This is a genomic window from Dickeya sp. NCPPB 3274 (assembly GCF_000406205.1).
Classification (GTDB): Bacteria; Pseudomonadota; Gammaproteobacteria; order Enterobacterales; family Enterobacteriaceae; genus Dickeya; species Dickeya fangzhongdai.
Map to the genome: position 1 here is coordinate 332553 of NZ_CM001979.1, position 57043 is coordinate 389595.

The 57043-nt window shown below is 57.5% G+C and carries 52 protein-coding genes and 1 other RNA gene (2 of these 53 only partly in view); 33 read left to right on the forward strand and 20 right to left on the reverse strand.

The window, feature by feature from the left end; genetic code table 11:
• From mlaC to murA, 4 genes are all read left to right on the forward strand, one after another.
• Positions 1–11 carry the 3' end of a phospholipid-binding protein MlaC gene (gene mlaC, locus DXX3274_RS02190; protein WP_042858337.1) on the forward strand. 622 nt of this gene lie to the left of the window's left edge, so only the last 11 of its 633 coding nucleotides appear in the window; its start codon lies off the left edge, out of view; it ends in the stop codon at positions 9–11.
• Positions 4–306, forward strand: a complete 303-nt coding sequence (gene mlaB, locus DXX3274_RS02195) for a lipid asymmetry maintenance protein MlaB (protein ID WP_042858338.1) — start codon at positions 4–6, stop codon at positions 304–306. Before mlaC ends, mlaB begins: the two co-directional genes overlap by 8 nt.
• A 132-nt stretch (positions 307–438) precedes the next feature.
• Positions 439–693: a BolA family iron metabolism protein IbaG gene (ibaG, locus tag DXX3274_RS02200; protein WP_038663133.1), complete on the forward strand. Its 255-nt coding sequence runs from the start codon at positions 439–441 to the stop codon at positions 691–693.
• Positions 694–746: 53 nt separating this feature from the next.
• Positions 747–2009 (forward strand): UDP-N-acetylglucosamine 1-carboxyvinyltransferase, encoded by a 1263-nt coding sequence (murA, locus tag DXX3274_RS02205; protein WP_042858341.1) that lies wholly within the window; start codon positions 747–749, stop codon positions 2007–2009.
• A 54-nt stretch (positions 2010–2063) separates the two neighbouring features.
• Here the strand turns inward: murA and degS are convergent, their stop codons facing one another.
• The 3 genes from degS to zapG form a co-directional block, all read right to left on the reverse strand.
• Entirely contained in the window at positions 2064–3125 is a 1062-nt protein-coding gene (gene degS, locus DXX3274_RS02210) for an outer membrane-stress sensor serine endopeptidase DegS (protein ID WP_038917565.1), read from the reverse strand.
• 88 nt (positions 3126–3213) lie between these two features.
• Positions 3214–4584, reverse strand: coding sequence for a serine endoprotease DegQ (gene degQ / locus DXX3274_RS02215; protein ID WP_038663127.1), 1371 nt, complete (start codon positions 4582–4584; stop codon positions 3214–3216).
• A gap of 237 nt (positions 4585–4821) precedes the next feature.
• Positions 4822–5226, reverse strand: coding sequence for a Z-ring associated protein ZapG (gene zapG / locus DXX3274_RS02220; protein ID WP_042858342.1), 405 nt, complete (start codon positions 5224–5226; stop codon positions 4822–4824).
• 210 nt (positions 5227–5436) lie between these two features.
• On the opposite strand from zapG, the gene zapE reads away from it, so the two are divergent.
• The gene (gene zapE / locus DXX3274_RS02225; protein WP_042858343.1) at positions 5437–6567 is read left to right on the forward strand and encodes a cell division protein ZapE; all 1131 of its coding nucleotides are present in this window, start codon (positions 5437–5439) and stop codon (positions 6565–6567) included.
• A gap of 55 nt (positions 6568–6622) precedes the next feature.
• Here zapE and yghX read toward each other — a convergent pair whose 3' ends face one another.
• The gene (gene yghX, locus DXX3274_RS02230; RefSeq protein ID WP_042858344.1) at positions 6623–7510 is read right to left on the reverse strand and encodes a YghX family hydrolase; all 888 of its coding nucleotides are present in this window, start codon (positions 7508–7510) and stop codon (positions 6623–6625) included.
• A 474-nt stretch (positions 7511–7984) separates the two neighbouring features.
• Between yghX and rplM the strand changes: the two genes are divergently transcribed.
• The 7 genes from rplM (at position 7985) to DXX3274_RS02270 (ending at position 12879) form a co-directional block, all read left to right on the forward strand.
• The gene (rplM, locus tag DXX3274_RS02240) at positions 7985–8413 is read left to right on the forward strand and encodes a 50S ribosomal protein L13 (protein ID WP_012883052.1); all 429 of its coding nucleotides are present in this window, start codon (positions 7985–7987) and stop codon (positions 8411–8413) included.
• A gap of 15 nt (positions 8414–8428) precedes the next feature.
• Positions 8429–8821, forward strand: coding sequence for a 30S ribosomal protein S9 (gene rpsI / locus DXX3274_RS02245; RefSeq protein WP_013316025.1), 393 nt, complete (start codon positions 8429–8431; stop codon positions 8819–8821).
• Positions 8822–9076: 255 nt separating this feature from the next.
• Positions 9077–9703 (forward strand): TetR/AcrR family transcriptional regulator, encoded by a 627-nt coding sequence (locus DXX3274_RS24370; RefSeq protein ID WP_042858346.1) that lies wholly within the window; start codon positions 9077–9079, stop codon positions 9701–9703.
• Positions 9696–10949 carry a multidrug effflux MFS transporter gene (locus tag DXX3274_RS02255; protein ID WP_042858347.1) on the forward strand — a complete coding sequence of 418 codons (1254 nt, stop codon included), beginning with the start codon at positions 9696–9698 and terminating at the stop codon, positions 10947–10949. The genes DXX3274_RS24370 and DXX3274_RS02255 overlap by 8 nt, the downstream gene beginning before the upstream one ends.
• A gap of 241 nt (positions 10950–11190) precedes the next feature.
• A complete protein-coding gene (gene sspA / locus DXX3274_RS02260; RefSeq protein WP_024104257.1) occupies positions 11191–11832 on the forward strand; it encodes a stringent starvation protein SspA in 642 nt (213 codons plus the stop codon).
• Positions 11833–11836: 4 nt separating this feature from the next.
• Entirely contained in the window at positions 11837–12334 is a 498-nt protein-coding gene (sspB, locus tag DXX3274_RS02265; protein WP_042858348.1) for a ClpXP protease specificity-enhancing factor, read from the forward strand.
• 134 nt (positions 12335–12468) lie between these two features.
• A complete protein-coding gene (locus DXX3274_RS02270) occupies positions 12469–12879 on the forward strand; it encodes a GFA family protein (RefSeq protein WP_042858349.1) in 411 nt (136 codons plus the stop codon).
• Between the two features lie 69 nt (positions 12880–12948).
• On the opposite strand, the gene DXX3274_RS02275 is transcribed toward DXX3274_RS02270, so the two are convergent.
• Positions 12949–14367, reverse strand: a complete 1419-nt coding sequence (locus DXX3274_RS02275; RefSeq protein WP_042858350.1) for a glutamate synthase small subunit — start codon at positions 14365–14367, stop codon at positions 12949–12951.
• Positions 14368–14376: 9 nt separating this feature from the next.
• Positions 14377–18837, reverse strand: a complete 4461-nt coding sequence (gene gltB / locus DXX3274_RS02280; RefSeq protein ID WP_042858351.1) for a glutamate synthase large subunit — start codon at positions 18835–18837, stop codon at positions 14377–14379.
• Between the two features lie 718 nt (positions 18838–19555).
• Between gltB and DXX3274_RS02285 the strand changes: the two genes are divergently transcribed.
• The 5 genes from DXX3274_RS02285 to DXX3274_RS02305 all read left to right on the forward strand — a co-directional run bounded on the left by DXX3274_RS02285 (position 19556) and on the right by DXX3274_RS02305 (position 25949).
• Positions 19556–20485 carry a TIGR01212 family radical SAM protein gene (locus DXX3274_RS02285; RefSeq protein WP_042861806.1) on the forward strand — a complete coding sequence of 310 codons (930 nt, stop codon included), beginning with the start codon at positions 19556–19558 and terminating at the stop codon, positions 20483–20485.
• A gap of 93 nt (positions 20486–20578) precedes the next feature.
• On the forward strand, positions 20579–22918 hold the full coding sequence (arcB, locus tag DXX3274_RS02290; RefSeq protein ID WP_042858352.1) for an aerobic respiration two-component sensor histidine kinase ArcB: 2340 nt from the start codon (positions 20579–20581) through the stop codon (positions 22916–22918).
• A gap of 236 nt (positions 22919–23154) precedes the next feature.
• Complete coding sequence (gene elbB / locus DXX3274_RS02295) at positions 23155–23808, forward strand: isoprenoid biosynthesis glyoxalase ElbB (RefSeq protein ID WP_042858353.1); 654 nt, start codon at positions 23155–23157, stop codon at positions 23806–23808.
• Positions 23805–24554 carry a monofunctional biosynthetic peptidoglycan transglycosylase gene (gene mtgA / locus DXX3274_RS02300; RefSeq protein ID WP_050569787.1) on the forward strand — a complete coding sequence of 250 codons (750 nt, stop codon included), beginning with the start codon at positions 23805–23807 and terminating at the stop codon, positions 24552–24554. The genes elbB and mtgA overlap by 4 nt, the downstream gene beginning before the upstream one ends.
• Positions 24555–24647: 93 nt before the next feature.
• Positions 24648–25949 (forward strand): alginate lyase family protein, encoded by a 1302-nt coding sequence (locus tag DXX3274_RS02305; protein WP_042858354.1) that lies wholly within the window; start codon positions 24648–24650, stop codon positions 25947–25949.
• Between the two features lie 112 nt (positions 25950–26061).
• Here DXX3274_RS02305 and dolP read toward each other — a convergent pair whose 3' ends face one another.
• Genes dolP through DXX3274_RS02325 form a run of 4 tightly spaced genes read right to left on the reverse strand, consistent with a single transcriptional unit; the run spans position 26062 to position 29677 of the window.
• On the reverse strand, positions 26062–26637 hold the full coding sequence (gene dolP / locus DXX3274_RS02310; RefSeq protein WP_042858355.1) for a division/outer membrane stress-associated lipid-binding lipoprotein: 576 nt from the start codon (positions 26635–26637) through the stop codon (positions 26062–26064).
• 10 nt (positions 26638–26647) lie between these two features.
• Positions 26648–27238, reverse strand: coding sequence for a DnaA initiator-associating protein DiaA (gene diaA / locus DXX3274_RS02315; protein WP_013316039.1), 591 nt, complete (start codon positions 27236–27238; stop codon positions 26648–26650).
• Between the two features lie 37 nt (positions 27239–27275).
• On the reverse strand, positions 27276–27632 hold the full coding sequence (locus DXX3274_RS02320; RefSeq protein WP_193747072.1) for a YraN family protein: 357 nt from the start codon (positions 27630–27632) through the stop codon (positions 27276–27278).
• Complete coding sequence (locus DXX3274_RS02325) at positions 27629–29677, reverse strand: penicillin-binding protein activator (protein ID WP_042858357.1); 2049 nt, start codon at positions 29675–29677, stop codon at positions 27629–27631. Before DXX3274_RS02325 ends, DXX3274_RS02320 begins: the two co-directional genes overlap by 4 nt.
• 59 nt (positions 29678–29736) lie before the next feature.
• Between DXX3274_RS02325 and rsmI the strand changes: the two genes are divergently transcribed.
• The 4 genes from rsmI to ygiD all read left to right on the forward strand — a co-directional run bounded on the left by rsmI (position 29737) and on the right by ygiD (position 33050).
• Positions 29737–30606 (forward strand): 16S rRNA (cytidine(1402)-2'-O)-methyltransferase, encoded by an 870-nt coding sequence (rsmI, locus tag DXX3274_RS02330; RefSeq protein ID WP_038917580.1) that lies wholly within the window; start codon positions 29737–29739, stop codon positions 30604–30606.
• A 42-nt stretch (positions 30607–30648) separates the two neighbouring features.
• An RNA gene (gene rnpB / locus DXX3274_RS22445) (RNase P RNA component class A) lies at positions 30649–31027 on the forward strand.
• 266 nt (positions 31028–31293) lie between these two features.
• On the forward strand, positions 31294–32103 hold the full coding sequence (locus DXX3274_RS02335) for a shikimate 5-dehydrogenase (protein ID WP_042858358.1): 810 nt from the start codon (positions 31294–31296) through the stop codon (positions 32101–32103).
• A gap of 158 nt (positions 32104–32261) precedes the next feature.
• Positions 32262–33050, forward strand: a complete 789-nt coding sequence (gene ygiD, locus DXX3274_RS02340) for a 4,5-DOPA dioxygenase extradiol (protein WP_042858360.1) — start codon at positions 32262–32264, stop codon at positions 33048–33050.
• 74 nt (positions 33051–33124) lie between these two features.
• Here ygiD and DXX3274_RS02345 read toward each other — a convergent pair whose 3' ends face one another.
• The 3 genes from DXX3274_RS02345 to tolC all read right to left on the reverse strand — a co-directional run bounded on the left by DXX3274_RS02345 (position 33125) and on the right by tolC (position 36672).
• The gene (locus DXX3274_RS02345) at positions 33125–34285 is read right to left on the reverse strand and encodes a glutathionylspermidine synthase family protein (protein WP_042858361.1); all 1161 of its coding nucleotides are present in this window, start codon (positions 34283–34285) and stop codon (positions 33125–33127) included.
• An 11-nt stretch (positions 34286–34296) separates the two neighbouring features.
• Complete coding sequence (locus tag DXX3274_RS02350) at positions 34297–35070, reverse strand: DUF1190 family protein (RefSeq protein WP_042858362.1); 774 nt, start codon at positions 35068–35070, stop codon at positions 34297–34299.
• A gap of 189 nt (positions 35071–35259) precedes the next feature.
• The gene (tolC, locus tag DXX3274_RS02355) at positions 35260–36672 is read right to left on the reverse strand and encodes an outer membrane channel protein TolC (protein ID WP_042858363.1); all 1413 of its coding nucleotides are present in this window, start codon (positions 36670–36672) and stop codon (positions 35260–35262) included.
• 403 nt (positions 36673–37075) lie between these two features.
• Here tolC and nudF point away from each other — a divergent pair, with 403 nt between their 5' ends.
• From nudF to DXX3274_RS02385, 6 genes are all read left to right on the forward strand, one after another.
• Positions 37076–37729: an ADP-ribose diphosphatase gene (gene nudF / locus DXX3274_RS02360; RefSeq protein ID WP_042858366.1), complete on the forward strand. Its 654-nt coding sequence runs from the start codon at positions 37076–37078 to the stop codon at positions 37727–37729.
• On the forward strand, positions 37726–38151 hold the full coding sequence (locus DXX3274_RS02365; protein WP_042858367.1) for a DUF1249 family protein: 426 nt from the start codon (positions 37726–37728) through the stop codon (positions 38149–38151). Before nudF ends, DXX3274_RS02365 begins: the two co-directional genes overlap by 4 nt.
• A 207-nt stretch (positions 38152–38358) precedes the next feature.
• Entirely contained in the window at positions 38359–39186 is an 828-nt protein-coding gene (gene cpdA / locus DXX3274_RS02370; RefSeq protein ID WP_042858368.1) for a 3',5'-cyclic-AMP phosphodiesterase, read from the forward strand.
• Entirely contained in the window at positions 39186–39767 is a 582-nt protein-coding gene (gene yqiA, locus DXX3274_RS02375; RefSeq protein WP_042858369.1) for an esterase YqiA, read from the forward strand. Before cpdA ends, yqiA begins: the two co-directional genes overlap by 1 nt.
• A 186-nt stretch (positions 39768–39953) precedes the next feature.
• Positions 39954–41849, forward strand: coding sequence for a DNA topoisomerase IV subunit B (gene parE / locus DXX3274_RS02380; protein ID WP_042858370.1), 1896 nt, complete (start codon positions 39954–39956; stop codon positions 41847–41849).
• A 12-nt stretch (positions 41850–41861) separates the two neighbouring features.
• Positions 41862–42758: a LysR substrate-binding domain-containing protein gene (locus tag DXX3274_RS02385; protein WP_042858371.1), complete on the forward strand. Its 897-nt coding sequence runs from the start codon at positions 41862–41864 to the stop codon at positions 42756–42758.
• A gap of 64 nt (positions 42759–42822) precedes the next feature.
• On the opposite strand, the gene DXX3274_RS02390 is transcribed toward DXX3274_RS02385, so the two are convergent.
• Positions 42823–43404 carry an NAD(P)H-dependent oxidoreductase gene (locus DXX3274_RS02390; RefSeq protein ID WP_042858372.1) on the reverse strand — a complete coding sequence of 194 codons (582 nt, stop codon included), beginning with the start codon at positions 43402–43404 and terminating at the stop codon, positions 42823–42825.
• Between the two features lie 276 nt (positions 43405–43680).
• On the opposite strand from DXX3274_RS02390, the gene parC reads away from it, so the two are divergent.
• The 3 genes from parC (at position 43681) to ftsP (ending at position 48463) form a co-directional block, all read left to right on the forward strand.
• On the forward strand, positions 43681–45987 hold the full coding sequence (gene parC / locus DXX3274_RS02395) for a DNA topoisomerase IV subunit A (protein WP_042858374.1): 2307 nt from the start codon (positions 43681–43683) through the stop codon (positions 45985–45987).
• A 241-nt stretch (positions 45988–46228) separates the two neighbouring features.
• Positions 46229–46966 carry a 1-acylglycerol-3-phosphate O-acyltransferase gene (locus tag DXX3274_RS02400; protein WP_038663058.1) on the forward strand — a complete coding sequence of 246 codons (738 nt, stop codon included), beginning with the start codon at positions 46229–46231 and terminating at the stop codon, positions 46964–46966.
• 87 nt (positions 46967–47053) lie between these two features.
• Positions 47054–48463, forward strand: a complete 1410-nt coding sequence (ftsP, locus tag DXX3274_RS02405) for a cell division protein FtsP (protein ID WP_042858375.1) — start codon at positions 47054–47056, stop codon at positions 48461–48463.
• Between the two features lie 56 nt (positions 48464–48519).
• Here ftsP and dkgA read toward each other — a convergent pair whose 3' ends face one another.
• The 3 genes from dkgA to DXX3274_RS02420 form a co-directional block, all read right to left on the reverse strand.
• A complete protein-coding gene (gene dkgA / locus DXX3274_RS02410; protein ID WP_042858376.1) occupies positions 48520–49365 on the reverse strand; it encodes a 2,5-didehydrogluconate reductase DkgA in 846 nt (281 codons plus the stop codon).
• 189 nt (positions 49366–49554) lie between these two features.
• Entirely contained in the window at positions 49555–50718 is a 1164-nt protein-coding gene (yqhD, locus tag DXX3274_RS02415) for an alcohol dehydrogenase (RefSeq protein WP_042858378.1), read from the reverse strand.
• Between the two features lie 21 nt (positions 50719–50739).
• The gene (locus tag DXX3274_RS02420) at positions 50740–51480 is read right to left on the reverse strand and encodes an NADPH-dependent oxidoreductase (RefSeq protein WP_042858379.1); all 741 of its coding nucleotides are present in this window, start codon (positions 51478–51480) and stop codon (positions 50740–50742) included.
• Positions 51481–51691: 211 nt separating this feature from the next.
• Between DXX3274_RS02420 and DXX3274_RS02425 the strand changes: the two genes are divergently transcribed.
• Positions 51692–52606, forward strand: a complete 915-nt coding sequence (locus DXX3274_RS02425; protein ID WP_042858380.1) for an AraC family transcriptional regulator — start codon at positions 51692–51694, stop codon at positions 52604–52606.
• Between the two features lie 60 nt (positions 52607–52666).
• Here DXX3274_RS02425 and DXX3274_RS02430 read toward each other — a convergent pair whose 3' ends face one another.
• On the reverse strand, positions 52667–53326 hold the full coding sequence (locus DXX3274_RS02430) for a DedA family protein (RefSeq protein WP_042858381.1): 660 nt from the start codon (positions 53324–53326) through the stop codon (positions 52667–52669).
• A 331-nt stretch (positions 53327–53657) separates the two neighbouring features.
• Positions 53658–54851 carry a cystathionine beta-lyase gene (gene metC, locus DXX3274_RS02435; RefSeq protein WP_042858382.1) on the reverse strand — a complete coding sequence of 398 codons (1194 nt, stop codon included), beginning with the start codon at positions 54849–54851 and terminating at the stop codon, positions 53658–53660.
• 261 nt (positions 54852–55112) lie between these two features.
• On the opposite strand from metC, the gene exbB reads away from it, so the two are divergent.
• Together exbB and exbD are read left to right on the forward strand one after the other, a co-directional pair.
• Positions 55113–56051, forward strand: coding sequence for a tol-pal system-associated acyl-CoA thioesterase (exbB, locus tag DXX3274_RS02440; protein WP_084478666.1), 939 nt, complete (start codon positions 55113–55115; stop codon positions 56049–56051).
• A gap of 4 nt (positions 56052–56055) precedes the next feature.
• Positions 56056–56475, forward strand: coding sequence for a TonB system transport protein ExbD (gene exbD, locus DXX3274_RS02445; protein ID WP_038663030.1), 420 nt, complete (start codon positions 56056–56058; stop codon positions 56473–56475).
• 130 nt (positions 56476–56605) lie between these two features.
• Here the strand turns inward: exbD and DXX3274_RS02450 are convergent, their stop codons facing one another.
• Positions 56606–57043: the 3' portion of a Qnr family pentapeptide repeat protein gene (locus DXX3274_RS02450; RefSeq protein WP_042858383.1), read on the reverse strand. It continues 213 nt past the right edge of the window; 438 of the gene's 651 nt are visible here — the last part of the coding sequence; its start codon lies off the right edge, out of view; its stop codon occupies positions 56606–56608.

Sequence of the window (57043 nt, forward strand, 5' to 3'; positions counted from 1 at the left end):
AAAATGGCTGACGCGCTGCGCTGGCGACAGGAAGACGGCGCCCTGCGTCTGGAGGGCGATCTGGACCGGAATACGCTGTTGCCGCTGTGGCGGCAGCGCGACGCACTGCTGAACGACAGCAGCGTGCTGGATGTCGGTCAGGTGGCGCGGGTGGATTCTTCCGGGCTTGCCCTGCTGGTGCATTTCTATCATCAGCAGGAACAGCGGGGGAAACCGCTGGCGATTATCGGCGCCAGCGACCGGCTTCGCACCCTGATTCAGCTATATAACCTGAGTGAAATCATTCCCGTTCGGCCAGCCGACTGAACCTTGCATTCCGGTTAGCATCGATCCCCCTTGTCGCGTGTGCGCAAGGGGGATTTCTTTTGTTTAAGATAACGACAGATTCATCTAAGATACCACCCTGTTTATCATCCCCCTGACGTAGAATCGAGAGCAATGGAAAACAACGAAATTAAAGACGTGCTGATGAGCGCGCTGGCGCTGCAGGAAGTGCATGTTTCCGGTGACGGCAGCCACTTCCAGGTCATTGTGATAGGTGAGTTGTTCAAGGGTATGAGCCGCGTAAAACAGCAGCAGGCGGTCTACGCGCCGCTGATGGAATACATCGCGGATAATCGCATTCATGCGTTGTCGATCAAGGCTTACACCCCTGAAGAATGGCAGCGCGACCGCAAACTGAGCGGTCTGTAATTCAGCGGCCGCCCGGCCGTGCTATTGAGTCTGAACATTGAGAAATCGTCACTATGGATAAATTTCGTGTGCAGGGTCCAACCCGGCTCGCTGGTGAAGTCACCATTTCCGGCGCTAAAAACGCAGCTCTGCCCATTCTGTTTGCCGCATTGCTGGCTGAAGAGCCGGTAGAAATCCAGAACGTTCCCAAGCTGCGTGATATCGACACCACCATGAAGCTGCTGAGCCAACTGGGCGCGCATGTCGAGCGCAACGGTTCCGTACATGTGGATGCCAGCGCGGTTAACGTGTTCTGCGCACCCTATGACCTGGTGAAAACCATGCGCGCGTCAATTTGGGCGCTGGGTCCGCTGGTGGCGCGCTTTGGTCAGGGGCAGGTGTCGTTGCCGGGAGGCTGCGCCATCGGCGCCCGTCCGGTTGATTTGCACATCAATGGCCTGGAACAGATGGGCGCGCACATCACGCTGGAAGAAGGATATGTGAAGGCCACGGTCGACGGTCGGCTGAAAGGCGCGCACATCGTGATGGACAAGGTCAGCGTCGGCGCGACCGTCACCATCATGAGCGCCGCCACGCTGGCGGTGGGCAAAACCATCATTGAAAACGCCGCGCGTGAGCCGGAAATCGTCGATACCGCGAATTTCCTCAATACGCTGGGCGCCAAAATCAGCGGCGCAGGCAGCGACAAAATCGTCATTGAAGGCGTGGAACGTTTGGGCGGCGGGGTCTATCGCGTGCTGCCGGACCGCATTGAGACCGGTACTTTCCTGGTGGCGGCCGCGGTGTCCGGCGGTAAGGTCATGTGCCGCCACACCCGTCCGGATACGCTGGATGCGGTGTTGTCCAAACTGCGCGAAGCGGGTGCTGATATCGAAATCGGCGAAGACTGGATCAGCCTGGACATGCATGGTCGCCGGCCGAAAGCGGTCAACGTGCGTACCGCTCCGCATCCGGGATTTCCGACCGATATGCAGGCGCAGTTCAGCCTGCTGAATCTGGTGGCGGAAGGCACCGGCGTCATCACTGAAACCATTTTCGAAAATCGCTTCATGCATATCCCTGAACTGATTCGTATGGGAGCGCAGGCGGAAATCGAGAGCAACACGGTGATTTGTCATGGCGTTGAGCACCTGTCTGGTGCGCAGGTAATGGCGACCGACCTGCGTGCGTCGGCCAGTCTGGTACTGGCGGGATGTATCGCGGAAGGCACCACGCTGGTAGATCGTATTTATCATATCGATCGCGGCTACGAACGCATTGAAGACAAATTACGCGCCTTGGGCGCCAACATTGAACGTGTGAGCGCTAACGACTAATCGTTCCTGCCGGGCGGCCTGTTCGTCGCCCGGCGTTTTCCCACGAGGTTTGGCTTAGTCGCTGGGATATTCCTGGATAGTCATATCGAGCTTTATTTCCTGATTATCACGTAAAATGACCACCGGAATGACCGAACCGGGGCGAATTTCCGCCACCTGATCCATCGTTTCTATCACCGAACGCGCCGGTTTGCTGTTGACCTCCAGCAGCAGGTCGCCCTCTTTGATGCCAGCCTTATCCGCCGGGCCGCCGGAATCGACCTTATTGACGATGATACCCTGTAGCCGCTCCAGACCGGTTACCTGGTTGCCCAGTCGCTCTCGCTGCGCGCCACTGATACCGATATAACCACGAATCACCCGTCCATCGCGGATCAGCTTGTTCATGATCTTGGTCGCGAGTGCGGTAGGTATGGCAAAACCGATACCTTCCGGCGTACCGCCATCGTTGCTTTTATCAAATGATAGCGTGTTGATGCCGACCAGCTCGCCAAGCGTGTTAACCAGCGCGCCGCCGGAATTGCCGCGGTTGATGGAGGCGTCGGTTTGCAGAAAATTCTGCCGGCCGGAGGAGCTAAGTCCCACCCGACCGGTCGCGCTGACAATCCCTTGTGTCACCGTCTGGCCGAGGTTGTAGGGATTGCCGATGGCCATCACCACATCGCCGACGTGGAACACCCGCTTCGGATTGATGGGGATTTCCGGCAGATTTGCGCCTTCGATTTTCAGTACCGCCAGGTCAGTCAGGCTGTCTGAGCCTACCAACAGTGCTTCAAAGATGCGGCCATCCTGCAGCGTGACCACAATTTGTTCGGCATTGCTGATCACATGCTTGTTGGTCAGGATGTACCCTTTGTTGTTCATGATCACGCCGGAGCCCAGCGTACGGATATTCAGCTCGTTTTGGGCGCTCGGGTCGTTGGCCTGATTGTATACGTTCACCACGGCTGGCGCGGCGCGGCGCACTCCCTGATAATAGCTGACCGGGGTTTCCTGGCTGTCGCCGCCGCCGGATTTGAGCAATCCCTGATTGGAACGCAATGCCGGGATTGCCAGCAGCAGGATGCCGGCCACGATGACACCGAACAGCGCCGAACGTAACAGTTTGGTTAGCATGAGCGTTTGGGGTGCATAAAGAAGGTTGAATCGCAGAATATCAGAGAAGAATGGACACCGCATCGCGCGGCGTCCATTTTTTCATGGCTTAACGCAGTAACAGATAGATACTCTCGTCGCCGCGGACAATATTCAGGGCCAGCACCGAAGGTTTGGCTTCCAGAATTTTGCGCAATTGGGTGATGTTTTCCACGCGCTCGCGGTTCACGCCGACAATAATGTCGCCTTTTTGCAGGCCGACCTTGGCGGCGGCGCTGTCTTTAGCCACATTATCGATCGCCACGCCTTTGTTGCCGTCCTTCAACTGCCCGTTGTTGAGGGTCGCACCTTGCAGGGCTGGAGACAGTGTATCGGCATTGGTGGTGACGTTGGCGCTGTTGTCCAGCACGACCGCGACTTCCTGCTGCTTACCGTCGCGCAGCAGGCCGATACGTACTGTTTTGCCCGGCGCGGTGGTGCCGATCTTGGCGCGCAGTTCGGCAAAGCTGCTGATGGGTTTGCCATCCAGCGATACCAGCACGTCGCCCGCTTTAATGCCGGCTTTGGCGGCGGCGGACTTAGGAATGACCTCGCTGACGAAGGCACCGCGCTGTGCGTCCACCTTGAACGCTTTGGCGATTTCAGAGGTCATCTCGCTGCCCTTGATACCCAGCAGGCCGCGTTTCACTTCGCCGAATTCCACCAACTGCTGCGTCAGATTCTGCGCCATGTTGCTCGGAATAGCGAAACCGATGCCGACGTTACCGCCGCTCGGCGCCAGAATCGCAGTGTTGATGCCGATCAGTTCGCCCCGCAGGTTAACCAGCGCGCCGCCGGAGTTACCGCGGTTGATGGAGGCATCGGTCTGGATAAAGTTTTCCAGCCCTTCCAGGTTCAGGCCGCTGCGACCCAGCGCGGAAATGATGCCGGACGTCGCGGTCTGTCCGAGCCCGAACGGGTTGCCGACGGCAACGGCGAAGTCACCGACGCGCAGCTGATCGGAATCGGCCATTTTGACCTCGGTGAGATTCTTGGCGTCATTCAACTGCAACAGGGCGATATCGGTCTGCTCGTCGCGGCCGATCAGTTTGGCGTCGTATTCCCGACCGTCATTCAGCTGCACCTGAATTTTATCGGCGTTGTTGACGACGTGGTTATTGGTCAGCACGTAGCCTTTTTCGGCATTGATGATGACGCCGGAACCCAGCCCTTCAAACGGGCGAGAGTTCTGTTTTTCAGAAGGCGTGTTGGGACCGAAGAAGAATTTAAACTCTTCCGGGATACGCTGGCGCTGTACCTGCGTGCCTTCCACATGGACGCTCACTACGGCGGGCAGCACCTTTTCCAGCATCGGCGCCAGGCTGGGCAGAGCCTGACCTTCTACAACCGCAGGCAACGCGGCATTGGCCGGGGGCAGCGAAGACAACGACAGTCCAATACCGAGTGCCAGTGCGCTATATAACAACGATGTTTTTTTCATTGATTGTTAACTCTCTCACGACCTGCCTATGAATAAAACAATGATATATAAACTCAAACTTGCGGTGAAGACTCAGACCCAGGGCAGTGTGTAAAGTTCACTGATATTTCGTCAGCAGAATGTAACGACCGTCGTTGCGGGGGAAGATGATAGCGGCCGACGATAGGGTCATACCCTGACGACAAACCTCGTGCCGCCAGGGTGAATAAAATCGGAAAGATCGGTAAAAATAACCGGTCACTTGCCGATCGGGCGTGTACCGCGCAGCAGGCCGGAAGCGCTGTCCGAATAGTCGCGGGGCGGCATGTCCACCGGCGCCTGATCGTTGTCCGACTCTGCTTCGGTCAGACGATAGCGGAACGGGTTATCCTGCATCGGGACATCCGGCAGCAGGCTGTTGGAGCTTTTCGCCATGTGCTGATAGAGCTGGCGGTAATCGCGCGCCATGTTGTCGAGCAGTTCCGCGCTGCGGGCAAAGTGATTGACCAGTTCCTGACGATATTCTTCCAGCTCGGTTTTGTTTTTCTCCAGTTCGTTTTGCAGTACCTGCTGCTGGCGCAGTTTACGGTTGCCGAACCGCATCGCGACAGCGCCAATGATGACACCGATAACAAATCCAATCAGCGCAGACTCCCAGGTCATAAAACGACTCCTATTTTGACTTCGTTGTCCCGTAGGGTTTTTTCACTTAATAATAGTCACTATAACCGCTAACCTCGCCGGAGTGGAGCCCCTGTGTCTGGTCTGACCGGGAACACAGGCGCCGCGAAGCGGTAACGCCCACGATCGCGGGCTGAACCGGCGTCAACGCACGATAAAATACAACGAAATTTTTCTCAGGGATTTTGCGCTATGCAGAGAACAACCCCTTTGGCACTTTACCAGCAGGCTTTGGCGGCACAGACCTACCAGCCGGACGAAGTGCAGTATCAGACGGTCATCCGCCTGAACGCCATTCATCAGACGCTGACGGAACAGGTGTGGGCGCCCGCGGAAAGCAGCGCGCCGGGACTGATGGCAAAATGGCGAGCCTGGATCGGGCAGAAGGAAAAATCGCCGTCGCCGGTACAAGGGCTGTATATGTGGGGCGGCGTGGGGCGGGGTAAGACCTGGCTGATGGACCTGTTTTTTCACAGTCTGCCTTCGGAACGCAAGCTGCGTCTGCACTTTCATCGTTTCATGCTGCGCGTGCATGAAGAATTGAATCAGTTGCAGGGACAGGAAAATCCGCTGGAAAAGGTGGCCGACGGGTTTAAGGCGCAAACCGACATTCTGTGCTTCGACGAGTTCTTCGTCTCCGATATTACCGACGCCATGCTGCTGGCGGAACTGCTGCGGGCGCTGTTCTCCCGAGGCATTGCGCTGGTGGCGACCTCCAATATTCCGCCGGATGAACTGTACCGCAACGGGTTGCAGCGCGCGCGTTTCCTGCCGGCTATCGAGTTGATCAAGCAGCATTGCGCTGTATTGAATGTGGACGCCGGCATCGATTACCGGTTGCGTACCCTGACTCAGGCGCATCTGTATCTGACCCCGAATAATGCGGATACCGACGCCGAAATGCAGGCGATGTTCCGCCGCCTGTCCGGGCGTGATTTCAGTCAGCCCGGTCCGGTGCTGGAGATTAATCATCGACCGCTGGCGACGCTGAGCGCCGGCGACGGGGTGCTGGCGGTGGATTTCGCCACCCTGTGCCTTGAGGCGCGCAGCCAGAATGACTACATCGCGCTATCGCGGCTGTACCACACCGTGCTGTTGCATCATGTTCCGGTGATGGAAGTTAAAGACGAGAACGCCGCTCGCCGCTTTCTGGCGCTGGTGGACGAGTTTTACGAACGCCGGGTGAAGCTGATTATGTCTGCGCAGGCGACGATGTTCGAGATTTATCAGGGCGAACATCTGAAGTTTGAATACCAGCGCTGCCTGTCGCGTTTGCAGGAAATGCAGAGCGAAGAGTACCTGCGTCAGCCCCACCTGCCGTGATTGTCGCTTGCCGCCGGGAAATGACGGCGGCAAGGCGCTTTTAGTGAATGGCGGCTTATACCAGATAGCGCCGGAACCAGGCGATGGTCCTGTTCCATGCCAGGTCGGCGGCGGCTTTGTCGTACCGCGGCGTGGAATCGTTATGGAAGCCGTGATTGGTGCCGGGGTAGACGTAGGCTTCGTAGGTTTTATTGGCGGCTTTTAACGCGGATTCATACGCCGGCCAGCCGGCATTGATGTTGTCGTCGCGCTCTGCGTAGTGCAGCAATAACGGTGCTTTGATGCGGGAGACGTCTTCCGGCTTGGGCTGGCGTCCGTAAAACGGCACGGCGGCGGCTAGCTCCGGATAGGCCACGGCTGCCGTGTTGGATACGCCGCCGCCGTAGCAAAATCCGGTGATGCCGACTTTGCCGGTCGCGTCTTTATGCTTCATCAGAAATTCGACTGCGGCGAAGAAATCATTCATCAGTTTGGTTGGGTCGATCTGCTGCTGGAGTTCCCGCCCTTTGTCGTCGTTGCCCGGGTAGCCGCCGACTGAGCTCAGGCCATCCGGCGCCAGCGCGATAAACCCTTCTTTTGCTAAACGCCGCGCCACATCCTCGATATACGGGTTAAGCCCTCGGTTTTCATGCACCACCACCACAGCGGAAACCGGGCCGTTGGTTTTGGCTGGCCGCACAAGATAGCCGCGCACGCTGCCGTGACCGTTAGGGGAAGGGTAGGTGATGTATTCCGGGATGATCGCCGGGTCGGTGAATTCCACCTGCTGCGCCAACGCATAGTTCGGGCTCATCAGGGAGAGAATGGTCATGGCGGTCAGGCCGCCCGCGGCATACCTGGCGGCGCGCTCCAGAAATTCGCGCTTGGTCAGCTTGCCGTGCGCGTAATAGTCATAAAGCTCAAGCAATTCCGGTTGAAAATCTTTTGCTGTAAGGCGCGTCATCTCACTCTTCCTCCGCTGATGTTGTTCCAACTCAATGTAGCAAAAAGAAAAGCGGGCCGGAGTGGACGCACCATAGGTCAGCAGGATACGGGGTTGATGATGCGGAATAAAATTTTTATTTATCAATATATTATCGCGAACAGGCGCGACGGTGATGTTCGGTTGCCCGCGCCGTCTCCACAATGCTTACCATTCTTTACTTTTCGCGGAGGCGGTTTTGCTCCGTCGCGGTTATGCAGGCTCAAATCTTTCGCCATTTGGTTGAGAAAAAAGTCGATCTTTGAAATCGACTTCTCTATAATCTTGCGACCCCACGTTACAACAAAGTTTTTTCCCGAAACTTTAATCGCGCTGGCAATTGCTATTCGAAGGGGTAGGTTTGCTGGACTAGATAGCCGTGTGAACCTCAAAACACTATATTTATGAAGCGTTTGGGTGTTCACCAACGTGTAACTTAAATTGGGTAAGCTTTTAATGAAAACTTTTACAGCTAAACCAGAAACCGTAAAACGCGACTGGTACGTTGTTGATGCGAGCGGTAAAACTCTTGGCCGTCTGGCTACTGAACTGGCTCGTCGTCTGCGCGGTAAGCACAAAGCGGAATACACTCCGCACGTTGATACCGGTGACTACATCATCGTTCTGAACGCAGAAAAAGTTGCTGTAACCGGCAACAAACGTTCTGACAAGATGTACTACCATCACACCGGCCACATCGGTGGTATCAAAGAAGCGACCTTTGAAGAGATGATTGCCCGCCGTCCTGAGCGCGTAATTGAAATCGCGGTTAAAGGCATGCTGCCGAAGGGCCCGCTGGGTCGTGCTATGTACCGTAAACTGAAAGTTTACGCTGGTAACGAGCACAATCACGCGGCACAGCAACCGCAAGTTCTGGACATTTAATCGGGATTACAGGCAATGGCTGAAAATCAATACTACGGCACTGGTCGCCGCAAAAGCTCCGCCGCTCGCGTATTTATCAAACCGGGTAGCGGCAACATCGTCATCAACCAGCGTACTCTGGAACAGTACTTCGGCCGCGAAACTGCTCGCATGGTCGTTCGCCAGCCGCTGGAACTGGTCGACATGGTTGGTAAACTGGATCTGTACATCACCGTTAAAGGTGGTGGTATCTCCGGTCAGGCCGGTGCTATCCGTCATGGTATCACCCGCGCTCTGATGGAATACGACGAATCTCTGCGCTCTGAATTGCGTAAAGCTGGCTTCGTTACTCGTGACGCTCGTCAGGTTGAACGTAAAAAAGTCGGTCTGCGCAAAGCACGTCGCCGTCCGCAGTTCTCCAAACGTTAATTTCTGGCTGCCTGGCAGCGAAATCAACGCAGAAAAACCCGGTGCCTGTCACCGGGTTTTTTTATTGTTGGCGTTAAACCGTTTTCCCGGGCAGTGTGATTGTTTCGGATGTAACTCTCGCCAGTTGTTCCACGGCGGTGTCATGCTATTATAAAAGGCTACCTATCGGTAGGTAGTATTTGTGGTTATTGACGTAACGTGTTGAACTACCAACATACCCGGCTGATCCGATACTCCAGATAGCGGAAGGACAGAATGCAGGCACGAACCTTATCGGTTGACAGAATTTGCGTGGCTGCTGCCGCGCACTTTGCTGAACATGGCTACGATGCGGCGTCTCTGAATGAGATAGCCAAAGCGGTCAATATCAAAAAAGCGTCTCTCTATTCGCATTTCGCCAGTAAAAACGCGCTGTTTATGACGGTTTTTGACGATACGTTGCGCATTGAGACGGCATTTGCTCAGCAGTGCTTTGACGATGAAACGCCAGATGAGCTGCCGGGCAGTCACTATTTCTCCTGCCTTGCGAAACGTTACGCCGATTCGGCTTATCTTCGCTTTTTATTGCGCACAGGCTATCTGGCCCCCGCGGCGTTATATGACCAGATATCGTTGGGTTACGAGCAATATCTGGGGCTATTGCTGAACGCCTTTATCAATAAGCTGCATTCCGGCCACGACACACGCCTGCTGCCGGCGGACGACGTGGAACAGCTTGGGCAGGCGTATCTGGGTATTGTTGACAGCCTGCACGTCAAGCTGGTTTATACCGCCGAGCCGGATTTTTCACGCAGGCTGACGGCAATGCGGCGGCTGCTGTCTGATGCTTTGCAATGCGCAATCCTGTCGTCCAGACAATCGCGAGGGCAACACCATGTCTGAAAGGTATCAACACTCCACCACAACGATGACGTATCCCCTGATCTTGCTGCTGGCGTTGTTGACGGCATTGGACGCCATGGCGATAGACATGTATTTGCCAGCCATGCCAGCGCTGGCTATGGATTTCGGCGCCTCATCGGGCAAGGTGCAGCAAACATTGTCCGTGTTCCTCGTGGGGCTGGCTTTGGGGCAAGGCATCTGTGGACCGCTGCTTGATCGCTATGGCCGGCGCGTTCCCTTGCTGGCCGGCCTGGTGATTTTTATTGGCGGATCCGTGATGGCTGCGTTGTCGCCGTCAATCGAGTGGCTGATGCTGGCGCGCTTTCTGCAAGCACTGGGCGCTTCCGCCGGGCTGGTGGCGCCACGCGCGATTGTGGCTGATTTATACAGCGTCGCCGAGTCGGCACGTATTTTTTCCCTGTTGATGCAGGTGATGATGATTGCCCCGATTCTGGCGCCGTTACTGGGCGGCTATTTGCTGGCGCATGGCGAATGGCGTCTGGTTTTCTGGGTGCTGGCGGGCCTGGGCGTCGCGGGGTTGATTTGGGGGATACGCATCATCCCCGAATCACTGAGTGAGGAAAAACGCCTGGCGTCCCGCGCTGGAAATCTGTCTCCCGGCAATATCGTGCGGGCGTATGTCCAGCAGTTTGGCTATGGAGTTTTCATGGCTTATACCCTGGCAGGTGGGGTGATTTTTGGCTCGCTGTTTGTCTATATCAGTTCCTCCTCGTTTGTCTTTACCCAGTCTTTCGGGCTGACGCCCGCGCAGTTTAGTTACATTTTTGCGGCGAATGCCGTCAGCCTGGTGATAGGAGGGCAAATCAGTACGACGCTGCTCAGACGACGAGTGGGTGAGCAACGGATCATGATGTTTGGCATCGTGATTCATATTCTGGCTGGGCTGGTGCTATCGATACTGATTCTGGCCGAGGGGATTGGGCTGTGGGGATATCTGCTGCTGCTGGCGACGACGATCGGTACGCTAGGGTTGGTATTTGGCAACCTCACCGCACTGACGATGGCGAATGCGGGCGGGCAGGCGGGGGTTGCTTCGGCGTTGATGGGGATGTTGCAGTATCTGATCGCCGCACTGGTTGGGTATGGCGCCAGCCAGGTGTTGCCAGGGCCGGTGGTGTTGCCGGTGGTGATAGTGCTGTGCGGCGTAGCGGCGATGCTACTGTGTATCTTAGCCAATCGTATGGCGCAGACCGCTTTTTCCACCTGTTATGGCGATAGAGAATAAACAGAGAATAAATCGCCTTATATGACAAGTGGTTAACAATGATAAACGGCTTATTCCCCCACAAAACAAACAGAATCTGATACACTATTCGCCGGTTTTGTGCCTGTTCGCCAGCAAGTGATTTTAACAGAACGACGGATGTCGTCCGCTTTCCCCGCGGGGAAGTCCAAACGCGGCAAGGCCAGCAGGATCCTATTCGATCGGTTGTTCGCCGTATTTTTTCGATAACTTGGAGGTTTTCATGGCTGTCGCTGCCAACAAACGTTCGGTGATGACGCTGTTTTCCGGTCCGTCCGACATTTTTAGCCATCAGGTCCGCATCGTACTGGCCGAGAAAGGGGTGAGTGTCGAGATTGAACAGGTGGACATGGATAATCTGCCGCAGGACCTTATCGACCTCAATCCTTACGGTTCCGTACCGACGCTGGTTGACCGTGAGCTGACGTTGTATGAATCACGTATCATCATGGAATACCTGGATGAGCGTTTCCCTCACCCGCCGTTGATGCCGGTCTATCCGGTAGCGCGCGGTAACAGTCGCCTGATGATGCACCGGATTGAACAGGACTGGTATTCGTTGATGAAAACCGTCCTGAATGGCAATGCACAGGATGCCGAGGCCGCGCGCAAGCAACTTCGTGAAGAACTGCTGGCGATCGCCCCGGTTTTCAACGAAGCCCCGTATTTCATGAGTGAAGAATTCAGTCTGGTGGATTGCTATCTGGCACCGCTGCTGTGGCGTCTGCCGCTGTTGGGGATTGAATTGAGCGGTTCCGGCGCCAAGGAACTGAAAGGCTACATGACGCGCGTGTTCGAGCGCGATGCCTTCCTCGCTTCCCTGACTGAAGCTGAGCGCGAAATCCGGTTGCAATCCAGAGGGTAATGGCATGACGTTGTCTCAGCTCTCTCCGCGCCGCCCGTATTTATTACGGGCCTTTTATGACTGGTTGCTGGACAACCAGCTGACGCCGCATCTGGTGGTGGATGTGACCGTTCCCGGCGTGCAGGTGCCGATGGAGTTTGCCCGCGATGGGCAAATTGTCCTGAATATTGCGCCGCGTGCGGTGGGAAATCTCGAACTGGCTGACGACAGCGTACGTTTCAACGCGCGTTTTGGTGGTGTTCCCCGGCAGGTGTTCGTTCCGATGGCCTCGGTCATGGCGATTTATGCCCGGGAAAATGGCGCGGGCACCATGTTTGAGCCGGAGCCGGCCTACGAAATCGTCGAAGAGTTTGGCGAGCAGCCTCAAACCGAAGATGAGTCCAAACCGACGCTGATATCGGTGGTGGACAACGAACCACCCTCTTCGCAGAACGAGCAGCCGGATGACGAGCCGCCGCAGCCGCCGAGAGGCGGCAGACCTTCTCTACGTGTGGTCAAATAATCGCGATTGATAAAAAAGGCACATCACTGTGCCTTTTTTATTGGTTGGAAGAAAAGTAGTAACAGTAACGTACTTTGCTGTGTATCAACGGGTTTATCCATTGTCAGTGTCGTGTCTAACCGAAGGAGAATGTGATGAAAACCAGTCAAGGCCGCTGTTTATGCGGTGCGGTAACCATAACGGTCCCTGAGTCATGTACGCATGATGTTTACGTCTGCCATTGTGGTATGTGCCAGAAATGGGGCGGTGGACCGTTGATGGCGATTGAGTCTCAGCATGATGTGGTGATTGAAGGGAAAGAGCATATCGGTTTTTATCGCTCTTCCGACTGGGCGGAGCGCGCGTTCTGCCGTACATGCGGGACTCATCTGTTTTATCGGTTGCTTGAACCGGAGATCTACTCGCTTTCGGCGGGGCTATTTTCAGACGGACAAAAACGACTGGTTTCGCAAATCTATATTGATAATAAGCCTGATTATTACGACTTTGCGCAGCAAACCCCAATGATGACTGAACAGGATGTCATTGATTTACATAAAGCGTAATACCCGATCGATCGCCAACCAGAAAAGCCAAAGGCGGCCTGAGCCGCCTTTGGGATATCCTGAAAGCAATTACACTTCCAGATAGTTCATGATGCCGTCAGCCGCTTTGCGGCCTTCGGCGATCGCCGTGACCACCAGGTCGGAGCCACGCACCGCGTCGCCGCCAGCGAAGATTTTCGGGTTTGAGGTCTGGAAAGCGCTGTCGCTCTGCTCCGGTGCGATGATGCGACCCTGTGCATCCAGATCCACGCCATGCTCCGCCAGCCATGCCATCTTGTGCGGACGGAAACCGAACGCCATGATGACAGCATCCGCTTCCAGCACATGCTCAGACCCTTCAACCGCTTCCGGGCGACGGCGGCCATTGGCATCCGGCGCACCCAGTTCGGTACGAATCATGCGTACGCCGCACACTTTACCGGCGCCGTTGATTTCGACGCTCAGCGGTTGCAGGTTGAAGCGGAACTCCACGCCTTCTTCACGCGCATTTTTCACTTCGCGTTTGGAGCCCGGCATGTTCTCTTCATCACGGCGGTAGGCGCAGGTCACGTGCGTCGCGCCCTGACGAATCGAGGTGCGCACGCAGTCCATCGCCGTATCGCCGCCGCCCAGCACCACGACGCGCTTGCCCTGCATCGAGGTGTAAGGTTCCTGTTCGCCGGTTTCGAAGCCCATCAGGTGCTTGGTGTTGGCAATCAGGAACGGCAGCGCATCGTATACGCCCGGCGCGTCTTCATTTTCCAGCCCGCCGCGCATCGACTGATAGGTGCCGACGCCCAGGAAGACGGCGTCATATTCCGTCAGCAGGTCGCTCAACTGAATATCTTTGCCGACCTCGGTGTTAAGCTGGAATTCGATACCCATCTCGGTGAAGATTTCGCGGCGTTTGGTCATTACCTCTTTTTCCAGCTTGAAAGCAGGAATACCGAAGGTCAGCAAACCGCCGATTTCCGGATGGCGGTCATAAACCACCGCCTTCACGCCGTTACGGGTCAGCACGTCGGCGCAGGCCAGCCCGGCAGGGCCGGCACCGATAATAGCCACACGCTTGCCGGTCGGCTGTACCGACGACACGTCCGGACGCCAGCCCATCTCGATCGCTTTATCGTTGATGTAGCGCTCGATATTGCCGATGGTGACGGCGCCGAATTCGTCGTTCAGGGTGCAAGACCCTTCGCACAGACGATCCTGCGGGCAGACGCGGCCGCACACTTCCGGCAGGCTATTGGTCTGGTGAGACAGCTCCGCGGCTTCAATGATCCGGCCTTCGTTGGCCAGTTTCAGCCAGTTCGGGATGTAGTTGTGAACCGGACATTTCCATTCGCAGTAAGGGTTGCCGCAGGCCAGGCAGCGATCCGCCTGCGCCTTGGACTGGCTTTCCGAGAACGGCTCGTAAATTTCAACAAACTCGATTTTACGAATCTTCAGCGGTTTCTTGGGCGGATCAACGCGCTGTAAGTCGATAAACTGATAAACATTCTGACTCATGATGACCTCTTACTGCGCCTGTACCCGCAGCTCCGCTGCGGAACGACTACGATGACCCAACAACGCTTTCACATCACTTGATTTCGGCTTTACCAGCGCAAATTTCGATGCCCAGACCGGCCAGTTGGCGAGGATTTCCTCACCGCGTTGCGAGCCGGTGTGCTGGACGTGCTCGGTAATCAGCCCGCGCAGATGCTCTTCGTGAATCGCCAGGTTTTCCACATCCAGCACTTCAACCAGTTCCGGGTTGACGCGTTTGCGGAATTCGCCATCCTCATCCAGCACGTAGGCGAAGCCGCCGGTCATGCCTGCGCCGAAGTTGACGCCGGTACGGCCCAGGATGCATACGATACCGCCGGTCATGTATTCGCAGCCGTTATCGCCGATGCCTTCCACCACGGTGATGGCGCCGGAGTTACGCACCGCGAAACGCTCGCCGGCACGCCCTGCGGCGAACAGCTTACCGCCGGTCGCACCGTACAGGCAGGTGTTGCCGATGATGCTGGCTTCGTGGCTGCGGAAGGCTGAACCGACCGGCGGACGCACGGAGATAATGCCGCCAGCCATGCCTTTGCCCACGTAGTCGTTGGCGTCGCCGGTCAGGGTCAGCTCAACGCCGCCGGCGTTCCACACGCCGAAGCTCTGGCCGGCTGTACCGGTGAAATGCGCTTTGATCGGATCGCTCGCCAGCCCTTGATCGCCGTGTTTTTCCGCGATGACGCCGGACAAGGTCGCGCCGACGGAGCGGTCAGTGTTGCGGATGTCAAAGTAGAGCGTTTTGCTCTGTCTGGCGTCGACATGCGCCTGAGCCTGTGCGATCAGTTCTTTGTTCAGCAGGCCCTTGTCAAACGACGGGTTACCCTCGGTGCAGTACAGCGCTTTGCCGGGTTGCGGCGTCACGGTGTGCAGCAACGGCGACAGATCCAGCTTGTTCTGCTTGGCGGTAATGCCGTCCAGTTCGACTAACAGATCGGTGCGGCCGATCAGGTCCACCAGGCGGCTGATGCCCAGTTCCGCCATCAGCTCGCGGGTTTCGCGGGCGATGAAGGTAAAGTAGTTCACCACACGTTCCGGCAGACCGTGATAGTGGTCGCGGCGCAGTTTGTCATCCTGTGTTGCCACGCCGGTAGCGCAGTTGTTCAGGTGGCAGATACGCAGGTATTTACAACCCAGCGCCACCATCGGACCGGTGCCGAAGCCAAAGCTTTCCGCCCCCAGAATCGCCGCTTTCACGATGTCCAGACCGGTTTTCAGGCCGCCGTCCACCTGCAGGCGGATTTTGTGACGCAGGCCGTTGGCGACCAACGCCTGTTGTGTTTCCACCAGACCCAGTTCCCACGGGCAACCGGCGTATTTCACCGAGGACAGCGGGCTGGCGCCGGTGCCGCCGTCGTAACCGGCGATGGTAATCAGGTCGGCGTAGGCTTTCGCTACGCCGGTGGCGATGGTACCGACGCCAGGCTCGGAAACCAGCTTGACCGAAATCATCGCCTTCGGGTTGACCTGTTTCAGGTCGAAAATCAGCTGCGCCAGGTCTTCGATCGAATAAATATCATGGTGCGGCGGCGGTGAAATCAGGGTCACGCCCGGTACGGAGTAACGCAGGCGCGCGATGTACGGCGTGACTTTGTCGCCCGGCAACTGGCCGCCTTCGCCCGGTTTGGCGCCCTGCGCCACCTTGATTTGGATAACGTCGGCATTGACCAGATAGGCCGGGGTGACGCCAAAGCGACCGGAAGCCACCTGCTTGATACGGGATACTTTATTGGTACCGTAACGCGCCGGGTCTTCGCCGCCTTCGCCGGAGTTGGAGAAGCCGCCCAGACTGTTCATGGCTTCCGCCAGCGACTCATGCGCTTCGGGGCTCAGCGCGCCGATGGACATGGCGGCGGTATCGAAGCGTTTGAACAGTTCCGAATCCGGTTCGACCTGCTCCAGCGGGATAGCCGCGCCTTCCTGCGGCTGCAGCGCCAGCAGGTCGCGCAGCATGGACGCCGGGCGCTCGTTCACCAGTTTGGCGTACTGCTGGTAATCGTGGTAGTCGCCGCTGTGCACCGCGGTTTGCAGCGTTTTCACCACATCCGGGTTGTAAGCGTGGTATTCGCCGTCGTAGACAAATTTGAGCAAACCGCCCTGATCGAGCTTCTGACGCTTGAGCCAGGCGCGTTTGGACAGATTTTGCAGGTCCTGCTCGAAGTCGCTGAAGTTGGCGCCGCCGATGCGGCTCACTACGCCCTGGAAGCAGCGGGACGCCACATCGTTGTGCAGACCGACCGCTTCGAACAGTTTCGAGCAGCGGTAGGAGGCGATGGTGGAGATCCCCATCTTGGACATGATCTTGTACAGGCCCTTGTTGATGCCGTTGCGGTAGTTCTGCATCACGGTACGGTACGGTTTGTCGATGGTGTGGTTATCCACCAGACGGGCCAGCGCTTCATAGGCCAGATACGGGTAAATCGCGGTAGCACCGAAGCCGAGCAGCACGGCGAAATGGTGCGGATCGCGGGCGCTGGCGGTTTCAACGATGATGTTGGCGTCGCAGCGCAGGCTCTTTTCCACCAGGCGAGCCTGAATCGCGCCCACCGCCATCGGCGCCGGCACCGGCAGGCGATCCTGCGCGATGCCGCGGTCGGTCAGCACCAGCAACACTGCTCCGGCGCGCACCTTGTATTCCGCTTCGTCGCACAGTTTTTCAACCGTGTCCTGCAATGAACGCTGTTTTGGATCGAAGGTGATATCGATCTTTTCGGCGCGATAGTGCTCGGGATCCTGATTGATCAACTGAATGAAGTCGGAATAGAGCAGGATCGGTGATTTGAAGCTCAGGCGGTGAGCCTGACCCTCCGCCTCGCAGAAGACGTTCATCTCACGACCGATACAGGTGGCGAGCGACATCACGTGCGCTTCGCGCAGCGGGTCGATCGGCGGGTTGGTCACCTGCGCGAATTGCTGGCGGAAATAATCGTAAATGATGCGCGGACGACTCGACAGCACGGCGAACGGCGTGTCGTCGCCCATGGAGCCGGTCGCTTCCTGACCGTTTTCTCCCAGCACGCGAATAACCTGATCCAGCTCTTCGTTACTGTAGCCGAACTGTTTCTGGTAGGTTTCCAGCAGCGCGTCATCAAGCTCCCGGCTGCCGACCTGATCGTCCGGCAGCTCTTCGAACGGCACCAGACGCTTGACGTTTTTCTCCATCCACTCTTTGTACGGATGGCGGCTTTTCAGGTCATCGTCGGTTTCGGTCGAATGCAGGATACGGCCGGTACGGGTGTCGATCACCATCAGTTCGCCCGGGCCGACGCGGCCTTTTTCCACCACTTCGTCAGGCTGGTAATCCCAGATGCCCACTTCGGAGGCGCAGGTGATCAACTTATCTTTGGTGATGACATAGCGCGCCGGACGCAGACCGTTACGGTCGAGGTTACAGGCCGCGTAGCGCCCGTCGGACAGCACCAGACCGGCCGGGCCGTCCCACGGCTCCATGTGCATGGAGTTAAAGTCAAAGAAGGCGCGCAGCTCCGGGTCCATGTTCGGGTTGTTCTGCCAGGCCGGCGGCACCAGCAGACGCATGGCGCGCACGATGTCCATCCCGCCCGCCAGGAACAGCTCCAGCATATTGTCCAGCGACATGGAGTCTGAACCGCTTTCGTCCACGAACGGCGCGGCGTCCAGCAGGTCGGGAATCAGCGGCGTCTTGAACTTGTAGGCGCGGGCGCGGGCCCACTGACGGTTACCGGTGATGGTGTTGATTTCGCCGTTGTGCGCCAGATAGCGGAACGGCTGCGCCAGACGCCAGCGCGGCACGGTATTGGTGGAGAAACGCTGGTGGAACAGGCAGATAGCCGATTCCAGACGCAGGTCCGCCAGATCCAGATAGAACCGCGGCAGGTCCGTGGGCATGCACAAACCTTTATAGATGTTCACCAGATTGGAGAGGCTGCACACATAGAAATCTTTATCCTGCACGCGCTTCTCGATACGGCGGCGCGCCATAAACAGGCGGCGTTCCATATCACGCGGACGCCAGCCGGCGGGGGCGTTGACAAAAATCTGTTCGATGCGCGGCAGAGAAGAGAGCGCGATCTCGCCCAGCACGTCCGGGTTGGTCGGCACTTCGCGCCAGCCGAGTACGGACAGGGTTTCATTCTGCAGTTCTTCTTCGACAATTCGACGGGTGGCCCGAGCCTTTTCTTCATCCCGGCTGAGGAACAGCATGCCGACCGCGTAATTGTTGGCCAAACGCCAGTTGTGTTCTTCGGCGACCAGGCGGAAGAAACGATCGGGTTTCTGAAGCAATAAGCCGCAACCGTCGCCGGTCTTGCCGTCGGCAAGGATCGCGCCACGGTGTTGCATGCGGGCCAGGGCGTGAATCGCCGTCCGCACGACTTTATGGCTCGGTTCACCTTCTATATGGGCGATCAATCCGAAACCACAGTTGTCTCTTTCATGGGATGCATCGTACAACATATCTCAGTGAACCTCCCCAGGCTCTGTATGACTTCCTCATCGCCAATGCCACCACCAGAATGCGGGCGCTTATTAAATTGCGTGTTAACCGCGCGCTAACCGCGAGCGACCCCTTCACTGCGCCAATTTGACATCAGTGGTGTGCGCCGCTCTCTTTTATCTGGCCTCTCGTAAGGTCTCACAAGTGGTGTGCTTGCTTGATGAGGGAGTCTTCTTCTTACTGCATAAATATGACGAGACGTTGACTCGTCGGGAAAGCTTCCAGCGGATTCCCAAATTAGCGAGAAACCCTGTTCAGGTCAAATCTCCATAGCGGGTAAGCACTTTAGGGATAATATTTACTTATGTTTATGAAATAAAAGGATTTAATTAATAAAAATAAGACGTTGGCAAGGTGGGGGTATTAGTCTAACTGTGAGCTGTATCACTATGCTAACGGCGGGTTTTTGTCGCTGCATGCTGCGATAATGTGACTTACTGGCATCTTATTCTGTCTGGTGAGAGTTTTTTAATTTATGACACTGTTTTTCATTTTACGGTCATCTTTTAATGGAATGAACCCCGCAGATAAGAAAAATTAATCAGAAAAGATGTGATTTTATTTTCAATAAAAACGAATAAACATGCAGTTATATAAACCGGAGCGTATTGATCGGGGTCATCGCCGTTAATAGGCGTTAAAGGTAGGCTGATTTTTTGTGAAATGAAGAATCAGAATATGCAATTGCAAAAATTAATCAATATGTTTGGTGGCGATCTTCAGCGTCGTTATGGAGAAAAAATCCATAAATTGACGCTGCACGGGGGATTTAGCTGTCCGAACCGCGACGGCACGCTGGGGCGTGGCGGTTGCACCTTCTGCAATGTGGCGTCGTTCGCCGACGAACAGATGCAGCAGCGCAGCATCGCCGAACAACTGGCTGCGCAGGCCGGCAAGGTCAATCGCGCCCGCCGCTATCTGGCCTATTTCCAGGCTTATACCAGCACGTATGCCGAGGTGCAGGTGCTGGCGTCCATGTACCGGCAGGCGCTGACGCAGGCCGATATGGTGGGGATGTGCGTGGGCACCCGGCCGGATTGCGTGCCGGATACGGTGCTGGACCTGCTGGCTGACTATCACGAACAAGGCTATGAAGTCTGGCTGGAACTGGGGCTGCAAAGCGCGCATGACCGAACGTTGCGGCGCATCAATCGCGGGCATGATTTCGCCTGTTACCGGCAGACCGCACAGCGCGCGCGCGGCAGAGGGCTCAACGTGTGCAGCCACCTGATTGTCGGCTTGCCCGGCGAGAGCGACGAGCATTGCCTGTCGACGCTGCGGCAGGTGGTGGAAGCCGGCGTGGACGGCATCAAGCTGCACCCATTGCACATTGTGACCGGCAGCGTAATGGCAAAAGCCTGGGGAGCCGGCCGGCTACCGGAACTGTCGCTGGCGCGTTATGTATCGATTGCCGGCGAGATGATTCGCCACACCCCGCCCGGCATTGTCTATCACCGTATTTCCGCCAGCGCCCGGCGGCCGACGCTGCTGGCGCCGCTGTGGTGCGAAAATCGCTGGACCGGCATGGTCGGCGTTCACGACTACCTGCAACAGCATGGCGCGCAAGGTTCCGCGCTGGGGCAGCCGTTTCATTACTCAACAATCTAACCTCCGCGGCGGCTCGCAAATTGACCGCTCATTTACCGCGCACACGATTTTTTTACGGTATGATTTGCGGGTTTATGATTAAGGAACACCGCTATGAGGCAAATCAGGCTGTTGGCGCAGTACTACGTTGATTTAATGGTTAAACTGGGGCTGGTTCGTTTTTCCCTGCTGCTGGCGTCAGCGCTGGTTTTACTGGCGCTGGTGGTGCAGATGGCGGTGACGCTGCTGCTCACCGGCAAGGTGGAAAACATCGACGTGGTGCGTTCTATCTTTTTCGGCTTACTGATCACGCCCTGGGCGGTGTACTTCCTGTCCGTGGTGGTGGAGCAGCTTGAAGAGTCGCGTCAGCGGCTGTCGCGGCTGGTGGCCAAGCTGGAAGAGATGCGTCATCGCGATCAGGAACTGAACGAACAGTTGCAGGGCAATATCGCCCAGCTTAATCAGGAAATCAGCGATCGCATCAAGGCGGAGGAAGCCCGCCTGCTGATGGTCTCCAAACTGCGTGAAGAGATGGCGCGCCGCGAGCAGGCGCAGGTTGAGCTGGAACAGCAGTCGGCGCTGTTGCGCTCTTTTCTCGACGCTTCGCCGGACCTGGTTTACTACCGCAATGAAAACAAAGAATTTTCCGGCTGCAACCGGGCGATGGAATTGCTGCTTGGCAAAAGCCAGAAGCAGCTGATCGGCCTGACGCCAAAAGATGTTTATCCGCCCGATATTGCCGAAAAAGTCATGGAAACGGATGAGAAGGTGTTTCGCCACAACGTTTCATTGACCTATGAGCAGTGGCTGGTCTATCCGGATGGCCGCAAAGCCTGTTTCGAGTTGCGCAAGGTGCCGTTTTACGACCGCATGGGTAAGCGACACGGCCTGATGGGGTTTGGACGCGATATTACCGAGCGTAAGCGCTACCAGGACGCGTTAGAGAACGCCAGCAGGGAAAAGACTACCTTCATCTCTACGATCAGCCACGAGCTTCGTACGCCGCTTAATGGCATTGTCGGCCTGAGTCGTATCCTGCTCGACACGCATCTGGACGCAGAGCAGCAAAAATACCTGAAAACCATCCACGTCAGCGCCATCACGCTCGGCAATATTTTCAACGACATCATCGAAATGGACAAGCAGGAGCGGCGCAAGGTCCAACTGGATAACCAGCCGATGGATTTCGTCGGCTTTGTGGTGGATCTGGAAAATCTGGGCGGACTGCTGGCCCAGCCCAAGGGGCTACAGCTTGAGATGGAACTGCATCAGCCGTTGCCGAAAACCATCGTCACCGACGGTACCCGGTTGCGCCAGATTCTGTGGAACCTGCTCAGCAACGCCGTGAAATTCACGCGTGAGGGCCGGGTGGTGGTGCGGGTCTGGCATGAGCAGGGCGACCGGCTGCGTTTTGAGGTGGAGGATTCCGGCATGGGGATCCCGGCCGACGAGCTGGAGAAAATCTTCTCCATGTACTACCAGGTCAAGGACCAACACGGCGGCAAACCGGCTACCGGCACCGGCATCGGGCTGGCGGTTTCCAAGCGTCTGGCGCAAAGCATGGGCGGCGATATTCAGGTGACCAGCGAACTGGGCAAGGGCTCCTGTTTTGCGCTGACGGTGACGGCGCCGGTGGTGCGTGATGACGAGTCTGATGAAGACGAGCAGGATGAGCTGCCGCTGCCGGCATTGCATGTGCTGCTGGTGGAAGATATCGAACTGAACGTGGTGGTGGCGCGCTCGGTACTGGAAAAACTGGGCAGCAGCGTCGAAGTGGCGATGACCGGTCAGGCGGCGCTGGATATGTTCGATCCGGATGAATTTGATTTGGTGCTGCTGGATATCCAGTTGCCGGACATGACCGGTCTGGATGTGGCGCGCCAACTGCGCGAGCGTTATGCCGGGCAGTCGATGCCACCGCTGGTCGCCCTGACGGCGAATGTGCTCAAGGATAAAAAAGAGTATCTGGACGCCGGCATGGATGACGTGCTGAGTAAGCCGCTGGCGGTGCCGGCGCTGACGGCGGTAATCCAGCAATACTGGGATCATCATGCGCAGCCGGAACCGGAAGCCGCGACGGTGGACTCCGGGTCGCTGCAGGACCGCCTGCTGGATATTCCGATGCTGGAGCAGTACCTGACGCTGGTGGGGCCGAAACTGATTCATCAGAGCCTGGCGATGTTCGAGCAGATGATGCCCGGCTATCTGGCGATTCTGGATTCCAACATGACCGCCCGCGACCAGAAAGGCATTGCGGAAGAGGGACACAAAATCAAAGGCGCTGCGGGCTCGGTGGGGCTCAAGCATTTGCAACAGGTTGCGCAACAGATTCAGACCACGACATTACCGGCATGGTGGGACAACGTGCAGGAGTGGATTGACGAGTTGAAACACGACTGGCAGCAGGATGTGCAGGTATTGAAAGACTGGGTTTCGGAGGCTGAAAAAAAATGACCCCGACCGAGGCCGGGGTGCGCGAATTATGCGCCAACACCAGGGAAAGCGGTACACCTGCGTTCAATCTCAGATGTTGTTGGTACGCAAGCGTTTTTGAAATCCCATCTTCTGGCAACACACACCATAGCAAATATGGCGTCGTTTGTTACAAGAATCATTAAAATGTGTGATGTAGATTAGTGTTTGTCAATCAAAAAATCAATTAGTTGATGTAATGAAATGAGGCATGAGTGATGAAAAAAGTTGGTGTCGTACTCAGCGGATGTGGAGTTTATGATGGTTCAGAGATTCACGAAGTTGTCTTGACTCTGCTTGCAATCGATCGTGCCGGTGCCGAAGCTGTCTGCTTTGCTCCGGACAAAGAACAGCTACATGTGATTAATCATCTGACCGGTGAGGTTACCGGTGAGAAACGCAATGTTTTAGCGGAATCAGCGCGTATTGCTCGTGGGAAAATCCAGCCATTATCCAGCGCGGATCCCCAACAGCTTGATGCGCTGATTGTCCCCGGCGGATTCGGTGCCGCAAAAAATTTGAGCGATTTCGCCACCCGTGGAGCCGACTGTGAGATTGATAACGAACTGAAAATACTTACCCGTGAAATTCATAAGAAAAATAAACCAATAGGGTTTATTTGCATCGCCCCCGCCATGTTACCGAAACTGCTTGATACCTCTGTGCAGCTTACAATTGGTAACGATGAAGGGACTGCGCAGGCGATAGAAGCGATGGGTGGCGTGCACGTGAAATGCCCGGTAGATGACATTGTCGTTGACGTTGTACACAAGGTGGTGACGACTCCGGCTTACATGCTGGCGAACTCGATTGGTGAAGCCGCCAACGGAATTGAGAAACTGGTGGCGCGTGTTTTGGAACTGGCTGAATGAGGTCAGCAGGCCTATTCGGGAAAGGCCCGGTAGGACGAATAGCCGCTTGTATCCGGCGTTGGGTGTTGCGCATCTTCTTTGGCGTCGTTGCGTTGTGGGTCGCGGCGATCCTGCTGTTTGCATTTTTGCCCGTACCCTTTTCCGCCGTGATGATCGATCGCCAGCTTAGCGCCTGGCTGAGCGGCGATTTTGCGTATGTGGCCCATTCGGACTGGGTGTCGATGGATGAGATCGCCGCTGTGGCGCCATTGGCGGTTATTGCAGCGGAAGATCAGAAATTTCCCCAGCATTGGGGGTTTGATTTCGACGCGATTTCGGCGGCGCTCAAACATAACGAGCGACACGAGAATCGTATTCGCGGCGCATCCACGCTGTCGCAGCAGACGGTAAAAAACCTGCTGCTGTGGGACGGGCGCAGCTGGTTGCGTAAAGGATTGGAGGCCGGTTTGACGGCGGCGGTTGAGCTGGTATGGACCAAACGTCGTATTCTGACGGTTTACCTGAATATTGCCGAGTTTGGACCCGGAATTTTTGGCATAGAGGCCGCATCGCGTCAGTTCTTCAATAAACCGGCGAGCCGGCTGACGGCATCGGAAGCGGCGATGCTGGCGGCGGTGTTGCCGAATCCTATCCGCTATCGCGCCAGTAAACCGTCCGGCTACGTCATGCGGCGTCAGCAATGGATTTTGCGTCAGATGAACCAGATCGGCGGAGAAAATTTTCTGGAAGCGAACCGGCTTTATTAACAAACCTGATTGACTGATAGATTTTTTCCAATGCGCGGTTTCCATTTCCCGTGTCGGTATGGGAAATCATGACCGCATGAACAGGGGCAAATAATGCGGTATGGCATGGTTTTTCTTATGACGCTTTCGCTGTGGGGCCTGGGGGCCTCTGCCGACGCGGTCAGTGTTAAAAACGACAATTCTGCTTATGTATTTTTACAGGCAGACAAACTTGCCCAGGTAAAACAGCAACTGCGCAGCCAGACCGCGCCGCCGCAGATGCAGCTTGCTTATCAGCAGTTGTTGCGGGCGGCGGATAGCGCCATGAAAAAACCTGATCTATCGGTTACTCAAAAACTTTCAATGCCGCCCGGCGGCAACCGTCATGATTATTTGAGTTTGGCGGCTTACTGGTGGCCTGATCCGCAGCAGAAAGACGGCTTACCCTGGATTCGACATGACGGCAAGGTGAACCCGGCGACCAAGGGTGAGGAGACGGATGCTATCCGTCTGGCGACGTTTACCGATCAGGTGCGTGTACTGGCGCTGGCCTGGTATTTTTCGGACCGCCCCGAATATGCCGGCAAAGCCATTTCCATGATTCGCACCTGGTTTATCACTCCTGAAACGCGTATGAACCCTAACCTGAATTATGCGCAGGCCATTCCGGGCAGAAACGACGGGCGGGGCGCAGGCGTGCTCGACGGCCGTTTCTTCGCTACTCGTATCGTGGATGCGCTGGTCATGTTGCGGCAGGCGCCGGGATGGGGCGCCAGTGACGAGCAGCAGATGCGGCAGTGGATGACGGACTACCTACACTGGTTGCTGACCAGTCATAACGGCAAGCAGGAAGCCTCGGCAAAGAATAATCATGGCAGCTGGTATACGGTGCAGGTGGCGGGTATCGCCGCCTATCTGGGCCAGTCTGAAACGGTGAAGGCGATGGCGGCATTGCAGCGCCAGAAGCTCGACCATCAGCTGGCGGCGGATGGTTCGCAACCAGAGGAACTGGCGCGTACCCGGTCGTTCCATTACAGCGGCTTCAATCTGCAGGCTGTTAGCCTGATGGCGACCGTGGCAGGGAAGTACGGCGATAACCTGTGGCAGTATCGTACCCCCAAAGGCAGCAGCCTGTTGTCGGCTCTGGATTTCATGGCTCCGTATCTGGATGAGTCCAGACCCTGGCCTTATAAAACCATGGGGCGAGAGAGCAGCCCGCTGATTCCGCTAATGCTGCAGGCCGAGCAGGCTATCGGTTCTCCCCGTTATCATGCGGCTATCAGGCAGGCGGGATTCGCACCGTTGCTGACCGGGGCGCCTGAGGGAAAAAAAGATGCTGGAGTCAGCATTGATACCCGCCGCAGCATCTGGCTGCTGTCACCGCCAGCGACCGCGGGAGATACGCCAACGCCATGATTAGCCGGTACCATGAGTAACGGGAGACGCGAGCAGAATGGCAGACGCCTGTGGCCACCTGCCGGATAGTCAGTCTGGCGGCCGTGATTGGCCGCCAGATGGAGCGGGGGGGTTAGTCGAGGTAGCTGAACGCAGTCGTCACGTGTTTGACACTGCCGACCCTGCTGGCGATCTGGGCCGCTGACGTTGCTTCACGGCGCGTCACCAGACCCAGCAGGAAGACTTCGCCATTTTCGGTGGTGACCTTCACGTTGGAGGATTTCACGGTGTCGCTGGTCAGCAGCTGAGAACGCACTTTGGTGGTGATCCAGGTATCCATGGACGCGGTGCCCAGCGAAATCGGCGTGCCTTTGCGGATTTCGTTATACACCTCGGTAGTGCCTTCCACACCCATGGCGATCTGTTTGGCCCGGCTGGCCAGCTCGGTCGAAGGAGCCTGACCGGTCAACAGCACTTTGCCCTGATAGGCGGTTGCGGAGATCCGCGCTTCTTTGCTTAATTGCGTGTCTTTACTCAGCGCGTTGGATACCCTGACTTCCAGCGTGCCGTCGTCGACCTGAGTGCCGACAGTCCGTGGATCGGTCGCGGATTTGGTTGCAACCGCCGCGCTGCCAATCGCGACAGCGCCAATACAGCCCTGTAGCATCAGACAGGCAGACAGCACGGCAATGCAAGAGTAGATCCTCATGGAGTGCTCCTTAATCGTTCTGGTGTGGGAAAAGCGTGTTATCAATCAAATCGCACAAACAGTTGACGGTCAGCATATGCATTTCCTGAATGCGGGCGCTGCGGTGTGACGGGATGCGAATTTCCACATCCTGCTGGCCCAGCAAGCCCGCCAGCTCACCGCCATCATAGCCGGTCAGGGCCACAATGGTCATGTCCCGCGTGACGGCGGCTTCCACCGCTTTGACGATATCACGGCTGTTGCCGCGCGTGGATATCGCCAGCAGCACGTCGCCCGCCTGACCCAGCGCCCGTACCTGCTTGGCGTAGACTTCTTCATGCAGGCGATCGTTGGCGATAGCCGTTAAGACCACGTTATCGGCATTAAGTGCAATCGCCGGCAGACTGGGCCGCTCGGTTTCAAAACGATTAATCATACTGGCGGCAAAATGCTGTGCGTTGGCGGCAGATGTACCGTTACCACAGCACAGGATTTTGTTGCCATTGAGCAGCGACTGCACCATCGCCAGGGCGGCGCGCGAAATGGCGTCCGGTAGCGCTTCCGCAGCGGCGATTTGGGTTTGAATGCTTTCCGTGAAACAGACTTTAATTCTCTCCAGCACGTTCTGTTAACCTGTTTTGAAGTTGAAAATCATGATGTTACTCAGACTGCCCAAACGCGTTGGGCAACCATTCCACCTGCGGGCCGGTTACGGCCAGTACATCAAAGCGACAATCGGTGGAATCGAGACTGGCGCCCTGACGGGACAGCCACACCGCTGCGGCGTGCAGCAACGATCGCTGTTTTTGCCGGGTAATACTGGCCACTGCGCCGCCAAAGTCGCTGTTGCGGCGATAACGAACCTCAACGAAGACCCAGGTGCCGCCATCGCGCATAATCAGGTCCAGTTCACCGCCGCGCACCGTCACGTTGGCGGCTACAAACATCAGCCCGGCGCGTTCGAGATGGCGTCGGGCCAGTTGTTCGTAGCGATCGCCGGTGATGCGCCGGTTCAGGAGGCGGGCACCAGTTGCCCCTGACGGAACTGCAGCCAGGTGAGTTTACGGTTGACGACGCAATCCGGCGAGGTGCTCAGCACACCAGTCGCACCGGACAACGAATTTCCCGACTGGTGCAACTGCGCGAAGTTGCTGGCCAGTTTCCAGGCGTCCATCCCCATGGCAAACAGCCGCACCAGCGAGTAATCGTTGCGGAACTGCGTGCTGACTTGCTGCATCAGCGCCGGGCTGGCGCCAGTCAACAGCGGAATATCGCTGAACTGCAGCCCTTCCATTTCAAACCGGAAATCCGGCCCCAAGCCGGCCTGATAGCTGCGAGAGCTGGCGTAGAGCGCCGGGCGCACCGCGCCTTTGTTGCGCATGTCGATCATCGGTTTGAGCAGCGTCAGTTCATCCGGCGTGGCGATGATATAAACCGCATCCACGTTGCCGTCGCTGGTGACGGTGGCGATCGGCGGCGCCTGATTCGGTATGGTCAGCCCGCCAACCGTGGTGGAGGACTGTGGAGCGGAAGCCGCTATGATAACCGGTTGGCCGTTGAGCGGGATACCTGCGCCGCTGTTGAGCGCCTGTTTCAGGTCATACACGCCGCCGGTACGCTGCTGCAATACCACGCCGCCTGCCTGCTGTTGCCAGGACTTGGCGAAAGCGGCTACCACCCTGTCTCCCAGATTACCGCGCGGCGCCAGAATCAGCGGATGCTGCTTACCCTGCTTGTGAATGAATTGCGCCGCGTCGACGGCTTCGTCTTCCGGCGACAGAGCGAAATAGCAGATATTCGGATTAGGCTGGATATGTTCCGGCTGGTTCAGCGCCAGCACATTCAGGGACGGGTTAAGTCCCGGTAGCTGTTCCACCTCGTTTTTGAGCAGCGGACCGACAATGGTAGTGGCGCCGTCTTTCTGCGCCTGAGCAATCACGCTTGCCAACGCCTGATTGGAGGTGTCGTAGACTTTCACCGGAATGCTGCCGGCCGCTGTCGGCGCAATCGCCGGAACGGCGGTTGCCGTTGCAACAGGCGTGGAGACAGCCGCTGTGGAGGACAGTGGCGGGGTATTCGCCTCTGTCGATGGTGTAGCCGGCGCAGCGGTGCTGGCCGCCTCGGCAGGCGCGGCTGACTGTGCTACCTGCGGCGGCATCGCCAGCGTTGCCTGCCCGCTTCTGGCGGCGCTAAATCCTTGCTGAATAGCATTGGCGAATACCTGCGCCTGCCCGTTCAGCGGCAACAGCAGCGCGATGGCGTTACTGCCGGCGGGGGCGCTCTCTCCCGGCTGCGTGGCCGCGGCGGGCGGCGTGCCGCCCAGTTGCGACGGCAGCTGTTTGGCCGCCGGATGGCGTGGATAACGTCTCTTCCAGTCTTCTATCGCAGCCTGCAGGTCAGAGGGAACCTGAGCTTTGGTCTGCCACAGATTCAGCAGGTCGAGCCAGCCTTGCAGGGTATTTTCGTCGACATTGATCACCATCGATCCGAGATCCTGCTGAGTAAGGCGGGTTAATGCGGCCCAGGTCTGATCGATGTTGCGCTGATGGGCGTCGCCCTGCAACAACGGCTCCTGCCCAATGTAGGCGCGGATCAGCGTCAATGACGGGCGATCCTGAGCGGCTTTGATTTGCGTCTGGTAGTAGCGTTCCTGCTGCTGGGGCGACAGCGATTTCACATCCAACTGGGCCAGCGTGCTGCTGGCGGCATTCAGATCGTTCTGCGCGACCGCCAGTTCGGCGGTCAGCAGGCGCTGTTCCTGACGCTGCTTGTCGTTCAACTGCGACGGCAAAGCGTTCAACTGACCGTTGGCCTGCGGGAGTTTGCCTTCCTGAATCAGGGCATGAATCGCAAGTAATTGCCAGTCAGCCTTGCTATCATCACCACCTTGCTGCATCTGCTGCAGGTAGTAATCGGAAGAAGCGCCGGCTTTGCCCTCTACGTGCTGCTGGGTCGCAGTGTCTTGCGGGGCCTGGCTGGGGCAGCCGGCGAGAAACAGTGCCGCCAGCATGACAGGAACCAGACGGCCTGCATGGGTACGGACAGAATTTAACGGAAGCATACTGTATCCAGTGATGTTTTAACGATGCTCAATATTAAATCGGCAAACCGGATGAAACAATGAATCAAGACCAACAAGCACAGATTTCCGCCTCCACGCTTTACATTGTTCCCACGCCTATCGGCAATCTGGCGGATATCACGCAGCGGGCGTTGGCGGTGTTGCAACAGGTTGATCTTATTGCAGCAGAAGATACCCGTCATACCGGTTTATTGTTACAACATTTCGCGATTAATGCGCGCCTGTTCGCACTCCATGACCACAATGAACAGCAAAAGGCGGAGCAATTGCTGGCGCGGTTGCAGCAGGGCATGAGTATTGCGCTGGTGTCGGATGCCGGTACGCCGCTGATTAACGATCCCGGCTATCATCTGGTGCGTCGCTGTCGTGAAGCCGGGGTGCGCGTGGTGCCGCTGCCGGGGCCGTGCGCGGCGATTACCGCGTTGTCCGCCGCCGGCTTGCCGTCGGATCGCTTTTGCTATGAAGGGTTTCTGCCCGCTAAGACCAAGGCGCGTAAGGATACGCTGCGCGACCTGCTGGAAGAGCCGCGCACCCTGATTTTCTACGAATCAACCCATCGGTTGCTGGATAGCCTGCAGGATATGGTCGAGGTCTGGGGGCCTGAGCGTTACGTCGTGCTGGCGCGCGAGCTGACCAAAACCTGGGAGTCGCTGTACGGCGCGCCGGTGGCGGAACTGCTGGCGTGGGTGCAGGAAGATGAAAACCGCCGCAAAGGCGAGATGGTGTTGATCGTGGAAGGACACCAGCCCGACGAAGAGGCGCTGTCTGCGGCGGCGTTGCGTACGCTGCAACTGTTGCGGGCGGAGTTGCCGCTGAAGAAGGCGGCGGCGCTGACGGCGGAGATTCATGGCGTGAAGAAGAACGCCCTTTATCGTTACGGACTGGAGCAGGAAGACGGTCACGCATAATCAGAGATGACAAGCCGGCCGATTTGCCCTATTATCCGCGCCGAAGTTGACCAGACAGTCGCCGCTTCGTCGTCGTTCCTTTCGGGGAAGACGGGCGGAGGGGAGGAAAGTCCGGGCTCCATAGGGCAGGGTGCCAGGTAACGCCTGGGAGGCGAAAGCCTACGACCAGTGCAACAGAGAGCAAACCGCCGATGGCCCGCGCAAGCGGGATCAGGTAAGGGTGAAAGGGTGCGGTAAGAGCGCACCGCGCGGCTGGCAACAGTCCGTGGCACGGTAAACTCCACCCGGAGCAAGGCCAAATAGGGGTTCACATGGTACGGCCCGTACTGAACCCGGGTAGGCTGCTTGAGCCAGTGCGCGAGCGCTGGCCTAGATGAATGGCTGTCCACGACAGAACCCGGCTTATCGGTCAACTTCACTCTTTTCAAAAACAATACGTTGGTGTGTCTCAGGTACTTTACAGCGAAGTGAGGCACACCAACGGTTGTCTCTTCCCGACTATCCCCAGCGTGGCAGGTGCGATTGCCTGTGTGTTCTATTTTTCTCTGATTTTTTCCTTCCGGACGTGCGTTATTTGTTCCCGGGTTGATGCGTGTGTTGTCAGACGAGTCTATTCATGGGGGATCAATTGACTTGCGGGTGCTGGCTGCGGTGATACATTGAAACAAATGACACGAGGAGCCTACTATGCTGAATAAAGATACGAAACTTTGTATTTCTCTCTCAGGCCGCCCAAGTAATATTGGTACACGATTTCATAACTACCTTTATCAAAAGCTTGATCTCGATTTTATATATAAAGCGTTTACCACCAATGATATTGAGCATGCGGTGAAAGGGGTTCGGGCGTTGGGAATCCGCGGCTGTTCGGTATCCATGCCTTTTAAAGAGAGTTGCATTCCTTTTATTGATACGCTGTCGGATTCAGCCAAAGCGATAGATTCTGTTAATACCATTGTCAATGAGAATGGTCATTTGACCGCTTACAATACCGATTATATTGCTGTTAAAGATCTGATTGAGAAACACCTCAAAGATAAAACCATGCATGTGCTGATAAAAGGCAGCGGCGGTATGGCTAAAGCGGTTGTGGCAGCATTCCGTGATAGTGATTTTCGGCAGGTGACGATTCTGGCAAGAAATGAAGAAAACGGGCTTGCTCTGGCGAATAAATATGGTTTTCAGTGGTGCCGGGATGCTTCAGGTGTAAAGGCGGATATTCTGGTGAATGTCACGCCGGTTGGCATGGCTGGCGGGAAAGAACAAAATCAACTGGCATTTACCGAAGAACAAGTGCTCATCGCCAGTCATATTTTTGATGTTGTAGCCTTTCCTGCGGAAACGCCATTAATCCAACTGGCCAGGAAATGTGATAAACCGGTTATTACCGGTGCTCAGGTCATCGCGTTGCAGGCATTGGAGCAATTTGCCCTTTATACCGGTGTTCGGCCTAATGAGGCGTTAATGCTGGAAGCCTCCGCGTATTCTCGTTCCTGACGAGTCTGCCGTTATCGGCCGGTTTAGTGTCCGAATGCGGCAACCGTCAAATTTATTGACAATCATCATCATGGGAATCCGACTGTATCGATGAAACAGTAGAGGTAAAGTAATCCCCATCGGTACTTGTTACCTCCACTGTTACTAAGGATATTGCTATGAGCACTTCCCGGATGCCAGCACTGTTTCTGGGCCACGGTAGCCCGATGAATGCGCTGGATGAAAATGACTACACACGGGCCTGGCGTAAACTGGGAGAAACCCTGCCGCGTCCGAAGGCGATCGTAGCGGTATCCGCACACTGGTATACCCGCGGCACCGCAGTCACCGCGATGGATAAACCGCGTACCATCCATGATTTCGGCGGCTTCCCGCAGGCGTTATTTGATACCCAGTACCCGGCGCCCGGCGCTCCGGACGTGGCTAAGCGGGTGCAGGACGCTCTGGCTCCGGTGTCGGTGTATGCGGATCATCAGGAGTGGGGGCTGGATCACGGCACCTGGGGCGTGTTGATCAAGGTTTATCCAGAGGCGGATATCCCGGTGGTGCAACTTAGCGTCGACGGCACCAAGCCGCCTGCCTATCACTATGAACTGGGCCGTAAGCTGGCTGCATTGCGTGACGAAGGCATCATGATCGTCGCCAGCGGCAACGTGGTGCATAACCTGCGGATGATTAAGTGGAACGGCGATGGCGCGCCGTATGGCTGGGCGACGTCGTTCAACGATTTCGTTCGCAGTAATCTGGCCTGGCAGGGCGATGCGGCGGAGCACCCGTTGGTGAACTTCATGCAACACAATGACGCGGCGCTGTCCAACCCGACGCCGGACCATTTCCTGCCGCTGTTGTACGTACTCGGCAGTTGGGATGGTCAGGAACCGGTATCTACGCCGACGGACGGCATTGTGATGGGGTCGCTCAGCATGATGTCGGTGCAGGTCGGATAATACCCTGACCGTTATGGCCGCTAAAAACACACATCGCCCGGAAGGACGATGTGTGTCATCAAGACGCGTTGGCGTTAATCCAGAATGATATGCGGATAGAAGCGAGATAAGTCCTGGGTAATCAATTCCCGGTCTTCCCGTAGTCCGATACCGCAAGGGGTATCGCCCACCAGCCAGCTGCCGATCAGCGTGTAGCTGTCATTGAATCTGGGCAATGGGTGGAATTGCTGCACGATGGAGCCTTCTCCACCGTAGGGGCCGTCCACGGCGGCGACCTGCTTGCCCTGCTGGTAAATTTGTATGTTGGCGCCTTCGCGGGAAAACAGCGGTTTGACCACGTAGTCGCTCATTGCCGGCGGGTTGTCTTCGGTGAAATAGGCCGGCAGCAGGTTGGGGTGGTTGGGGAACATCTGCCACAGCATTGGCAAGAGCGCCTTGTTGGACACTACGCTTTTCCAGCCCGGCTCCAGCCAACGCACACCAGCGTCCGCCAATTTGGTGGAGAAGGTCTCGCGCAGCATGAATTCCCACGGGTAGAGCTTGAACAGGTTGCCGATGGTGTGGTCCTGTAGATCGGTAAATTGCCCGCGGTCTCCCAGCCCGATTTCATCAATGTACAGGAACTGGCTAGGAACGCCGGCTTCCTGCGCGCAATCCTGCAGGTATTGTACCGTACCGCGATCTTCCTCGGTGTCCCGGCAGCAGGTGAAATGCATATTGCCGAAACCGTGATGGGTACGCAGATATTCAAAGCGTTCGATCAGCTTTTCCTGCAGGCTGTTGTACTGATCCGCGTGCTGCGGCAGGAGACCGGCATTGACCTGATCTTCCAGCCAGATCCACTGAAAAAATGCCGACTCGTACAACGACGTTGGGGTATCGGCGTTGTTTTCCAGCAACCTGGCCGGGCTCTTGCCGTCATAAGCCAAATCCAGCCGCGCATAAAGCGCCGGCTGGCGCGACAGCCACGAACTGCGCACGAAGTCCCAGGTGTGGCGGGGAATGCGGAATTTGGTCAGCAGCGCTTCGCTGTTGACCACCTTATCGACCACCTGCAGGCACATCTGGTTCAGCTCGGCGGTCGCCTCTTCCAGCTCTTCAATTTGCGCCAGCGTAAACTGATAGTAGGCGTCTTCACACCAGTAGGGTTCGCCATACATGGTGTGAAACTGAAAACCATACTCGGCCGCTTTTTCCTGCCAGTTCGGGCGTTCGTGAATCGCAATACGTTTCATAGCCGGTGACCTTAACCGCCGAAGGAGCGGCGAATCGGGGCCGCACCGCTGGTTTGACGGGTGCTGCCGCCGCTGGCGGATGTGCTGCCCGTCGTGCTTGTCGCGGAGCGAGCGTTGTCCTGATTGCCGGCCATGTTGGCTGCGGGCGCGCTGTTGAGTTTGTTAACGGAATCGCCAAAGCCGCCGCGGGTGGTGGTGATGCCGGACGGCGTGACGCTGGAGGTCGGTTTGGGGGCCATCGCGTCTTTAGGAACGGTAATGGGGCGCCCGGTGGCGGAACCATAGCTTTTGCCGCTGGCGTCTACATAGCTGCCGTTAGCCGGGCTATTGGGGGTACGCGGGCTGAACACCGGTTGCTGCGAAAAATTGTTGCCGCCCATCAGTTTGCCCATCATGAAACCGGCCATCAACGGCATCCAGAAACTGCCGCTCTGCTGCGGCGCGGCGCTGGCCGTAGTGTTGGTCGCCGACGTAGTGCCGGTTGTCGAGCTTTGCGTACACTGACTTTCGCCGAAGGCCGCCACGCACTCTTCACGAGTGGCGTATTTGGGCGCGGTTCTTTCCGCTTCTTTCACGGCGTTGTTATAGGTGGTGGTGCACTGGTCCTTCATGGACGGATTGGCGCGGGAACAGTCGTCCGCGTTTTGGTAAAGCGATACGGTTTCGTCGGTTTTCTCGCAACCGGAGAGAACAAACACGGCGCCGACAGCCAGCGCGATCGGTGCGATACGGTAACCCCAGCGCTTGCGAAAACGCGCGTGGTTGATGTTTGACGTTCTTTTCATTGTTAATCCCAGAACAAAGTTGATACCAGAGCAAAAGGGCATCGTGCCCATCATTTACATGTATTAAAGCGGGTTTAAGAATAGGAGAAGGGTGAACAGATTGTAAAGCGCCGGTGTACAAGACATAACCTGTCTGAATGCGGCGGACGAAAAGCGCAGGGGAGCCCGTCCGGGTTCCCCTGCGAAGCATCAGGGCTTGGCCTTGGCGGCGGTTTTTGCTGCCGCTGGCGTAGTTGTCGGCGCCGGCGCATCGTCGCCGATGGCGGCGGACGTAGATACCGGTTTACCCAGCATGGCGTTCAGGGTGCGCAGGTCCTCTTCGTTCAACGTACCGAGCGCCTGCTTGAGGTTCAGCTGGTTGATCAGGTAGTCATAACGGGCGCCGGACAACTGCTGCTTGGCGTTGTACAGCGTGGTGGTGGCGTCCAGCACATCGACGATGGTACGGGTGCCCACCTGATAACCGGCTTCCATTGCGTCCAACGAGCTCTGCGCCGATATCACCGCCTGTTTGTAAGCGTTAACGCTGCTGATGGAGGCAGAGATGTTGTTATGCGCGGAGCGCAGCGTCTGAATGACCGAGCGGTGCGCGCTTTCCATGCTTTCGCTGGATGCCACAAAGCTGTGTTGCGCCTGTTTCACTCTGGATGAGGTGCCGCCGCCGCTGTAGATCGGCAGGGAGAAGCTCAGCCCGACCTGATTCTGGCCCACATAGGTGTTGTTGAAATTGTCGCCTACCGCGCGGGAACCGGAGTAATCGGTATTGGTGACGCCGGTGGAGGCGGTCAGATTCAGCGTCGGCAGATGGCCGCTTTCCGCGGAACGAATCTGCTCGCGCGCCAGATCCTGACTCAGGCGAGCCGACAACAAGCTGAGGTTACGGTTTTCCGCTTCTTTCAGCAGGCCATTCACCGCATCGGGTTTCTGCGGGCTGAAGCGATCGATATTCAGTCCCGCCAGTTGCGGGTAGAACTGACCGGTCACCTGGCGCAGGGTTTCCATCGCGTTGTCCAGATTGTTGCGCGCGGTCACTTCGCTCGCCAGCACGCTGTCATACTGGGCGCGGGCGTTCTGCACGTCGGTGATGGCGACCAGGCCGACGTTGAAACGTTGGGTGGTCTGGTCCAGTTCGCGGTAAATCGACTGTTTCTGGGCGCTGACGTAAGACAACGAATCAATAGCGCGCAGCACGCTGAAATAAGCGGTCGCGGTATTGAGCAGCAGCGTCTGCTGGGATGTCTGGTAGCTGACGTCCTGAATGCCGGCCTGTTTTTCCTGCAGCGTCAAAGCGCGCCACAGCGACATATTGAAGATTGACTGGGTCAACTGCAGCGAGGCGCTGGTCGCATTACTGTTAATGTCTTTGCGGTCGCGGTACCCGCTGTTGTAGGTGTAATCCGCGCCCAAACCCAGCTGCGGCAGCAGGGACGAACGGGCTTCATTAATTTTCTCAAAGGCAGCGTCTCGGTTGGCGGCAGCGCTGCGTAAATCCGGATTAGTCGTTTTGGCCTGCTGGTAAACCTGTAACAAGTCTTCGGCCTGACTTACGGCGCTAAAGCCGCCCAGACCCAGGCTGATGAGAAGTGGGAGCAGTTTCTTCATTTGCATTCCTTGTTGTGCAGCAAAGTTTCTTGGTTGCGCCATCTGGAGACGATATACCTGTCGATTCTATCAGAATCGACCAATCGAATTAGGTGGCTGAATGTGCCATCTTTTCCTTGCGGTTATCCCAAAAGCCTATTTTACTTAGCGGCTTGTGGCTGGGCACAATGCCCGGCAGCCTGCCAGAGGCCGCCCCGGCAGAATCGCCGTTTCCGGGTGTCGCAAAGGCATTGCGTTAATACCGGGAACGCCTCATTCTTGCTGGTAGACTTTCCGCACCTGATTATCCGTATCGGGCTGGCACGATTGCATGATGAATATTGCACAAAACGGTGAACACCTGTCCACGTTTTCGCCACACAAAAGTGGCTCGTCTGCCGTGTTGTTCACAGGAGTTGAGTTTATGGCGTCCTCAGATACGCATCCCGGTACTTTTACTAAACACGGTACTTTTACCAAAGATGATGTAGAAATTATTGCACGCGAAACGCTCTACAAGGGTTTTTTTTCGCTGCAACGCTATCGCTTTCGCCACCGCTTGTTCAACGGCGGCATGAGCGGCGAAGTCAGCCGGGAAATTCTGGAGCGCGGCCATGCGGTGGTGTTGTTGCCCTATGACCCGGTGCGCGATGAAGTGGTGTTGATCGAACAGATTCGCATCGCCGCCTACGACACCAGCACGTCGCCGTGGTTGTTCGAACTGGTGGCCGGTATGATCGAGCCGGGCGAAAGCCTGGAAGAGGTTGCCCGCCGCGAAGCGCAGGAAGAAGCGGGGCTGGTGGTGAAGCGTTGTCGTCCGGCGCTCAGTTATCTGGCTAGTCCCGGCGGCACCAGCGAACGGCTGGCTATCTGGGTCGGCGAGGTGGACGCCGCCGCCGCCAGCGGCATTCACGGGCTGGCCGAGGAAAACGAGGACATTCGCGTGCATGTAGTCAGCCGCGAACAAAGCTATCAATGGGTGGAACAGGGGATTATTGACAACGCCGCCTCTGTCATTGCCTTGCAATGGTTGGCATTGCACCATGAGACATTAAAAAAAGACTGGGTGGACGGATGATGAAGCGCTATGTCCCGGATTTCCCGGAAATGATGCGGCTCAGCGAAATCAACTTCGCGCAGCTACGCCGCCTGCTTCCCCGTAATGAAGAGGTGGGCGCGGCGGTGGTTTATCAGGTCCATAACGCCAGCTACCGTTTAACGATTCTGGAGTCTACGCGGTATACCGCGCTGGTGGAGATCCAGCAGATTGCGCCGTCGGTCAGTTACTGGAGCCTGCCGACGCTGGTGGTGCGGCTGTATTACGATGCGATGGTTGCGGAAGTGTGTTCCAGTCAGCAGATCTTCCGCTTTAAGGCACGTTATGATTATCCGAACAAGAAGTTACATCAACGTGACGAAAAGCATCAGATTAATCAGTTTCTTGCCGATTGGCTAAGATATTGCCTGGCGTGTGGTTCAATGTCGGTTCCTGTTTGTTAGATATACCCGTCGTACTTCAGGTTGCAGGTGCGTTGGCCGCGTTACCCGGCTCGTTTCCGGGGCTCGCCCCTTGGGGGCCGCTGCCAGCAGCGTTCAAATCGGCGACGTCGATTTGTCATTCACCCCGGTTGTCGCCTGGCTGCAACCCGAATTATTGAGGGTATAGATCGATTTGTTAGGCAAATTGCAAAGACCCAAGGACACTATTTGGAAAGCCTGTTGACACTTCCTGTGGCGCGTGGGGCCAGAATCAGGATTTTACAAATAACAGATACCCACCTTTTTGCCGGCGAGCGGGGAACGCTGCTCGGCGTTGATACTTACCGCAGTTATCAGGCGGTGCTGGACGCCATCGCCGCCCAGCAATCCGATTTCGATCTGATCACCGCCACAGGGGATTTGGCGCAGGACCATACGCAGGAAGCCTACACGCGTTTCGCCGATGGTATCCGTCGCTTCAATGCGCCTTGTGTCTGGTTGCCCGGCAACCACGACTTTCAGCCCGCGATGGTGGATGTGCTGGCCCGGTCGGGGATAGCGCCTTCCAAACACGTGTTGCTGGGTGAACACTGGCAGGTGATTCTGCTGGACAGCCAGGTGTTCGGCGTGCCGCACGGCGAGCTGAGCGAGTACCAGTTGGAGTGGCTGGAGCGCAGCCTGCAAAGCCAGCCGGAACGCCATACGCTGCTGATGCTGCACCATCATCCGTTGCCGTCAGGCTGCACCTGGTTGGATCAGCACAGCCTGCGCAATGCCCACAGTCTGGACGCGCTGCTGGCCCGTTTCCCGCGCGTGCGCACCGTGCTGTGCGGCCATATTCATCAGGAATTGGATCTGGACTGGAACGGCCGCCGCCTGCTGGCGACGCCCTCGACCTGCGTGCAATTCAAGCCGCACTGCACCAGCTTCACCATTGATAATGTCGCGCCCGGCTGGCGCTATCTGGAATTGTTGCCGGATGGCGGGGTTGAAACCCGGGTGTGCCGCCTTGAAGGGAATGAATTTCTGCCAGATATGGATTCGGACGGTTACTGATGCCCACCCTGCTTTATCTTCACGGTTTCAACAGCTCGCCTCTGTCGGCGAAAGCCACGGCGTTGCAGCAGTGGCTGGCGCTGCATCATCCCCACATTGATATGCTGGTGCCGCAGCTGCCGCCCTACCCGGCGGACGCGGCGGAGCTGGTGGAGCAACTGGTTATGGAGCGCGCCGGGCGGCCGCTCGGTCTGGTCGGGTCGTCGATGGGCGGCTATTACGCCACCTGGCTGTCGCAGCGTTTTCGCCTGCCGGCGGTGGTGGTCAACCCCGCGGTGCGGCCTTATGAGCTGCTGCTTGATTTCCTGGGGGATCAGCAGAACCCCTACACCGGCGAGCAATATGTGTTAGAGTCACGGCACATTTACGATCTCAAGGTGATGCAGGTCGAGCCGCTGGAATCTCCGGATTTGCTGTGGTGTCTGCTGCAAACCGGGGATGAGGTGCTGGACTATCGTCAGGCGGTGGCTTATTACACCGCGTGCCGTCAGACGGTGGAGTCCGGAGGTAATCATGCGTTTGTGGGTTTTGAACATTACTTTGCGCCGATTATCGATTTCCTCGGACTGACGGCGGACTGACTCATCCCGGCGCGGCCGCGGTGAGCGGTCGGCGCCCATCATCACCCGTATCCCGTCATGTCAGGCTGGTTAACGCGCTTTTACGGCGTTTTCACCCTGATAATCGACGCTTGGCGTTGTGCCTGCGCCACGTATAATCGCGGGATACCGTCTGACTTTCAAACAACGACAACATTCATTCTAACCATGACGCAATCAAGTTATAACGCTGATGCGATTGAAGTCCTCAGCGGGCTGGAGCCGGTGCGCCGCCGTCCGGGGATGTACACCGATACCACCCGTCCCAACCATTTGGGACAAGAGGTCATTGATAACAGCGTCGATGAGGCGCTGGCCGGTCACGCCCGTCGCATCGACGTGATTCTGCACCCCGATCAGTCGCTGGAAGTGATTGACGACGGGCGCGGGATGCCGGTGGATATCCACCCGGAAGAGGGCGTCCCCGCCGTCGAGCTGATCCTGTGCCGGCTGCACGCCGGGGGCAAGTTCTCCAACAAAAACTACCAGTTTTCCGGCGGCCTGCACGGGGTGGGGATTTCCGTGGTCAACGCGCTCTCCACCCGAGTGGAGGTAACGGTGCGCCGCGACGGTCAGGTCTACGACATCGCTTTTGAAAACGGCGACAAAGTACAGGATCTGACGGTGACCGGCACCTGTGGGCGCCGCAACACCGGCACCCGGGTGCATTTCTGGCCGGATGCGTCATTCTTCGACAGCCCGCGCTTTTCCGTGTTGTCCCTGACGCATCTGCTGAAAGCTAAAGCGGTGCTGTGTCCGGGGGTGGAAATCGTCTTCAAAGACGGCGTAAACGACACCGAACAGCGCTGGTGCTATCAGGGCGGTCTTAGCGATTACCTGTGCGAAGCGGTCAACGGCCTGCCGACGCTGCCGGAAAAGCCGTTTGTCGGCGCCATTCCCGGCGACACCGAAGCGGTGGAATGGGCGCTGCTGTGGCTGCCGGAAGGCGGCGAGCTGCTGACCGAAAGCTACGTCAACCTGATCCCGACCTTACAGGGCGGTACCCACGTCAACGGGCTGCGGCAAGGGTTGCTGGACGCGATGCGCGAATTCTGCGAATTCCGCAATATACTGCCGCGCGGCGTCAAGCTTAGCGCCGACGACATCTGGGAGCGCTGCGCCTATGTGCTGTCGCTGAAGATGCAGGATCCGCAGTTCGCCGGCCAGACCAAAGAGCGACTGTCGTCGCGCCAGTCGGCGGCGTTTGTCTCCGGCGTGGTGAAAGACGCGTTCAGCCTGTGGCTGAACCAGAACGTGCAGGCGGCGGAGCAACTGGCGGAGATGGCGATTTCCAGCGCCCAGCGTCGTATGCGCGCCGCCAAGAAAGTGGTGCGCAAGAAACTGACCAGCGGCCCGGCGTTGCCCGGCAAACTGGCCGACTGTACCTCGCAGGATTTGAGCAAGACCGAACTGTTCCTGGTGGAAGGGGACTCGGCGGGCGGCTCCGCCAAGCAGGCGCGCGACCGCGAGTACCAGGCGATCATGCCGCTCAAGGGCAAGATCCTCAATACCTGGGAAGTGTCGTCCGACGAAGTGCTGGCGTCGCAGGAAGTGCATGATATTTCGGTGGCGATCGGCATCGATCCGGACAGCGACGATCTGAGCCAGCTGCGTTACGGCAAGGTCTGTATTCTGGCGGATGCGGATTCGGACGGGCTGCACATCGCCACGCTGCTGTGTGCGTTGTTCGTGCGCCATTTTCGCGCGCTGGTGCAGGGTGGTCATGTGCATGTCGCCATGCCGCCGCTGTACCGTATCGACCTCGGCAAAGAGGTTTATTACGCGCTGGATGAAGAAGAGAAAGCCGGCATTCTGGAACAGCTCAAACGCAAGAAAGGCAAGCCCAATGTTCAACGCTTCAAAGGGCTGGGGGAAATGAACCCGATGCAGTTGCGCGAAACCACGCTGGATCCCAATACCCGCCGTCTGGTGCAGCTTACTATTAATGAGCAGGACATCGAACAGACGCTGGCGACCATGGACATGCTGCTGGCGAAAAAACGCGCCGAAGACCGCCGCAACTGGCTGCAGGAGAAGGGCGACAAGGCTGAGCTTGACGTCTGACGCCCGGGTACGATGAAAGTCACGCTGGAAGAGATGCAGGCATTCGTGGTGGTGGTGGACAGCGGGTCCGTCACCGCCGCGGCCGCGCAACTGGGGCAGACCACGTCCGGGATCAGCCGGGCGCTGGGCCGCCTGGAAAGTAAGCTCGGCATGACGCTGCTGCATCGCACCACCCGCCGTCTGGCGTTGTCGGAAGAAGGGCAGATATTCCTGCAACATGCGCGGGAGGTGTTGCAGACGGTGGAACTGGCGGAAGAGCAAATTGCGCTGCGTCGCAGGAAGCCCAGCGGGCGGTTGCGTATCAACGCCGCCGCGTCATTCATGCAGCATTTGATCGTGCCGCTGATTCCGGAGTTTCGCCGTCGTTATCCCTGTATTTCACTGGAACTGAATACCGATGACGTGATTATCGATTTGCTGGCACAGCATACCGATGTCGCGATTCGAATCGGCGAGCTGCGTGATTCCAGCATCCATGCCCGGCTGCTGGGCTCCACCCGGCTGCGGATTCTGGCAAGTCCCGCTTACCTGAACCGTCACGGTACGCCGCTCAACGTGGAAGCATTGAGCGGCCACACCTTGTTGGGGTTTACCCAGTCGGAGTCGCTCAATCTCTGGCCGTTACGCAGCGCTTTTGGCGATTACTACCCGATCGTGCCGACGATTGCGGCGTCCAACGGTGAAATGTTGCGTCAACTGGCGCTGCGGGGAGAGGGCATTGTCAGGCTGTCGGATTTTATGACCCAGGACGATGTGGCGGCAGGTCGACTGGTGCAGGTGCTAGCGGAAGAAACGTTAGACAGACGTTTGCCGGTGAATGCGGTGTACTACCGCAATACGGAACTGGCCAGTCGGATTGTCAGTTTTCTGGATTTCCTCAGCGAAAAAGTGGCGCAGAACCCGCTCTAGTCGTGAAGCGGATACTGCGCCGAGGGTAAATCGGCGAGGATAGATTAAGGCGACGTGGCCGGAATCAGGCGAAAACCTGATCAAGGTGCGCGCGGTAGCGGGCGATGTCCTGTTCCACGTCCGGCTGTTTGATGACGTCGTTGCAGATGAACGTAGGCAGCGACGACAGGCCGATGAACTGATTGGCCTTGTGGAACGGCAGGTACACGCCATCCACGCCGACGCCGTGGAAGAACTGATCGGGGTCGGTAAAGGCTTCCAGCGGCGCGTTCCAGGTCAGCGACAGCAGGTAGTGTTTGCCCTGCAGCAGTCCGCCGGAACCGTATTTCTTGCTGGCGTCCGCGCGGGTGCGGCCGTCGCTGGCATACAGGGCGCCATGTCCGGCGGTGAACACTTCGTCGATGTATTTTTTCAGGATCCAGGGCGCGCCCATCCACCAGCCCGGCATCTGGTAAACGACGGCATCGGCCCACAGGAAATTCTGTACTTCCTGCTCGATGTCGTAACCGTCATCGACGGTGGTGATGCGGACGTGGCGACCTTTGTCGCGCAGGAAAGAGGCGGCGACATCCGTCAGGGTTCGGTTGAGTTCGCCTTTGGAATGACCGAAGGATTTTCCGGCGTTGATGATGAGTACGTTATGCATGGCTGATGACCTCGGGTGGCATAAATAGGCATGTGCTGTAGGCCAGTCTATCCGTCGGATTAGCGAAGAAAAATGTGCCGTGGCGCACAACACTGTTGCCGAATCGTCAATAATCGTCGGTTTTGAGCCGGGGCAAGACGTCGCGGCGGCGGGATGCAGTGAAGAGAGACACAACTTGCGGTACTATCCGGGCAGCTTCTGCCACCGCGTGGCTCATCGCGTAAAATAAGCGAGTTTTTTTGAACATGGCAAAACGCCACGGTTTAAGGATTATCAATGAGTGACATGACTCATGACGGCGCAGAGCGTCTTGCGCTGCACACGTTTACCGAGAACGCCTATCTCAACTATTCCATGTACGTCATCATGGACCGGGCGTTACCTTTTATTGGCGACGGCCTCAAGCCGGTTCAGCGTCGTATCGTATACGCGATGTCTGAACTGGGGCTGAGCGCCAGCGCCAAATTCAAGAAATCCGCCCGTACGGTGGGCGACGTGCTGGGTAAATACCACCCGCACGGCGACAGCGCCTGTTACGAGGCGATGGTGCTGATGGCGCAACCCTTCTCCTACCGTTACCCGCTGGTGGACGGTCAGGGCAACTGGGGGGCGCCGGATGATCCCAAATCGTTCGCCGCCATGCGTTATACCGAATCCCGTTTGTCGAAGTATGCCGAAGTGCTGCTTGGCGAATTGGGGCAAGGGACGGTGGATTACGTGCCGAACTTTGACGGCACGCTGCAGGAGCCGAAGATGCTGCCTGCCCGCCTGCCCAACATCCTGCTCAACGGCACCACCGGTATCGCGGTCGGCATGGCCACCGATATTCCGCCGCACAACGTGCGTGAAGTGGCGGCGGCGGTGGTGGCGCTGATCGACGAGCCGGATACCTCGATGGACGTGTTGCTGCGCCACGTGCAGGGGCCGGATTTCCCCACCGAGGCGGAAATCATTACCCCGCGCGACGAAATCCGCAAAATGTACGAAAGCGGCCGTGGCTCAGTGCGCATGCGGGCGATCTGGAAAAAAGAAACGATAAAAGATGACGACAATAAGAAGAAGGTAGAAGTTGTCATTACCGCACTGCCGCATCAGGTTTCCGGCGCCAAAGTGCTGGAGCAAATTGCCAGCCAGATGCGGTCGAAAAAACTGCCGATGATCGATGATCTGCGTGATGAATCCGATCACGAGAACCCGACCCGTCTGGTATTGCAAATGCCCTATTCCAGTCGTGTTGATGCCGATCAGGTGATGAACCACCTGTTCGCCACCACCGATCTGGAAAAAAGCTACCGCATCAACATGAATATGATCGGTCTGGATGGTCGCCCCGGCGTGAAAGGGCTGCGGGAAATCCTGACCGAGTGGCTGGCGTTCCGCCGCGACACCGTGCGCCGCCGCCTCAACTTCCGGCTGGATAAGGTGCTCAAGCGCCTGCATATTCTGGAAGGTTTGCTGATTGCGTTCCTGAATATCGATGAAGTCATTCATATCATCCGCAACGAAGACGAACCGAAGCCGGTGCTGATGGCGAAGTTCGGCCTGAGCGACACCCAGGCCGAAGCTATCCTGGAACTGAAACTGCGTCATTTGGCCAAGCTGGAAGAGATGAAGATCCGCGGCGAGCAGGACGATTTGGCGAAAGAACGCGATCAGATCCAGGCGCTGCTGGCGTCAGAACGCAAAATGAACACCCTGCTGAAGAAAGAGATTCAGGAAGACGCCAAAGCTTACGGCGATGAGCGCCGTTCGCCGCTGTATGAGCGCGGCGAAGCCAAAGCGATGAGCGAGCATGACCTGTCGCCGTCCGAACCGGTGACCATCGTGCTGTCGGAAATGGGTTGGGTGCGTAGCGCCAAGGGGCACGATATCGACCCGTCCGGCCTGAGCTATAAGGCCGGCGACGCTTACCGTGGCGCCGCCCGCGGCAAGAGCAACCAGCCGGTGGTGTTCATGGACTCCACCGGGCGCAGCTATGCGCTGGACCCGCTCACGCTGCCGTCGGCGCGCGGTCAGGGCGAGCCGCTGACCGGTAAGTTGACGCTGCCGCCGGGCGCTACCATCGAGCAGGTGCTGATGGCGGCGGACAACCAGCGGTTGCTGCTGGCTTCCGACGCCGGTTACGGCTTTATCTGTACCTTTGCCGATCTGGTAGCCCGCAACCGGGTGGGTAAAACGGTGCTGACCCTGCCGGACAATGCGCGCGTGCTGGCGCCGCTGGAGCTTCAACGCGACGATGATTTGCTGCTGACCGTGACCGCGGCCGGCCGCATGTTGCTGTTCCCGGTGTCCGACCTGCCGGAGTTGTCCAAAGGCAAGGGCAACAAGATCGTTTTGATCCCGGCGGCGCAACTGGCCAGCGGCGACGATCGGATCTTGTGGCTGATGGCGATCGCGCCGCAATCCACCATCACGCTGCATGCCGGCAAACGCAAGTACTCGCTGCGTCCGGAAGAACTGCAGAAGTATCAGGCCAGCCGGGGCTGCAAAGGCACGCAACTGCCGCGCGGTTTGCAGCGAGTGGATCGCATCGAGGTTGACGCGCCTGCCGGTATCGCAAGCGTCGGCAGCAGCGAAGAATAGTCCTTCCTGTGGAGGCTGGCGGCCCGTCGCTGCGTGCGGCGGGCCGTAAACGGGGCGTCTTGTTTTTTCGATAGGCGCCGATGCCGGGGTGGCATTTCCCGTCGAGATTCCCTTTTCGTCTTTCCCTGTACGTCCGATAGCCGCTTTGGGGTGGACAAGGCGATCTGCTGCGGCAAGGTTCGCCGTGTGTTTTATCGCGGAGCCGCTATACTAGCGGCGGCTGTTGGCTAATGAGGTTGCTATGTTATTCATTCTCCGGTTTTTGGTGGTGATCGTCTGTTCTGTGGTGATCTGTCTGGCAGGGTTGGTTTACTGCCTGTTTACCCCGAAAGATCCCCGTCATGTTTCCCGGTTTGGTCGCCTGTTCGGGCGTTTGTCGGTGGTGTTTGGCCTCAAGGTGGAAATCCGTTATCCGCAGGCGGCCCACTTTGACGGCAATTGTATCTATATCGCCAATCATCAGAACAACTATGACATGGTGACGGCGGCAAACGTGGTGATGCCGGGCACCGTGACGGTGGGCAAGAAGAGTCTGGTGTGGATCCCGTTTTTCGGCCCGTTGTACTGGCTCTCCGGCAATCTGTTGATTGACCGGGATAACCGCGCCAAAGCGCACGGCACTATCTCGCAGGTAGTGAAGCATATTAAAGAGCGCAACATTTCGGTGTGGATGTTTCCGGAAGGCACCCGCAGCCGTGGGCGCGGCCTGCTGCCGTTCAAAACCGGCGCGTTCCATGCCGCGATTGCCGCCGGCGTGCCGGTGGTGCCGATCTGCGTGTCCACCACCCATAAAAAAGTGAAGCTGAACCGCTGGAACAACGGCCATGTGATCGTCGAGGTGTTGCCGCCGGTCGACTGCAGCGCTTACGGTAAAGAACAGGTCCGCGAACTGGCTGCTTATTGCCATGACCTGATGGCGGCGAAAATCGCACAACTGGACGCCGAAGTCGCACAACGCGAAGCGGCGGAAAAACGCTAAGTCAGCGCGAGGATGCGCGGCGTGACCTTGCGGGCGGAATGTCGGCCCGGGATGGAGTAAAGGATTGAATAGGTTTTCGGAGTCATTATGTCATTGAGTCGGCGTCAGTTTCTTCAGGCTTCGGGCATTGCGCTGTGCGCGGGTGCAATGCCGCTGACGGTCAGAGCCGATGGCGGGCAAAACCCGCTGCCCGTTCCCCCTTTGTTGGAGTCCCGCCGCGGGCAGCCGGTCTTTCTGACCATGCAACAGGCGCAGTGGTCCTTCTCCGGCGAGCGAAAAAACCCGGTATGGGGGTTTAACGGCCGTTATCTCGGCCCGACGGTGCGGGTGTTCAGCAATGATGACGTCAAGCTGATTTACAGCAACCGCCTTAATGAACCGGTGTCGATGACCGTCAGCGGCCTGCAGGTACCGGGTTCGCTGATGGGCGGCGCCGGCCGCATGATTCAGCCGAATATGGATTGGTCGCCGGTGTTGCCGGTTCGTCAGGCGGCGGCCACCTGCTGGTATCACGCCAATACGCCCAACCGCATGGCGCCGCACGTCTATAACGGGCTGGCAGGTCTGTGGCTGGTGGAAGACAACCTCAGCAAGTCGTTGCCTATCCCGAATCATTACGGCGTAGATGATTTCCCGCTGATTATTCAGGACAAACGGCTGGATAACTTTGGCGCGCCGCTGTACAACCCGCCCGGCAGCGGCGGTTTTATGGGGGATACGTTGCTGGTGAACGGCGCGCGGAACCCGTATGTGGACGTCTCCCGCGGCTGGGTACGCCTGCGCCTGCTCAACGCTTCCAACGCCCGCCGCTATGTGATGCGCATGAGCGACGGCCGGCCGCTACACCTGATCGCCAACGATCAGGGTTTTCTGCCTGCGCCGATGGCGTTGAATCAGGTTTCGCTGGCGCCCGGCGAGCGTCGCGAAGTGCTGGTGGATATGTCCCAGGGTAATGAGGTGACGCTGACCGCCGGCGCGTCGGCCAGCATCATGCAGCGGCTGCGCGGATTGTTCGAACCCTCCAATATTTTGGTGTCATCGGCGATTCTGACCCTGCGGCCCACCGGCCTGCTGCCGCTGGTGACCAACACCCTGCCGATGCGCCTGCTGGCCGACAATATCATTGACGGCGCGGTCAGCCGGACGCGTGAATTCCGCCTCGGCGACAGCCTGCCGGGCATCAACGGCGCCATGTGGGACATGAATCGTGTGGATGTGCAAACCCAGGTCGGGCGCTATGAGCGCTGGATTGTGCATGCCGATCAGCCGCAACCGTTCCACGTTCAGGGCGCGGCGTTTCTGGTGCGCAGCGTGAACGGCGGCCTGACGCCGCCGGAGGACAGCGGCTGGAAAGACACGGTATGGGTAGAAAATGATGTGGAGCTGCTGGTGTATTTCGGCCAGTTCTCCACGCCGCAGTTCCCGTTCCTGTATTACAGCCATACGCTGGAAATGGCCGATCGCGGCTCCACCGCTCAACTGGTAGTACAGCCCTGATGGGCGTCGCCCGCGCGTCAGGCGCGGGCGCTATGTTAGCCTTGGCGAGGTCGAGGTTAGTCTTTGCGCGGCGCATCGGTGCGCGGTTGATCCGGGTCCGGCCCCAGCCGCTTGCCGCAGTCGAGCGTAGTCACCTCGCTTAACTCTTCTTTCTCCAGCCTGAAGTCAAACACCTCGAAGTTTTCCCGAATACGCGCCGGGGTAACGGATTTGGGGATCACCACCAGACCGTTGTCCAGATGCCAGCGGATGACGATTTGCGCCGGCGTCTTGCCGTATTTTTTCGCCAGCGCGTGAATCACCGGATGGTCGAATACGCCTTCTCCGCCCTGCGCCAGCGGGCTCCAGGATTCGGTCTGGATGTGGTGGGTGGTGTTCCAGGTGTGCAACATGCGCTGCTGGAACAGCGGGTGCAGCTCGATCTGATTGATAACCGGCATCACGCCGGTTTCTTCTTTCAGGCGCTGCAGGTGGTGCGTATTGAAATTGCAGACGCCGACGCTTTTCGCCAGCCCCTGTTCCTTGAGATTGAGCAATCCGCGCCAGGCTTCGACGTAGGTGTTCTGCTCCGGCAACGGCCAGTGGATCAGATACAGGTCGACGTATTCCAGTTGCAGTTTGCGCAGACTTTCCTCCAGCGCCTGACGCGGATGCGCCTGATCGCTGTTCCACAGTTTGGTGGTGATGAAAATATCGCTGCGCGGGATATCGGTTTCCTGTAATGCTTTGCCGACACCCGCTTCGTTCTTGTAAATGGCGGCGGTATCGATGGCGCGATAACCGATGTTCAGGGCTTCGGTAACGGCAGCGGCAGCCTGTTCGTTGCTGGCCTGCCAGACGCCAAGCCCTAGCTGGGGCATGATATTGCCGTCAGCCAGTTTAACCAGAGGTTGCATCGTCATGTCATTCTCCTTGTTATGCGCTTTCAACGCCCGGCGATTGAGAGAGCCAGACGGTATGGCGGCGATGTGGCGATGAGACAAAGACGCCGCCCGAACGGCGGCGTCTGAATGCCGGTTTTCACATCAGGCGGTGCCTGCGCACCAGCGGCGGCATGCCCTTAAGTGTAGTCGAAAGTCAGTCGGCCGCGGTTAGCGGGCGGCTTCGTACACGCGGCGGCTGATGTCCAGCGTGATGTCGTGGTGCTCGCCCAGCGCGGTCATGCCGTGCTCTTCCAGTTTCGCCACCATCGTCGGAATGGAACTGCCGTCCAGCTGGTAGTCGGACAGGCGGGTCGGTACGCCCATCTGTTCGAAGAAGGCGCGGGTGGCGGCGATCGCCGCATCAATGCGCTGATCTTCGGTGCCGTCGCGCAGGTTCCAGACGCGTTCTGCGTATTGCAGCAGTTTTTCACGTTTCTGGACACGGCGATCATTGAGCATCGCCGGCAGCACGATAGCCAGCGTCTGGGCGTGGTCCAGCCCATGCATGGCGGTGATTTCATGGCCCAGCATGTGGGTCGACCAGTCTTGCGGCACGCCGGCGCCGATCAGGCCGTTGAGCGCCATGGTGGCGCTCCACATCACGTTGGCGCGCACGTCGTAGTTCTGTTGCTCTTTCAGCGCGCGCGGACCTTCTTCGATCAGCGTCAGCAGCAGGCCTTCGGCGAAGCGATCCTGTACTTTGGCGTTAGCCGGGTAGGTCAGGTACTGTTCGACGGTATGGACGAAGGCATCCACCACGCCGTTGGCGATCTGACGCTCAGGCAAGGTGTAGGTGACTACCGGGTCAAGCACGGCGAAGCGCGGGCATACCAGCGGATTCATGAACGCCTGCTTGTCGCCGCTGCTCTTACGGGTGATGACCGCGCCGCTGTTGGATTCGGAGCCTGTCGCCGGCAGGGTCAGCACCACGCCCAACGGGACAGCGGTTTCGACCTGTGCGCCCCAGGTTTGCAGGATGTGCCACGGATCTTCCGCCGCGGTGTAGTGTGCCGCCGCGGCGATGAACTTGGTGCCATCCGCCACTGAACCGCCGCCCACGGCCAGCAGGAAGTCGATTTTTTCCTTGCGGACAATCTCAACCGCCTTCATCAGCGTTTCGTAGGTCGGGTTCGGTTCAATACCGGAGAACTCCAGTACGTTATGGCCTTTCAGCGCGTTGATCACCTGGTCGAACACGCCGTTTTTCTTGATGCTGCCGCCGCCGTAAGTGATCAGGATACGGGCGTCCGCCGGGATCTGAGCCGCCAGATTGGCGATTTGCCCTTCGCCGAACAGGATTTTGGTCGGGGTATGGAGAGTAAAATTCTGCATGGTTATAAATCCCTTGTAAGGTTACTGGTCCAGTTTGAAGCCTTGCTGTAACAGCGCAGGCAGGACATGGGGGTAATAGACGTATTGATAGTAGCCGGCGGTATTGCTGCCCCAGGCTTCGCCATCGCTGCGTCCTGTTTGCTTCCAGTGGTTAATCAGGGTGTCGTTATATTGTTCGATCGCCGCCGCCAGAGGTTCGGTGCGGTAAACCTCATCGTGGCTGAACGTATTCAGCGGCAGGCGCGGTTTCTGGTGCGCCGGTTGGTCTACATAGCCTAGCACCAATCCAACGACCGGGAATGTCAGCGGCGGCAGTTCCAGCAGGTCGATCATACCCTGTGGATTACGGCGCACGCCGCCGATTGGCACGATGCCGAGTCCGAAGGAATGAGCGGCGGCGATCAGGGAGCCTAACGCGATGCCGACATCGGTGGAGCCGGAAACGATGCTTTCGACGCTCTCGTTGGCGTGCTGTTCTTTGCCGCTCATGGCAATGCCGGCTGCGGTTTTGTGCATGTCCAGAACCAGTGTCAGGAAGACCGGAGCCTGCGCGATCCAGGGCTGTCCTCCCGCCAGTTCGGCGATGCGGGCGCGCCGGGCCGGGTCACGGGTTACTACGATGGAAACCTGCTGCGAATTCACCGACGTAGGCGCCAGATGCGCGGCCTCGATAATGGTGGATAGCACTTCTTCCGGAATCGGTTTGTCCAGATAGCTGCGTTCGCTGCGATGATGAGTGAGTAACTCAATGGTTTGATTCATGGGGATTCCTTGTCATGCATGGCCGAGCCATTAAGTGATGGCTGGTGGAACGGCGTGCATGAATGTGGATTTTATTCTCGGCTTCTCCCGGTGTTCCGGCAATGCTCATTTCTCGCTATGTATTGCCTGTTTCTGCAAAGCTTAGGAGAAAAGGGTGATTCTATCGCCCATATATGTCACTTTATTTCCGTTGCCAGTAAGAGATAAATATATGCAAAACCCTAGCCCACGCCAGCGTTTGGTCAATCTGGCGATGCTGCACACCGCCGGCAATGGCGTCAGTCAGACCCCGATTCCGCAGGTCAAGGTGATTTACATCGATCGCCACGGCATGCGGGCGCCGGTGCTGTACGACCCTTGCATTGTGATCATTTTTCAGGGGCACAAGGTGGGATATCTGGGAGACAAGGTCTTCCAGTATGACCCGGACAACTACCTGCTGATGACGGTGCCGCTGCCGTTCGAGTGTGAAAGTTTCGCCAGCCCGGAAAACCCGCTGGTCGGTATTTCCATTCGGGTGGATATCCCGATTCTGCAAGATCTGTTGATCGAGATGGGGGATGACGGCTGCGGCGAGAAACGGCGTGCCGATAGCGCCGGCATCAACAGTGTGCCGCTTGACGAAGCCATCCTGTGCGCGACGGAGCGGTTGCTGGAGGCGATGGCGAACGCCCGCGACGCCAGGGTGCTGGGGCCGTGGATTGTGCGTGAAATTCTCTACCATGTACTGTGCGGACCCTGCGGTGATTCGCTACAGGCGCTGATGAACCGCTACAGTCATTTCAGCCAGATTGCCCGCGCGCTGCGCTATATCGAAAACCATTACGCAGACAACCTAAGCGTAGAGCGGCTGGCAATGGAAGTGAACATGAGCGTGTCGGCGTTTCACCATAACTTCAAGGCGGTGACCAACACCTCGCCCGTGCAGTACCTGAAGTCCTACCGGCTGCACAAGGCGCGTCTGCTGATGGTGCATGACGGGCTGAAAGCCAATGCGGCGTCCATGCGGGTGGGGTACGAAAGTTCTTCGCAGTTCAGCCGGGAATTCAAGCGCTTCTTTGGCGTTACGCCAGGCGATGAAGTCGCCAGACTGCGTTCGGGGTCAGGGGTGGTGGAGAGCAGTTGAGTCGCGTATGAACCGCATATCGATTATCCGGCGGCCGCATGTTTGCTCCGCCGGTATTTCTCAGGCCATCGCCCGTTTTTTACGCCACAACACCAGCAGCATCCCTACCAGCCCGCTGAACAACAACACCAGCGGCAGAATGCACAGCGCGGTCATGACCTGATCTTCATACCGTTTGACCAGCGGAATCTGGCTGAGAGCGTAGCCCAGCGTGACGATACCGGTGACCCACAGAAAACCGCTCAGCCAGTTGAAAATCTGAAAGCGGGTGCTACTCAGTCCAGACACCCCGGCAATGGTCGGCAGCAGGGTGCGTACAAACGCCAGAAAACGGCCCACCAGCAGTGCGGCCAGCCCATGCTGGTGGAACAGGCTGTGGGTGCGTTGGTGATAGTGAGCCGGCAACTGATGCAACCATTTCTTTACCAGCCGGGTATCGCCCAGCCAGCGCCCCTGCAGGTAGCTCAGCCAGCAACCGAGGCTGGCGGCCACGGTCAACAGCAGCATAGTGGGAATAAAGCTCATCACGCCTTTGGCGATCATGGCGCCGGTCAGCAACAACAGGCTGTCGCCCGGCAGAAAGGAAGCAGGCAGCAAACCGTTTTCCAGAAACAGAGTGGTGAAAAGCACGCCATAAATGACCCATACCACGCGCGGATCGGCCAGCGCGCTGAAGTCTTGTTGCCACAGCGCTTGAATAATTTCATGAACAACACTCATATCGCATCCTGTCTGGTTTGCTATAACCCCTGAAGCCGCGTAAATACGCCGCACTAAGAGCCTATCCCAATAGGGCTATTTTACTTGCCATTTTGGACCTGGGCAGTGCTCGAACTCCTCACGTACTACGTGTACGCTCCGGGTTCTGCGCGCTGTCCGTGTCCAAACTGGCTGCGCCAATGACGCCTATTGGGATAGGCTCTAAGCCTGAAAAAACGAGCATCAGGATAGGGTAAAAAAGGTAAACGTATTGTCATCATTGTTACTGTTCATCATATACGCTTTGCCTCGCTTACCACAGCGGCATCAGGGGGCCGGAGGGATAGTGGCGTCACATTTCCCGCAATCTCCTGAAGCCGGTTTCCAAATCGGCGATCAAATCGTCGCAATCTTCCAGGCCGATGTGCAGCCGTACCAGCGTACCGGTAAAGTCGACGCCGCCTGCCGGACGAATCGCCGCCAGTTCTTCCGGCTGGTTGGCCAGAATCAGCGATTCGAAACCGCCCCAGGAATAGGCCATGCGGAAGTGACTAAAATGGTCGAGATAATGGGCCAGTTGCTCGCGGCTTAACTTCTCTTTCAGCACGAATGAGAACAGGCCGTTGGCGCCGCTGAAATCCCGCACGAAGAATTCATGCCCTTTGCAACCGGGCAGCGCCGGGTGATTGACCGTCGCCACTTCCGGGCGCTCCGCCAGCCAGCGCGCCACGCGCAGGCCGTTTTCCTGATGCTGCTGCAACCTGACGCCGAGCGTCCGCAGTCCGCGGCTGGCCATGTAGGCGCTGTCGGCGTCGGCCATCTGCCCCATCAGGTAGGATTGCTCGCGCAGTTGATCCCAGCAACGCGCGTTGGCGACGGCGGTGCCAATCATGACATCGGAGTGACCAGTGATGTATTTGGTGCCGGACTGAATCGAAATATCTACGCCAAGATCAAGCGGCCGGAACAGCACGCCGGCTGCCCAGGTGTTGTCGATCATGATGACGATATCCGGGTTAACGCGGCGAACGGCGGCGACAATCGCCGGAACGTCCTGTACTTCCATAGTGATGGAACCGGGAGATTCCAGAAACACGACCCGGGTATTGGGTTGGATCAGGTTGGCGATGTCGCCGCCAATCATCGGATCGAAAAAGGTGGTGCTGACGTTCATTTTGTTCAGCACTTTGTTACAAAAATCCTGCGTCGGCTCATAGGCGGACCCCGTGACCAGCAGATGATCGCCCGCCGAGACAAACGATACGATGGCGTTGGCGATTGCCGCCGCGCCGCAGGGGTAAAGCGCGCAGCCCGCGCCGCCTTCCAGTTCGGTCATGGCGTCCTGAAAAGCGAAGTGGGTCAGGGTGCCGCGACGACCGTAAAACAGCGCGCCTTTGGCGCGGTTGATGGCGGCGTTTTTCTTGTCCTGCACGCTGTCGAATACCAGCGAAGAAGCGCGCTGAATCACCGGGTTTACCGCCCCCTGGGTCACTCTTTTGCTGCGCCCGGCGGCCACCAGCGCGGTGGCGATTTTTTTACTCGTCATACGGCATCACCTGTAGCTCAAACATTCCTTGCGTCCATCTCTGTACGTTATCACGGCTGGGGGAGCAGGGGGGCGGCTTTTCTTATCAAGATGAGCATGTCGTTGATACGATGTAGCGAATGTGCTGAGAAACGGCGCGTTAGAGGTAAAGCGTGCAGCAAAATGCGTAAATAATAATGAGAACGACTATCAATTAATTCTGGGTTTGGTATCATTTTCGCCAGATTAAAGTGGCATGAAAATGATTGGTGGAGGCACAGCGTGTATACGGCTGACAAGAATATTAACCAACGGGGATCATCAGTCTGGCGTAAGTCCGGCCGTGTGTTCGGGGGCTTTACTCATCGTCTGATGGCGTTCGCGTTGCTGGGTATGGCAGGCAGCGCATTGGCCGCGCCGGCGTCGACGCCGATCGCGACCGGTACGACGGCAGCGGCGACCGCCGCTCCTTCCGCGCCGTCGGGAGCCGTCGGCAGCCTGATGAGCACGGATCTGTCCGTCTGGGGAATGTATCAGCACGCTGACGTGGTGGTAAAAACGGTGATGATCGGCCTGTTGCTGGCATCCGTGGTTACCTGGGCGATTTTCTTCGGCAAGAGCGCCAACCTGATGGGCGCCAAAAAGCGCATCCGTCGAGAGCATCAGGCGCTGGAAGATGCCCGCACGCTGGATGACGCAGCGGATATCGCCGGCGTGTTCAAACCGGGCAGCGTGTCGCTGCAACTGCTGGCGGATGCCCGCAACGAGCAGGAGCTGTCCGAACGTTCCGACGACAATAACGGTATCAAAGAGCGCACCGCGTTTCGTTTTGAGCGCCGGGTGGCGGCTACCGGGCGTCAGATGGGGCGTGGAACCGGCTATCTGGCGACGGTGGGCGCTATCGCGCCATTTATCGGTCTGTTCGGTACCGTCTGGGGCATCATGAACAGCTTTATCGGCATCGCCCAGTCGCAGACCACCAATCTGGCGGTGGTGGCTCCGGGTATCGCCGAAGCGCTGCTGGCGACGGCCATCGGTCTGGTCGCGGCGATTCCGGCGGTGGTGATCTATAACGTGTTCGCGCGCTGGACGGCCAGCTACAAGGCGATAGTGGGCGATGTGGCCGCGCAGATTCTGCTGCTGCAGAGCCGCGACCTGGATATTGCAGCCAGTGCCGGCAACGCCTCTTCTTCACCGGCGCAGAAACTGCGGGTAGGGTAAGCCGATGGCGATGCATCTGAACGACGGGCAGAGTGAAAACGGTGAAATGCATGACATCAACGTGACGCCGTTTATCGACGTTATGCTGGTGCTGCTCATCATCTTCATGGTGGCTGCGCCGTTGGCGACGGTGGATGTGCGGGTCAACCTGCCCGCCTCCAGCGCCACGCCGCAGCCGCGCCCGGAAAAACCGGTGTTCCTGACGGTGAAGGCCGATAAACAGCTCTATCTGGGCGACGATGCGATCACCGAAGCGACGCTGGCTCAGGCGCTGGAAGCCAAAACCCTGGGCAATAAAGACACCACCATTTTCTTTCAGGCAGACAAGAGCGTGGATTACGAAACCCTGATGCGGGTGATGGATTCGCTGCGTGAGTCGGGCTATCTCAAAATTGGCCTGATGGGCGCGGAGAAAGCGCGCTGAGGCGCGGTTTGCTGTCTGAACTGAACCACCGCTTCGGCGGTGGTTTTTTTATGGGCGTCTGTTTTTTTGCGCGCTGCCGCGAATAAACCGAGAGCGCTAACGGCGCCTGCCGGGTTCTTGCGGCCTTGAACTATTGTTCAATCACGATTATTCCGAGACGTTCCATCAAGGTATTTATCTGATAATTATCTAACTTCACGCCTTCGAGGTTTGTCGAGCGCACATCAAGCTCCCCCAATTCTGAGTTGATTAAATCGCATTGCGTAACGTCGGCGGAACGCCAGTCAAAAGAAGTAAACTCTCCCCCTGACAAATCGGAGCCGACGAAGCTGGCGCCGTTGACATTCGCGCCTGTCCAGCGGTTTTCCCAAAGCTCACACTTTTCCAGTATGACGCCCGACAGGTTGGCGTAACTTAAATTTGATTTTGTGATGTAGGCGCTGCAAAACCACGTGCGGGCGGTAATCCTGTTCATGAAGCTGGCGTCCCGGAAGTCAGCGCCCTGTGCCCGGCAGTCGCGTATTTCAATGCCCAGCGCCTTCACCGAGCGGAAATTACACAGCGACAA

Bases quoted from the DNA above. Each gene is read 5' to 3' on its own strand.
- mlaB (WP_042858338.1), top strand. From the start codon at position 4: ATGGCTGACGCGCTGCGCTGGCGACAGGAAGACGGCGCCCTGCGTCTG.
- ibaG (WP_038663133.1), top strand. From the start codon at position 439: ATGGAAAACAACGAAATTAAAGACGTGCTGATGAGCGCGCTGGCGCTG.
- murA (WP_042858341.1), top strand. From the start codon at position 747: ATGGATAAATTTCGTGTGCAGGGTCCAACCCGGCTCGCTGGTGAAGTC.
- degS (WP_038917565.1), bottom strand. From the start codon at position 3,125: ATGCTAACCAAACTGTTACGTTCGGCGCTGTTCGGTGTCATCGTGGCC.
- degQ (WP_038663127.1), bottom strand. From the start codon at position 4,584: ATGAAAAAAACATCGTTGTTATATAGCGCACTGGCACTCGGTATTGGA.
- zapG (WP_042858342.1), bottom strand. From the start codon at position 5,226: ATGACCTGGGAGTCTGCGCTGATTGGATTTGTTATCGGTGTCATCATT.
- zapE (WP_042858343.1), top strand. From the start codon at position 5,437: ATGCAGAGAACAACCCCTTTGGCACTTTACCAGCAGGCTTTGGCGGCA.
- yghX (WP_042858344.1), bottom strand. From the start codon at position 7,510: ATGACGCGCCTTACAGCAAAAGATTTTCAACCGGAATTGCTTGAGCTT.
- rplM (WP_012883052.1), top strand. From the start codon at position 7,985: ATGAAAACTTTTACAGCTAAACCAGAAACCGTAAAACGCGACTGGTAC.
- rpsI (WP_013316025.1), top strand. From the start codon at position 8,429: ATGGCTGAAAATCAATACTACGGCACTGGTCGCCGCAAAAGCTCCGCC.
- DXX3274_RS24370 (WP_042858346.1), top strand. From the start codon at position 9,077: ATGCAGGCACGAACCTTATCGGTTGACAGAATTTGCGTGGCTGCTGCC.
- DXX3274_RS02255 (WP_042858347.1), top strand. From the start codon at position 9,696: ATGTCTGAAAGGTATCAACACTCCACCACAACGATGACGTATCCCCTG.
- sspA (WP_024104257.1), top strand. From the start codon at position 11,191: ATGGCTGTCGCTGCCAACAAACGTTCGGTGATGACGCTGTTTTCCGGT.
- sspB (WP_042858348.1), top strand. From the start codon at position 11,837: ATGACGTTGTCTCAGCTCTCTCCGCGCCGCCCGTATTTATTACGGGCC.
- DXX3274_RS02270 (WP_042858349.1), top strand. From the start codon at position 12,469: ATGAAAACCAGTCAAGGCCGCTGTTTATGCGGTGCGGTAACCATAACG.
- DXX3274_RS02275 (WP_042858350.1), bottom strand. From the start codon at position 14,367: ATGAGTCAGAATGTTTATCAGTTTATCGACTTACAGCGCGTTGATCCG.
- gltB (WP_042858351.1), bottom strand. From the start codon at position 18,837: ATGTTGTACGATGCATCCCATGAAAGAGACAACTGTGGTTTCGGATTG.
- DXX3274_RS02285 (WP_042861806.1), top strand. From the start codon at position 19,556: ATGCAATTGCAAAAATTAATCAATATGTTTGGTGGCGATCTTCAGCGT.
- arcB (WP_042858352.1), top strand. From the start codon at position 20,579: ATGAGGCAAATCAGGCTGTTGGCGCAGTACTACGTTGATTTAATGGTT.
- elbB (WP_042858353.1), top strand. From the start codon at position 23,155: ATGAAAAAAGTTGGTGTCGTACTCAGCGGATGTGGAGTTTATGATGGT.
- mtgA (WP_050569787.1), top strand. From the start codon at position 23,805: ATGAGGTCAGCAGGCCTATTCGGGAAAGGCCCGGTAGGACGAATAGCC.
- DXX3274_RS02305 (WP_042858354.1), top strand. From the start codon at position 24,648: ATGCGGTATGGCATGGTTTTTCTTATGACGCTTTCGCTGTGGGGCCTG.
- dolP (WP_042858355.1), bottom strand. From the start codon at position 26,637: ATGAGGATCTACTCTTGCATTGCCGTGCTGTCTGCCTGTCTGATGCTA.
- DXX3274_RS02325 (WP_042858357.1), bottom strand. From the start codon at position 29,677: ATGCTTCCGTTAAATTCTGTCCGTACCCATGCAGGCCGTCTGGTTCCT.
- rsmI (WP_038917580.1), top strand. From the start codon at position 29,737: ATGAATCAAGACCAACAAGCACAGATTTCCGCCTCCACGCTTTACATT.
- DXX3274_RS02335 (WP_042858358.1), top strand. From the start codon at position 31,294: ATGCTGAATAAAGATACGAAACTTTGTATTTCTCTCTCAGGCCGCCCA.
- ygiD (WP_042858360.1), top strand. From the start codon at position 32,262: ATGAGCACTTCCCGGATGCCAGCACTGTTTCTGGGCCACGGTAGCCCG.
- DXX3274_RS02345 (WP_042858361.1), bottom strand. From the start codon at position 34,285: ATGAAACGTATTGCGATTCACGAACGCCCGAACTGGCAGGAAAAAGCG.
- DXX3274_RS02350 (WP_042858362.1), bottom strand. From the start codon at position 35,070: ATGAAAAGAACGTCAAACATCAACCACGCGCGTTTTCGCAAGCGCTGG.
- tolC (WP_042858363.1), bottom strand. From the start codon at position 36,672: ATGAAGAAACTGCTCCCACTTCTCATCAGCCTGGGTCTGGGCGGCTTT.
- nudF (WP_042858366.1), top strand. From the start codon at position 37,076: ATGGCGTCCTCAGATACGCATCCCGGTACTTTTACTAAACACGGTACT.
- DXX3274_RS02365 (WP_042858367.1), top strand. From the start codon at position 37,726: ATGATGAAGCGCTATGTCCCGGATTTCCCGGAAATGATGCGGCTCAGC.
- yqiA (WP_042858369.1), top strand. From the start codon at position 39,186: ATGCCCACCCTGCTTTATCTTCACGGTTTCAACAGCTCGCCTCTGTCG.
- parE (WP_042858370.1), top strand. From the start codon at position 39,954: ATGACGCAATCAAGTTATAACGCTGATGCGATTGAAGTCCTCAGCGGG.
- DXX3274_RS02385 (WP_042858371.1), top strand. From the start codon at position 41,862: ATGAAAGTCACGCTGGAAGAGATGCAGGCATTCGTGGTGGTGGTGGAC.
- DXX3274_RS02390 (WP_042858372.1), bottom strand. From the start codon at position 43,404: ATGCATAACGTACTCATCATCAACGCCGGAAAATCCTTCGGTCATTCC.
- parC (WP_042858374.1), top strand. From the start codon at position 43,681: ATGAGTGACATGACTCATGACGGCGCAGAGCGTCTTGCGCTGCACACG.
- DXX3274_RS02400 (WP_038663058.1), top strand. From the start codon at position 46,229: ATGTTATTCATTCTCCGGTTTTTGGTGGTGATCGTCTGTTCTGTGGTG.
- ftsP (WP_042858375.1), top strand. From the start codon at position 47,054: ATGTCATTGAGTCGGCGTCAGTTTCTTCAGGCTTCGGGCATTGCGCTG.
- dkgA (WP_042858376.1), bottom strand. From the start codon at position 49,365: ATGACGATGCAACCTCTGGTTAAACTGGCTGACGGCAATATCATGCCC.
- yqhD (WP_042858378.1), bottom strand. From the start codon at position 50,718: ATGCAGAATTTTACTCTCCATACCCCGACCAAAATCCTGTTCGGCGAA.
- DXX3274_RS02420 (WP_042858379.1), bottom strand. From the start codon at position 51,480: ATGAATCAAACCATTGAGTTACTCACTCATCATCGCAGCGAACGCAGC.
- DXX3274_RS02425 (WP_042858380.1), top strand. From the start codon at position 51,692: ATGCAAAACCCTAGCCCACGCCAGCGTTTGGTCAATCTGGCGATGCTG.
- DXX3274_RS02430 (WP_042858381.1), bottom strand. From the start codon at position 53,326: ATGAGTGTTGTTCATGAAATTATTCAAGCGCTGTGGCAACAAGACTTC.
- metC (WP_042858382.1), bottom strand. From the start codon at position 54,851: ATGACGAGTAAAAAAATCGCCACCGCGCTGGTGGCCGCCGGGCGCAGC.
- exbD (WP_038663030.1), top strand. From the start codon at position 56,056: ATGGCGATGCATCTGAACGACGGGCAGAGTGAAAACGGTGAAATGCAT.